At 61.9% G+C, this 41,165-nt stretch carries 40 protein-coding genes and 1 tRNA gene (1 of these 41 cut by a window edge); 21 read left to right on the forward strand and 20 right to left on the reverse strand.

The window, feature by feature from the left end:
- From ABDJ38_RS04490 to tgt, 8 genes are all read left to right on the forward strand, one after another.
- On the forward strand, window positions 1-34 hold the 3' end of the coding sequence (locus ABDJ38_RS04490; protein WP_346783857.1) for a polyprenyl synthetase family protein. Its footprint begins 872 nt before the window's first position; only the last 34 of its 906 coding nucleotides appear in the window; its start codon lies beyond the left edge, outside the window; the stop codon is at window positions 32-34.
- On the forward strand, window positions 31-546 hold the full coding sequence (gene coaD, locus ABDJ38_RS04495) for a pantetheine-phosphate adenylyltransferase (RefSeq protein ID WP_346783858.1): 516 nt from the start codon (window positions 31-33) through the stop codon (window positions 544-546). Before ABDJ38_RS04490 ends, coaD begins: the two co-directional genes overlap by 4 nt.
- A gap of 91 nt (window positions 547-637) precedes the next feature.
- The gene (locus ABDJ38_RS04500) at window positions 638-1,348 is read left to right on the forward strand and encodes a peptidylprolyl isomerase (protein WP_346783859.1); all 711 of its coding nucleotides are present in this window, start codon (window positions 638-640) and stop codon (window positions 1,346-1,348) included.
- Window positions 1,349-1,418: 70 nt separating this feature from the next.
- A complete protein-coding gene (queA, locus tag ABDJ38_RS04505) occupies window positions 1,419-2,477 on the forward strand; it encodes a tRNA preQ1(34) S-adenosylmethionine ribosyltransferase-isomerase QueA (protein ID WP_346783860.1) in 1,059 nt (352 codons plus the stop codon).
- A 58-nt stretch (window positions 2,478-2,535) separates the two neighbouring features.
- Window positions 2,536-3,486: an ABC transporter ATP-binding protein gene (locus ABDJ38_RS04510; RefSeq protein ID WP_346783861.1), complete on the forward strand. Its 951-nt coding sequence runs from the start codon at window positions 2,536-2,538 to the stop codon at window positions 3,484-3,486.
- Window positions 3,483-4,253, forward strand: a complete 771-nt coding sequence (locus ABDJ38_RS04515) for an ABC transporter permease (protein ID WP_346783862.1) — start codon at window positions 3,483-3,485, stop codon at window positions 4,251-4,253. Before ABDJ38_RS04510 ends, ABDJ38_RS04515 begins: the two co-directional genes overlap by 4 nt.
- 19 nt (window positions 4,254-4,272) lie before the next feature.
- Complete coding sequence (locus ABDJ38_RS04520; RefSeq protein WP_346783863.1) at window positions 4,273-5,226, forward strand: DUF481 domain-containing protein; 954 nt, start codon at window positions 4,273-4,275, stop codon at window positions 5,224-5,226.
- A 50-nt stretch (window positions 5,227-5,276) separates the two neighbouring features.
- Complete coding sequence (gene tgt / locus ABDJ38_RS04525; RefSeq protein ID WP_346783864.1) at window positions 5,277-6,407, forward strand: tRNA guanosine(34) transglycosylase Tgt; 1,131 nt, start codon at window positions 5,277-5,279, stop codon at window positions 6,405-6,407.
- Window positions 6,408-6,474: 67 nt separating this feature from the next.
- Here the strand turns inward: tgt and rpsD are convergent, their stop codons facing one another.
- The 5 genes from rpsD to rpiB all read right to left on the reverse strand — a co-directional run bounded on the left by rpsD (window position 6,475) and on the right by rpiB (window position 10,642).
- Window positions 6,475-7,089, reverse strand: coding sequence for a 30S ribosomal protein S4 (rpsD, locus tag ABDJ38_RS04530; protein ID WP_137679183.1), 615 nt, complete (start codon window positions 7,087-7,089; stop codon window positions 6,475-6,477).
- 161 nt (window positions 7,090-7,250) lie between these two features.
- Window positions 7,251-8,408: a TrmJ/YjtD family RNA methyltransferase gene (locus tag ABDJ38_RS04535; RefSeq protein ID WP_346783865.1), complete on the reverse strand. Its 1,158-nt coding sequence runs from the start codon at window positions 8,406-8,408 to the stop codon at window positions 7,251-7,253.
- The gene (nrdR, locus tag ABDJ38_RS04540; protein WP_346783866.1) at window positions 8,389-8,868 is read right to left on the reverse strand and encodes a transcriptional regulator NrdR; all 480 of its coding nucleotides are present in this window, start codon (window positions 8,866-8,868) and stop codon (window positions 8,389-8,391) included. The genes ABDJ38_RS04535 and nrdR overlap by 20 nt, the downstream gene beginning before the upstream one ends.
- Window positions 8,869-8,883: 15 nt before the next feature.
- A complete protein-coding gene (gene glyA / locus ABDJ38_RS04545; protein WP_346783867.1) occupies window positions 8,884-10,197 on the reverse strand; it encodes a serine hydroxymethyltransferase in 1,314 nt (437 codons plus the stop codon).
- 1 nt (window position 10,198) lies between these two features.
- Window positions 10,199-10,642, reverse strand: coding sequence for a ribose 5-phosphate isomerase B (gene rpiB, locus ABDJ38_RS04550; RefSeq protein WP_346783868.1), 444 nt, complete (start codon window positions 10,640-10,642; stop codon window positions 10,199-10,201).
- Window positions 10,643-10,784: 142 nt separating this feature from the next.
- On the opposite strand from rpiB, the gene ABDJ38_RS04555 reads away from it, so the two are divergent.
- Complete coding sequence (locus ABDJ38_RS04555; RefSeq protein WP_346783869.1) at window positions 10,785-11,192, forward strand: nuclear transport factor 2 family protein; 408 nt, start codon at window positions 10,785-10,787, stop codon at window positions 11,190-11,192.
- 159 nt (window positions 11,193-11,351) lie between these two features.
- The gene (locus ABDJ38_RS04560; RefSeq protein WP_346783870.1) at window positions 11,352-13,079 is read left to right on the forward strand and encodes a bifunctional diguanylate cyclase/phosphodiesterase; all 1,728 of its coding nucleotides are present in this window, start codon (window positions 11,352-11,354) and stop codon (window positions 13,077-13,079) included.
- A gap of 98 nt (window positions 13,080-13,177) precedes the next feature.
- On the opposite strand, the gene rpoD is transcribed toward ABDJ38_RS04560, so the two are convergent.
- Genes rpoD through ABDJ38_RS04575 form a run of 3 tightly spaced genes read right to left on the reverse strand, consistent with a single transcriptional unit; the run spans window position 13,178 to window position 17,614 of the window.
- Complete coding sequence (rpoD, locus tag ABDJ38_RS04565) at window positions 13,178-15,214, reverse strand: RNA polymerase sigma factor RpoD (RefSeq protein ID WP_346783871.1); 2,037 nt, start codon at window positions 15,212-15,214, stop codon at window positions 13,178-13,180.
- A 9-nt stretch (window positions 15,215-15,223) separates the two neighbouring features.
- Entirely contained in the window at window positions 15,224-17,122 is a 1,899-nt protein-coding gene (dnaG, locus tag ABDJ38_RS04570) for a DNA primase (protein WP_346783872.1), read from the reverse strand.
- Between the two features lie 39 nt (window positions 17,123-17,161).
- Window positions 17,162-17,614, reverse strand: a complete 453-nt coding sequence (locus ABDJ38_RS04575) for a GatB/YqeY domain-containing protein (protein WP_346783873.1) — start codon at window positions 17,612-17,614, stop codon at window positions 17,162-17,164.
- Between the two features lie 145 nt (window positions 17,615-17,759).
- On the opposite strand from ABDJ38_RS04575, the gene carA reads away from it, so the two are divergent.
- The 5 genes from carA to greA all read left to right on the forward strand — a co-directional run bounded on the left by carA (window position 17,760) and on the right by greA (window position 24,206).
- A complete protein-coding gene (carA, locus tag ABDJ38_RS04580) occupies window positions 17,760-18,938 on the forward strand; it encodes a glutamine-hydrolyzing carbamoyl-phosphate synthase small subunit (protein ID WP_346783874.1) in 1,179 nt (392 codons plus the stop codon).
- Window positions 18,935-19,684 (forward strand): hypothetical protein, encoded by a 750-nt coding sequence (locus ABDJ38_RS04585; protein ID WP_346783875.1) that lies wholly within the window; start codon window positions 18,935-18,937, stop codon window positions 19,682-19,684. The genes carA and ABDJ38_RS04585 overlap by 4 nt, the downstream gene beginning before the upstream one ends.
- A complete protein-coding gene (locus tag ABDJ38_RS04590; protein WP_346783876.1) occupies window positions 19,678-20,313 on the forward strand; it encodes a hypothetical protein in 636 nt (211 codons plus the stop codon). The genes ABDJ38_RS04585 and ABDJ38_RS04590 overlap by 7 nt, the downstream gene beginning before the upstream one ends.
- Complete coding sequence (carB, locus tag ABDJ38_RS04595; protein WP_346783877.1) at window positions 20,313-23,639, forward strand: carbamoyl-phosphate synthase large subunit; 3,327 nt, start codon at window positions 20,313-20,315, stop codon at window positions 23,637-23,639. Before ABDJ38_RS04590 ends, carB begins: the two co-directional genes overlap by 1 nt.
- A gap of 75 nt (window positions 23,640-23,714) precedes the next feature.
- A complete protein-coding gene (gene greA / locus ABDJ38_RS04600) occupies window positions 23,715-24,206 on the forward strand; it encodes a transcription elongation factor GreA (protein ID WP_346783878.1) in 492 nt (163 codons plus the stop codon).
- Between the two features lie 43 nt (window positions 24,207-24,249).
- On the opposite strand, the gene ABDJ38_RS04605 is transcribed toward greA, so the two are convergent.
- The 5 genes from ABDJ38_RS04605 to ABDJ38_RS04625 all read right to left on the reverse strand — a co-directional run bounded on the left by ABDJ38_RS04605 (window position 24,250) and on the right by ABDJ38_RS04625 (window position 26,394).
- Window positions 24,250-24,483, reverse strand: coding sequence for a DUF4170 domain-containing protein (locus ABDJ38_RS04605; RefSeq protein WP_346783879.1), 234 nt, complete (start codon window positions 24,481-24,483; stop codon window positions 24,250-24,252).
- A gap of 93 nt (window positions 24,484-24,576) precedes the next feature.
- Window positions 24,577-25,068, reverse strand: coding sequence for a hypothetical protein (locus ABDJ38_RS04610; RefSeq protein WP_346783880.1), 492 nt, complete (start codon window positions 25,066-25,068; stop codon window positions 24,577-24,579).
- Complete coding sequence (locus tag ABDJ38_RS04615) at window positions 25,065-25,439, reverse strand: hypothetical protein (RefSeq protein ID WP_346783881.1); 375 nt, start codon at window positions 25,437-25,439, stop codon at window positions 25,065-25,067. Before ABDJ38_RS04615 ends, ABDJ38_RS04610 begins: the two co-directional genes overlap by 4 nt.
- The gene (locus ABDJ38_RS04620; protein ID WP_346783882.1) at window positions 25,432-25,896 is read right to left on the reverse strand and encodes a phage holin family protein; all 465 of its coding nucleotides are present in this window, start codon (window positions 25,894-25,896) and stop codon (window positions 25,432-25,434) included. Before ABDJ38_RS04620 ends, ABDJ38_RS04615 begins: the two co-directional genes overlap by 8 nt.
- 3 nt (window positions 25,897-25,899) lie before the next feature.
- Window positions 25,900-26,394, reverse strand: coding sequence for a hypothetical protein (locus tag ABDJ38_RS04625; protein WP_346783883.1), 495 nt, complete (start codon window positions 26,392-26,394; stop codon window positions 25,900-25,902).
- Window positions 26,395-26,575: 181 nt separating this feature from the next.
- Between ABDJ38_RS04625 and eno the strand changes: the two genes are divergently transcribed.
- Together eno and ABDJ38_RS04635 are read left to right on the forward strand one after the other, a co-directional pair.
- Complete coding sequence (gene eno, locus ABDJ38_RS04630) at window positions 26,576-27,880, forward strand: phosphopyruvate hydratase (protein ID WP_346783884.1); 1,305 nt, start codon at window positions 26,576-26,578, stop codon at window positions 27,878-27,880.
- An 8-nt stretch (window positions 27,881-27,888) separates the two neighbouring features.
- Window positions 27,889-28,446, forward strand: coding sequence for an MOSC domain-containing protein (locus ABDJ38_RS04635; RefSeq protein WP_346783885.1), 558 nt, complete (start codon window positions 27,889-27,891; stop codon window positions 28,444-28,446).
- A gap of 21 nt (window positions 28,447-28,467) precedes the next feature.
- Here the strand turns inward: ABDJ38_RS04635 and ABDJ38_RS04640 are convergent, their stop codons facing one another.
- From ABDJ38_RS04640 to ABDJ38_RS04670, 7 genes are all read right to left on the reverse strand, one after another.
- Window positions 28,468-28,794, reverse strand: coding sequence for a hypothetical protein (locus ABDJ38_RS04640; protein WP_346783886.1), 327 nt, complete (start codon window positions 28,792-28,794; stop codon window positions 28,468-28,470).
- Between the two features lie 204 nt (window positions 28,795-28,998).
- Window positions 28,999-29,925, reverse strand: a complete 927-nt coding sequence (locus tag ABDJ38_RS04645) for an aldo/keto reductase (protein WP_346783887.1) — start codon at window positions 29,923-29,925, stop codon at window positions 28,999-29,001.
- On the reverse strand, window positions 29,922-30,341 hold the full coding sequence (gene ribH / locus ABDJ38_RS04650; RefSeq protein ID WP_346783888.1) for a 6,7-dimethyl-8-ribityllumazine synthase: 420 nt from the start codon (window positions 30,339-30,341) through the stop codon (window positions 29,922-29,924). Before ribH ends, ABDJ38_RS04645 begins: the two co-directional genes overlap by 4 nt.
- A gap of 2 nt (window positions 30,342-30,343) precedes the next feature.
- A complete protein-coding gene (gene ribB, locus ABDJ38_RS04655) occupies window positions 30,344-31,633 on the reverse strand; it encodes a 3,4-dihydroxy-2-butanone-4-phosphate synthase (RefSeq protein ID WP_346783889.1) in 1,290 nt (429 codons plus the stop codon).
- 82 nt (window positions 31,634-31,715) lie between these two features.
- Window positions 31,716-32,885, reverse strand: a complete 1,170-nt coding sequence (locus tag ABDJ38_RS04660; RefSeq protein WP_346783890.1) for an alpha-hydroxy acid oxidase — start codon at window positions 32,883-32,885, stop codon at window positions 31,716-31,718.
- Window positions 32,886-32,892: 7 nt separating this feature from the next.
- Window positions 32,893-33,621, reverse strand: coding sequence for an SDR family oxidoreductase (locus ABDJ38_RS04665; protein ID WP_346783891.1), 729 nt, complete (start codon window positions 33,619-33,621; stop codon window positions 32,893-32,895).
- A 92-nt stretch (window positions 33,622-33,713) separates the two neighbouring features.
- Window positions 33,714-33,802: transfer RNA gene (locus ABDJ38_RS04670), tRNA-Ser, on the reverse strand.
- An 890-nt stretch (window positions 33,803-34,692) separates the two neighbouring features.
- On the opposite strand from ABDJ38_RS04670, the gene ABDJ38_RS04675 reads away from it, so the two are divergent.
- The 4 genes from ABDJ38_RS04675 to ABDJ38_RS04690 form a co-directional block, all read left to right on the forward strand.
- Window positions 34,693-35,214 (forward strand): toxin-activating lysine-acyltransferase, encoded by a 522-nt coding sequence (locus ABDJ38_RS04675; RefSeq protein WP_346783892.1) that lies wholly within the window; start codon window positions 34,693-34,695, stop codon window positions 35,212-35,214.
- Window positions 35,211-35,594, forward strand: coding sequence for an SEL1-like repeat protein (locus tag ABDJ38_RS04680; RefSeq protein WP_346783893.1), 384 nt, complete (start codon window positions 35,211-35,213; stop codon window positions 35,592-35,594). The genes ABDJ38_RS04675 and ABDJ38_RS04680 overlap by 4 nt, the downstream gene beginning before the upstream one ends.
- A 74-nt stretch (window positions 35,595-35,668) precedes the next feature.
- The gene (locus ABDJ38_RS04685) at window positions 35,669-36,256 is read left to right on the forward strand and encodes a hypothetical protein (RefSeq protein ID WP_346783894.1); all 588 of its coding nucleotides are present in this window, start codon (window positions 35,669-35,671) and stop codon (window positions 36,254-36,256) included.
- 1 nt (window position 36,257) lies between these two features.
- A partial coding sequence (locus tag ABDJ38_RS04690; protein ID WP_346783895.1) for a calcium-binding protein occupies window positions 36,258-41,165 on the forward strand: 4,908 nt, incomplete at its 3' end.

The following is a 41,165-nucleotide window of genomic DNA, read 5'->3' on the forward strand; positions in this document are numbered from 1 at the left end:
GCTGGCCAGGTTCGTGGTGGAGCGCGACCAGTGAGCGACACTCGCATCGGCCTTTACCCCGGCACCTTCGACCCCGTCACGCTCGGCCATTCCGACATCATCCGGCGCGGCTCCAAGCTGGTCGACAAGCTGATTATCGGCGTCACCACCAATCCTTCGAAGAACCCCATGTTCACGCCCGAAGAGCGGATGGAAATGGTTGTCGCCGAAGTCGCGCGGCTGGGGCTGAATAACGTCGAGGTGGTCGGCTTCGACGCGCTGCTGATGAAGTTCGCCGAAGCGCAGGGCGCCAGCGTGATCGTGCGTGGCCTGCGCGCCGTGGCCGACTTCGAATACGAATACCAGATGGCGGGCATGAACCAGCAATTGAACGCCAGCATCGAGACGGTCTTCCTCATGGCCGACATTTCGTTGCAGCCGATCGCCTCCAAGCTGGTGAAGGAAATCGCGCTCTACGGCGGCGATATCGCACCTTTCGTCGCGCCGCATGTGCGTGAACTGGTCGCCGCACGGGTGGTCGAACTAGGCTTGCGCGGCGATCTTTGACCACAACCGCAGACGCAATGTTCATTGAACTGTCAGCGTGCTTTGACTAGGCCCGCCGCTCATCTGCCATGCGCATAACCGGACGAACTTCATGATCCGCACTTTGATTGGCGCCGCCATCGCCGCCACGCTCTCGCTTACTGCCGCACCCTCGCTGGCGCAGGACACCTCGCTGTCGCCCGCGCTGGAGACGACCGAGGCGGCGAATGCTCGGGCGGAGCAAATGCCGATCAAGGTCAACTTCGACCTGACCGAGGATCGCGACAATATCCTCCTGCTTGACCTTTCTACCGGTGAGCGGGTGGCGATCCGGCTAATGCCGCAATGGGCGCCGCACCATGTCGAGCGGATCAAGGAACTGACCCGCGCCGGCTTCTATGACGGGGTGATCTTTCACCGCGTGATCGATGGCTTCATGGCCCAGACGGGTGACCCGACCGGCACCGGCCGTGGCGGCTCGGAGCTGCCCGACCTCGAGGCTGAGTTCAACATGCTGCCCCACGTGCGCGGCACGGTATCGATGGCGCGTTCGGACTCGGAAGACAGCGCCAACAGCCAGTTCTTCATCGTGTTCTACCCGCGCTTTGCACTCGATCGGCGCTACACCAATTTTGGCCGGGTGATTTCGAACATGGCCGCTGCTGACGCCATTGCGCGGGGCGAACCGCCGAGCAACCCGACCCGCATCCTGCAGGCAAGCATCGCTTCGGATAACAAGCCGCAAGCCATGCCCACGCCCGCTGCCCCGGCGCAGCAGCAGGAAGTCACGCTCGACATGCTCAACAATTCGCAGAGCGAATGATCGAGCTTTGCTGAAGGGCGCGCGCCGTGCGCGTCCTTCGACAGGCTCAGGATGATCGGGGCCAACGTTCGTGAAAGTTGATCTGTTCGACTTCGACCTCCCGCCCGAGCGTATAGCGTTGCGGCCCGCGCGTCCGCGCGATGCGGCGCGGATGCTAGTGGTGAAGGAGGGCGAATCGCTTGCCGATGCGGGCGTGCGCGATCTCCCGAACCTGCTCGAGCCAGGCGACGTGCTGGTCTTCAACGATACCCGCGTGATTCCCGCCCAGCTCGAAGGCCGGCGCGGGGAGGCGCGGATCGGCGCGACACTTCACAAGCGGCTCGACCTCAGGCGCTGGCAGGCCTTCATCCGCAACGCCAAGCGGCTGCGCGAAGGCGATGTGATCGACTTCGGCGCGGAAGTTTCCGCCACCGCCGAGGCGCGCCATGCCGATGGTTCGTTCACGCTCGCCTTTGCGGGCGAAGATCCGGTGGAAGTGCTGCTCGAACGCGCGGGCACGATGCCGCTGCCGCCCTATATCGCGCAGAAACGCGGCACTGACGAGGCCGACCGGTCGGACTATCAGACGATGTTCGCGCGCGAGGATGGCGCGGTTGCCGCGCCGACGGCTTCGCTCCACTTTACCGACGACCTTGTCGCCGCCATCGACGCTGCCGGAATCGCGCGCGAGACGCTCACGCTGCACGTAGGGGCAGGGACCTTCCTGCCGGTGAAGGCCGAAGACACTGCCGATCACCAGATGCACTCTGAATGGGGCCGCGTCGATGCCGCCACCGCCGAGCGGCTCAACGCCGCGCGGGCCGCGGGTGGCAGGCTGATCGCGATCGGCACCACCAGCTTGCGCCTGCTCGAAAGCGCGGCGGGTGAGGATGGGCAAATCCGCGAATTCGCGGGCGACACCGACATCTTCATCACACCGGGCTACCGCTTTCGCGCGGTCGATGGGCTGATGACGAACTTCCACCTGCCCAAGTCCACGCTGTTCATGCTGGTGAGCGCACTGATGGGCCGCGAAGCGATGCAGGCGGCCTATGCCCATGCCATCGCCGCCGAATACCGCTTCTATTCCTATGGCGACTCCTCGCTGCTGCTTCCCGAGCGCAGCGCTGCCCCTGCGACACGCGAATAAAATACCACGCGATACAGAAAAGCTTGTAATACGTTTCGCAGGCTCCACATTGCCGCGCATGGGTGGACCAATTCTCGACATTCGCGGGCTCGAAAAGACCTACAAGGGCGGCACCAAGGCACTGGCCGGGGTCGATCTGACAATCAACAAGGGCGAGATCTTCGCGCTGCTCGGGCCGAACGGCGCGGGCAAGACCACGCTGATCGGCGCGGTCTGCGGGCTGGTGAATCCCACCGGCGGCTCGATCCACGCCTTCGGGCAAAACACCGCGAAAAGCTGGCGCGAGGCGCGCCGCAAGATCGGGCTGGTGCCGCAGGAACTCAGCTTCGACATGTTCGACAAGGTGATCCGGCAGGTCCGCTATTCGCGCGGCATGTTCGGTTGCCCGCCGGATGACGCGCGGATCGAGGAGGTGCTGCGCTCGCTCAGCCTGTGGGACAAACGCGATGCCGCCATCCGCGAGCTATCCGGTGGAATGAAGCGGCGCGTGATGATCGCCAAGGCGCTCGCCCACGATCCCGAACTGCTGTTCCTCGACGAGCCGACCGCCGGGGTCGATGTCGAGCTGCGCCGCGATATGTGGCGCCAGATCGATGCGCTGCGTACGGCGGGCGTCACCATCATTCTCACCACGCACTACATCGAAGAGGCCGAGGAAATGGCCGACCGGGTTGGCGTGATCAACAAGGGCCGCATCCTGCTGGTCGACGACAAGGATGCGATCATGGCCAAGCTCGGGCGTACCGAAGCGCACTTTATGCTGGCCGAGCCGCTGGCGCAAATCCCCGCCGACTTCGCGGACTATCCGATCACGCTGGAAGATGGCGGCACGCGCCTGATCTATCGCGGCGGCGACGGGACCGGCAAGGGCAAGCGCGAGGTGGCCGAGCTGGCGCAAAGGCTGCCCGGTTTCGGCGTCGGCTATATCGGGCTGGAAACGCGCGAGAGCACGCTGGAGGATATCTTCGTCGATCTTGTCGAACAAGGCGCGCAGGAGCAGGCGGCATGATGAACTGGCGCGGCGCCATCGCCATCCTCAAGAACGAGCTGGCACGCTTCTTCCGCACTGCCTTTGGCTCGATCCTGTCCCCGGTGCTGACAACTTCGCTCTATATCGTGGTGTTCGGCGCGGCCATTGGCGGTCAGATGGACCCGAGTCAGTTCGGCGGGGCGAGCTACGGCGCGTTCATCGTGCCGGGGCTCATCATGCTCACGCTGCTGTCGGAAAGCACCAGCAACGCGAGCTTCGGCATTTACATGCCCAAGTTCACCGGTGCGATCTACGAGCTGTTGTCCGCGCCCGTCGGTGTGGCCGAGACGATTTTCGGATTTGTTGGCGCAGCAGCGCTCAAGTCGCTGATCATCTCCGCAATCATCCTCATCACCGCGCGCATCTTCGTCGATTACGAGATCGCCCATCCACTGCTGGCGGTGGGCTATGTAGTGATGGTGGCCGCATCATTCGCGCTGTTCGGCTTCATCATCGGGCTGTGGGCCGACGGGTTCGAAAAGCTGCAGATCGTCCCGCTGCTCATCCTCATGCCGCTGACCTTCCTTGGCGGCACATTCTATTCGGTTCAGATGCTGGCCGAACCGTGGCGCACGGTCGCCCAGTTCAACCCGATCTTCTACCTCATCAACGGCCTGCGCTGGACCTTTACCGGCAGCGCCGACGTTCCGATCGGCGTGGCTTTCGGCTTCACGCTGGCGTTCCTCGTGCTGTGCGTGGCAGTCATCGCATGGATCTTCCGGACAGGCTGGCGCTTGCGCGAATGATTGGCTAGCTGTCGGCGGCATGACCTGCCTTCGCCTGATTGCACCCGCCTTCGCAATTGCCGCCACCGCCACCACCCCGGCCTTAGCTGAACTGCCCGATCCCGTCCGTGCGATGGTCGATGCGGCGATCGAAACCGGCGACCCTGACAAGGTTGCGACGGTGATCGAGATCGCCAGGTCCACCAACCCCGAATCTGCAGACGAGCTCGGCACGCTACAAGAGGCCTTCGAAGAGGATCGCGCCGAAGCCGAACGCATCGCAGCCGCCGAAGAGGAACGGCGTATTCGCGAAGCCGGGCTGCTGGCGAATTGGAGCGGGCAGGGCCAGATCGGCGCGTTCCAATCTTCCGGCAATACCGAGAGCATCGGCCTGACAGCAGCGCTGGCGCTTACCCGGACGGGGATCGACTGGACCCACAAGATGAAGCTGTCGGCCGACTATCAGCGCACCGATGGCGAAACCTCGCGCAAACAGTGGCTCGCCAGCTACGAACCGCGCTATCAACTTTCTGAGCGCGTTTTCACCTACGGTTTCGCCCAATTCGAGAGCAACCGGTTCCAGGGTTATACCGGGCGCTATGCCCTTTCGGGCGGATTGGGCTGGAAGCTCATCGAGCAAAGCGACATGAACCTCTCGATAAAGCTCGGCCCGGCCTATCGCCGCACCGAATTCGTCGACGGCACTACGGACAACAACCTTGCCGCCCTCTTCGGCCTCGATTTCGACTGGCAACTCGCCGACAATATCAAGCTGACCAACGACGCCAACGCCACTGCGGAGGGCGGAGGGCAAGCTTTGGTGTTCGTAGATTCGGACAATATCAGCCTTTCGGCGCTCACCGGCCTGGAGGCGAAGCTCAATTCGTCGCTGTCGACACGGCTGTCCTATTCGGTTGAGTACAACAGCGATCCGCCCGCAGGCTCGGTGAAGACCGATACGCTAGCCCGCTTTACGCTGGTCTATGGATTTTAGGGCGCAGGTTCGCACTTGCCTCACGCGGCTGCCAAGCTAACGAGCCGAGGATGACAGCACCGCGTTTCCAGTTTTCGATCCATGCCACCGATGGCAAAGCCCGCACCGGCAGCATCGCCATGCGACGCGGGGAAATCCGCACCCCCGCCTTCATGCCGGTGGGCACTGCCGCCACCGTGAAGGCCATGAAGCCCGACACGGTGCGCGCCATCGGTGCCGACATTATCCTCGGCAACACGTACCACCTCATGCTGCGCCCCGGCGCCGAGCGTGTCGCGCGGCTTGGCGGGCTGCATCGTTTCATGCGCTGGGACCGCCCGATCCTCACCGACAGTGGCGGCTATCAGGTGATGAGCCTCGCCTCGCTGCGCAAACTGACCGAGGAGGGCGTGACCTTCCAGAGCCACATCGACGGCTCACGCCACATGCTCAGCCCCGAGCGGAGCATGGAGATCCAGCGGCTGCTTGGCTCGGACATCGTGATGTGCTTCGACGAATGCCCGCGCGCCGACCGACCGCTGAAGGAGATCGAGGCCAGCATGGAGCTGTCGATGCGCTGGGCGAAGCGCAGCCGCGACGCTTTCGATGCTGGCGGCGACCATGCAGCGAACTCGGCACTGTTCGGCATTCAGCAGGGCGCGCTTGACGAGGGCCTGCGTGGCCGCTCGGCGGAGGCACTGCGGGAGATTGGCTTCGACGGCTATGCGATCGGCGGCTTGGCGGTGGGCGAGGGGCAAGAGGCCATGTTCGCCACGCTCGACTTTGCGCCCGGCCAGTTGCCCGAAGATGCGCCGCGCTACCTGATGGGCGTAGGCAAGCCCGACGATCTGGTCGGCGCGGTGGAGCGCGGTGTTGACATGTTCGACTGCGTACTGCCGACGCGCTCTGGCCGGAACGGGCAGGGCTTTACCTGGAACGGCCCGGTCAACCTGCGCAACGCCCGCCATGCCGAGGACACCGCACCGCTCGACGAGCGTTGTTCGTGCGACACCTGCGCCAACTACAGCCGCGCCTATCTGCACCACCTGCACAAGTCGGGCGAAATCCTCGGCGCGATGCTGCTGACCGAGCACAACCTCGCGTTCTACCAGCAACTAATGCAGGCCATGCGCGATGCGATTGCAGACGGGCGTTTTGCCGCCTTTGCCGCCGATTTCCGGCGCGACTATCAGAGGCAATAGGCCCGCAAACGAAAAGGGCGGCCCCGCAGGACCGCCCTTTTCTGTGTTCGGCTATGAGCCGCCAAACTTAGCGCGAGTAGAACTCGACGACCAGGTTCGGCTCCATCTGCACCGGGTAGGGCACTTCGTCCAGCGTGGGCACGCGGTTGAAGGTCACCTTGTCGGTGCCATCGGGAACGACATATTCGGGAATTTCACGCTCGGGCAGGCTCTGCGCTTCGATCACGAGCGCCATTTCCTTGGCCTTGTCGCCCAGCGAGATCACGTCGCCCACGTCGATGCGGCGGCTGGCGATGTTGCACTTCACGCCGTTGACCTTGATGTGGCCGTGCGAAACGATCTGGCGAGCGGCGAAGATCGTCGGCGCGAACTTGGCGCGGTAGACGATCATGTCGAGACGACGCTCGAGCAGGCCGATCAGGTTCTGGCTGGCGTCGCCCTTCATCGCGGCCGCTTGCTTGTAGGTGCTACGGAACTGCTTTTCCGTCACGTCGCCGTAGTAACCCTTGAGCTTCTGCTTGGCGCGCAGCTGCAGGCCATAGTCGCTCATCTTGCCCTTGCGGCGCTGGCCGTGCTGGCCCGGACCGTAGGAACGCTTGTTAACCGGCGAATTCGGACGGCCCCAGATGTTTTCGCCCATCCGGCGGTCGAGTTTGTGCTTGGCGCTGGTGCGCTTCGTCATCAGACGTATCCTTCAATTTGCTATCGCTGCCCCAGTGGCAGCGCTTCAACCCGGTATCGCACCGCCTGACCGAGTTGCCAGACGCGGCCGCCGCTTCACCGGGATGCGGAGCCAATCAATCGCGAAGGCGCGCAAATAGCTGCACGCCACCCAAAGTCAAGTTATTGATCGTCGTTGTCGCGGTGGCGCTCGCCCTCGGGGCGTTCGAGCGCGCTCAGCACACCGCGCAAAGTGCGCACTTCGAGGTGGTTCCAGCCCGGCCTTGTGAGCACACCGCGCAAGGTGCGGCGTGTGGCCTCGGCGCGGCTCTCAGGCCAGAAATAGCGGCGCGGTTCGAGCAGTTTTTCGAAGTGGCCGATCAAGCCTTCCAGCTCGTCCTGTGGAGCAGGGGGCAGCAATTCCTCCACGGTAGGCATGGCAAGGTGGGCATGCCTCGACAGCTCGTAGACCACCAGCATCACCGCCTGAGCAAGGTTCAGCGAGCCGAATTCTGGGTTGATCGGCGCGGTGATGATCGTGCGGGCCAGCGCCACGTCGCTGGTCTCCAGCCCCGAGGCTTCGCGCCCGAACAGCACCGCCGAGCGCCCCTCGGCGCGGACCATTTCCGCTGCCGCGCCCTCGGGCGTGACCACGGGCTTGGTCACCCCGCGTTTGCGCACCGTGGTGGCATAGACATGGGCGCAGTCGGCCACGGCCTCGGCGGTGGTCTCATAGACCTTGGCCTGTTCGAGAACGATGTCCGCGCCCGAAGCGGCGGGGCCTGCCGATGGGTTGGGCCAGCCATCACGCGGCGCGACAAGGCGCATCTCGGTGAGCCCGAAGTTGAGCATCGCGCGCGCCGCCTTGCCGATGTTCTCGCCCAGCTGCGGGCGGACGAGGACGATAACGGGTTGTTGCGGGGCGGTCCTTCGAGACGCCTCTGACTTCGTCTTCGGCTCCTCAGGACGAACGGAAGGGGGGACAGACCTCCGTTCGTCCTGAGGAGGGCTCGAAGCCGCAGGCTGAGCACCCGTCTCGAAGGACCTGCGTCGCCGTGCCAACCTCTCAATCGCCGCCCAATCCCCCCGGATCAGCGCTTCCTTCTTCGCTCGAGACCAGCCCTTAATCGTGCTTTCCGCCTCGAGCGCCTCTACGCGGGTCGGAAATTCCCCGCTCCACATCAGGTCGACCGGCCGCCGCTCGTGCGTATACCCGCCAAGTTCGCCCGATTGATGCTGCGCCAGCCTCAGCTCAAGATCGTCGGTGTGCCCGGCATAATAGCTGCCATCCGAGCAGCGCAGGATATAGGCCCAGAACACCTCAGGCTTTGCCCGCCACATCGCTGCTCGCGGCATCCTGCACGGTGCTCGCAAACTCCTCGAAGTCGCGCGCTTCGGAGAAATCGCGGTAGACGCTGGCGAAGCGGATGTAGGCAACCGTGTCGAGCTGCTTCAGCCCTTCCATCACCATTTCGCCGATACGCGATGAGGCGACTTCGCTTTCGCCCGCCGTCTCCACCTGCCGCTGAATGCCTGAGACGAGCTGTGCGATCCGTTCCGGCTCCACGCTGCGCTTGCGGCAGGCGAGGGTGACCGACTGCTCCAGCTTGGTGCGGTCGAACGGCTGGCGGCGATCACCGGACTTGACCACCGTTACCTCGCGCAGTTGCACGCGCTCGAAGGTTGTGAACCGCGCGCCGCAGCTTTCGCACTGGCGACGGCGACGGATCGCCGAGTTGTCCTCGGTCGGGCGCGAGTCCTTTACCTGGCTGTTGTCGTGGGCGCAGAACGGGCAGCGCATCGCTTTGCCGCCCGATTACCGGCCAGGGTAAACCGGGAAGGCCGCGCACATCTCGCTGACTTCGCGCTGTACACGCTCTTCGATCTGCGCATCGCCCTCCTCGCCGTTGCGGCTCATGCCGCCCACCACATCAGCGATCAAGGCGCCGATCTTGCGGAACTCGGCGGGGCCGAACCCGCGCGTGGTTCCCGCAGGCGCGCCGAGGCGCACGCCGCTGGTTACGAAGGGCGAACGGGTGTCGAACGGGATGCCGTTCTTGTTGCAGGTAAGGAACGCGCGATCGAGGCCCTTCTCTGCGGCTTTGCCGGTGACATCGGCAGAGGTGAGATCGACGAGCATCAGGTGGTTGTCGGTTCCGCCCGAAACCACGCGCAGGCCGTTTTCTTCAAGGCTGGCAGCCAGCGCCTTGGCGTTCTCGACCACGGCGGCGGCATAGGCCTTGAACTCGGGCCGCAGCGCCTCGCCGAAGGCCACGGCCTTGCCTGCGATCACATGCATCAGCGGGCCGCCCTGCATCCCAGGAAACACCGCCATGTTCAGCGGCTTCGACAGCTCTTCGTCGTTCCACAGAATGATGCCCGAACGCGGGCCGCGCATCGACTTGTGCGTGGTCGAGGTGACGATGTGAGCATGGGGGAACGGGTTGGGGTGCATCCCGCCTGCCACCAGCCCTGAGAAGTGGCTCATGTCGGCCAGCAAGTAGGCGCCAACCTCGTCCGCGATCTCGCGGAAGGCGGCGAAGTCCCACAGGCGTGGATAGGCGGTGCCGCCCGAGATGATCAGCTTGGGCTTGTGCTTGTGCGCCAGCTCGCGGACCTGCTCCATGTCGAGCCGCTCATCCTCGCGGCGCACGCCATAGGGCACGGCGTTGAACCACTTGCCGCTCATGTTGACCGGCGAGCCGTGGGTGAGGTGGCCGCCGCTGGCGAGGTCGAGGCCCATGAACGTGTCGCCCGGATTGAGCAGGGCGAGGAACACCGCCTGGTTCATCTGGCTGCCCGAGTTGGGCTGCACGTTGGCGAAGTTGCACCCGAACAGCTGCTTGGCACGCTCGATGGCGAGATTTTCCACCTCGTCGGCATATTCGCAGCCACCGTAATAGCGCTTGCCCGGATAGCCCTCGGCATACTTGTTGGTGAACACCGAGCCGGTCGCTTCAAGCACGGCGGGGCTGGCGATGTTCTCGCTCGCAATCAGTTCGATGCGGTCGCGCTGGCGGCCCAGCTCGCGGCGGATCGTGCCGAAAACTTCAGGGTCGGACTGTTCGAGGCTTTCGTTCCAGAAACGATCGAGGGCAGCGGACTGTGCAGGAGGGGCAATGGTGGACATATCAGGACTCTTGGGTCGGATTGGACAGTTTTTCGACGCGACCGGCATGGCGACCACCGCCAAATTCGGTTTCGAGGAAAGCGGTGACGCAGGCCTTGGCCATATCGATCCCGGTCAGACGTGCGCCGAGCGCGAGGCAGTTGGCATCGTTATGCTCTCGCGCGAGGGCGGCCGACAGCGGTTCGGAAACCAGCGCGCAGCGCAGCGCCGGATTGCGGTTGACCGCCATCGAGATGCCGATCCCGCTGCCGCACAGCGCAATGCCGCGTTCGGCCGTGCCATCGGCGACGACGCCCGCCAGCAGATACCCGAAATCGGGATAGTCGACCCGGTCGCCGCTATCGGGGCCGAGGTCGGCGACCTCGTGGCCTTCGTCGATCAACCAGTCGCGCAGGAGCGCCTTTAGCTCGAAAGCGGCGTGGTCGGATGCGATGGCAATGCGCATGGTGAACTCTTCCGGCGTTCTTCTCTGGATAAGGACTCGTGTGCGCGAGCCAATAGGAGCACTTCGCGCCAGTGACTACCGCAAATAGCCTTTTGTGCCCCATGGCTCATCTATATGCTGTGTTGCGAGAGGAGCCTGCCGCATGACCGAAGACGATTATCACCGCTATATCGAGGCCTTCAATGCGCAGGACTACGCGACGCTGGAGACCTTCTTCGCCGACGATTTCGTGCTCGAAAACGCAGGGTTTGCGGTGCGCGGCAAGGCCGCTTTCCGCGAATTCTATGCCTTCTTCCACGCATTCTGCCGCGAGGAGGTCGAGTTCAAGGAGTTCTTTCCGGGCACCAGCGGCTTTGTCGCCAATGTCGTCATCCACTTCACCGGTCTACAGGAACTGTCGCAGTCCCAGCTCGACGAGCGCGGCTATTCAGGCATGACCCCGATCTCGATCGGCATGACCGTGCCCGTCGAGTTCTATATCCATTACATTGTCGGCGCAGATGGGCTCATTCACCATATCAAAGGGGCGGTGTGGATCCCTGAAACCTGAGCCTAAGTAATAGCCGCAGTACGCAAACACCGTACATTTACCTATGTCACCTAGGATGCCCACATACTCATCGACTAGCGAGGATAGGGTCGCAGCGTGGCAACAGCACGAGCCGGGACGGTCTCCGCATCGCCCCCGACAACGGAACATTCTACGCGTGTGCAGCTGGCACTCGATAGCGTGGGAAGCATCGACTTCGCCTATCAGCCGATCGTGAGCACCAAGACGTTGGTCGTCCACGGCTTCGAGGCTCTTGCCCGCACCAAGGCAACGCCGTTCGGCTCGATCATCGACCTGCTCGAAGCGATGTCCGACACGAAGGATCTGCAACGCGCCGAGAGCGCGATCCTCGACAATGCGATTGCCAAGTTCGCCCGTTACGAGGCGGCCGCCTCCACACGGCTATTCTGCAACCTCGATAGCCGACTATACGAGGGCGAGTGCCTCTCGCCTGATCTGATGCGCGACCTCTTGCGTCCACGCAGCCTTCCGCCAGGTGCAATCTGCCTTGAGATTTCCGAGCGCTATCAGCTGCGCAACTGGACCAACCTGATCGACCTGTCCAAGCAGCTTTCCGCTTGCGGGATGCACACCGCGCTCGATGATTTCGGCACCGGCATGTCGGGCCTTCACCTGTTGCTGCGCGTCGAGCCGAACTATGTGAAGATCGACCAGAGCTTCATTTTCTCGATCGCCACCAACCAGCGCCAGCAGGCCGTGGTGTCGAAGCTTTGCGGGCTGGCCCATTCGCTCGGTTTCCAGACTGTGGCCGAGGGGGTCGAGTGCGAGGAAGATTTCCGCATGGTGCGCGACCTCGGCTGCGACTTTGCGCAAGGCTACCATATTGCCCGCCCGACCACCGAGCTGCGCAAGCTCACACAGAACTACACGCGCTGCGTGGCGCAGATAACGAACGGCCAGATGGATGAGGATGTCCGCCTGTTGCTAAACAAGGTGTCGCCGATGCTCACGACCGATTCGCTGGGCAAGCTGGAAGCCTTCTTCGACGACAATCCGGACCTTCCGCTCGCTCCCGCAGTCGACGAAGCGGGCATGCTGGTAGGGGTCGTTTACGAGGATGACTTTTTTTCCTACCGCAGCTCGGAATTCGGACGCGCACTGATGGCGAACAAGGCCTCCGCTCCGCGGATCGGGTCTTTCGTTCGCAATTGCCCCATTGCCAATGCCACCGGCTCGGTCGAGCAAATCCTCAACAGCTATGTCGACACCAATTCGGCGCGCGGCATCATGCTCGCCGACGAGGGGGCCTATGTCGGCTACCTTTCGAACCACGCGCTAATGCGGCTGGCGCTCGATCGCGCGGTGTCCATCGCGCGCGACGCCAATCCGCTCACGCAGTTGCCCGGCAATCGTGCTATCTCGCGCAAGCTGGCCGACGTAACCAAAACAGGCGCCGCGACCTCGATTGCCTATTTCGACTTCGACCATTTCAAGGCGTTCAACGATTGCTACGGCTTTACCATGGGCGACCGTGCGCTGATGATGTTCGCCGACCAAATCAAGGATCTCGCGCGCCGGACCGATATCTTCGCCGCACATATCGGCGGGGATGATTTCTTCCTTGCTGTGGAAGCGGAGCCCAAGGAAGCGCTGCAGATTATCGAAGATATCCGCGCAAAGTTCGGTTCCGATGCTTCGTCGCTGTACAGCCCGGAAGACCGAGAGCGCGGCGGCATCCTCGCGCTCGACCGCTATGGCAGCGAGCGTCTCTTTCCCATGCTCAGCGTTTCGGCTTCGGTGCTGCACATGCCGGCTGGCACCAACCCCTGCGCGACGTCGGATCTCGAAGAGCGGCTGAACTGCGGCAAGAAGCAGGCGAAACGCGCGCCCAATGGTATCGCTGTGGTGGCGCTGAGCTGCTGCTGAACGCGAGAAGGCGTTGGCCTTAGGCTACGGTCCGCGAGAGCGAGGGGTGAAGGCGGCCTCGCAGCACCAGACCCCCCGCTGAACCTGCCAATCCCCTGTTACTGGTCGAGGAACGAGCGCATCTTGCGGCTGCGGCTCGGGTGCTTCAGCTTGCGCAGCGCCTTTGCCTCGATCTGACGGATACGTTCGCGAGTCACCGAGAACTGCTGTCCGACCTCTTCCAGCGTATGATCGGTGTTCATGCCGATGCCGAAGCGCATGCGCAGCACGCGCTCTTCACGCGGGGTCAGGCTGGCGAGCACGCGGGTGACGGTTTCCTTCAGGTTCGCCTGAATGGCCGCGTCGACCGGAATGATCGCGTTCTTGTCCTCGATGAAATCGCCCAGGTGGCTGTCTTCCTCGTCGCCGATCGGCGTTTCGAGAGAGATCGGCTCCTTGGCGATCTTCATCACCTTGCGCACCTTTTCGAGCGGCATAGAGAGGCGCTCGGCCATTTCCTCCGGCGTCGGCTCGCGGCCCTGCTCGTGAAGGAACTGGCGGCTGGTGCGCACGAGCTTGTTGATCGTCTCGATCATGTGCACCGGGATGCGGATCGTGCGCGCCTGATCGGCAATTGAACGGGTGATCGCCTGCCTGATCCACCAGGTGGCATAGGTGGAGAACTTGTAGCCGCGGCGATACTCGAACTTGTCGACCGCCTTCATCAGGCCAATGTTGCCTTCCTGAATAAGATCAAGGAATTGCAGGCCACGATTGGTGTATTTCTTGGCGATGGAAATCACGAGGCGCAGGTTCGCCTCGACCATTTCCTTCTTCGCGATACGCGCCTCGCGCTCGCCCTTCTGCACCATGTTCACGATGCGGCGGAACTCGTTCAGGCTCATACCGGTGGCGCTGGCGATATCGGCGATCTCGACCCGGATACGCTCCACCGCGTCGGCTTCCTTCTCGGCAAAGGCGGCCCACTTCTTGTCCTTCTTGGAACGGTCCTTGAGCCAGGCGTCGTCCAGCTCGTTGCCGACATAGGCATTGAGGAAGTCGACACGCTTGACCTTGTGGCGCTCGGCCAGACGCAGCATCTGGCCGCCGAGCGCGGTCAGGCGGCGGTTGAAGGCATAGAGGTTGTCGACCAGGAATTCGATCTTGGTGGCGTGGAACTGCACCGATTCGACCTCGGCGGTAAGCTCCTCGCGCAGACTTTCGTACTTGGCTTCCTTGGCCTTCGGGAATTCGTCGCCGCGACCCAGCACATCGACCCGCTCGCCCTGGAGCTTTTCGAACTTCTTGAACAGATCTGTGATGCGGGCGAAGCGCTCGATGGCATCGGGCTTCAATGCCGCTTCCATCTGGGCGAGGGACATGGTGTTGTCCTCCTCGTCCTCTTCCTCGCGGCGGCGCGAGGAACCCTCTTCGCCGTCTTCACCCTCGGCGGTCTCTTCCTCGTCGTCCTCGTCGTCATCCTCGCGGATGGTCGGGCCGGCAGTCTCTTCCGAGATTTCGCCGTCGTCATCGTCTTCGGCGCCTTCGGCCATCTTGTCGACCGGCGGCTCCTTCGAGAGCATGGCGTCGAGATCGAGGATCTCGCGCAGCTGCATTTCCTCGTTGTTGAGCGCTTCGGACCAGGTGATGATCGCGTGGAAGGTGATCGGGCTTTCGCACAGGCCCATGATCATGGTGTCGCGCCCGGCCTCGATGCGCTTGGCAATGGCGATCTCGCCCTCGCGGCTGAGCAGTTCCACCGCGCCCATTTCGCGCAGGTACATGCGGACCGGGTCGTCGGTCCGTTCGCCGGCGCCGGTGGCGCGCTTCTTCTCGGGCACGTTCTGCTTGGCTTCGTCGCCATCGCTATCGCTATCGTCCGACCCGGTGGGCGCGATTTCCTCGACCTCGTTGCCGTCGTCGTCTTCCGCCTCTTCAGCGTTCTCGACGATCTGCACGCCCATCTCGGAGATGGCGGCCTGGATATCCTCGATCTGATCGGAAGACATCTCGCCTTGCGGGAGCGCCTCGTTCAGCTCGTCATAAGTGATGTAGCCCTTGCGCTTGGCTTTCGCGATCAGCTTCTTGACCGAGGCTTCGTTGAGGTCGATCAGCGGCGCGTCTTCACTGGCATTGCTCTTGGCGTCAGTGGCCATAATAGTGCTTTATTCCGTTTCGCTCGCGCCTTCCGATGGTTCGGCACCGTCAGGCGTTGGTGTTTCTACCGCGTAAGCTGCGGCCCGTTTTCTGGCCATCTGCCCGATACGCTCCTCAATTTCCAGCTTTCGTTTGCGGAGCAGCTGCTGCTCGGCAAACGCGCCTTCGGGATCGGCATCGAATCGGGCGGTGGCCGCCTTTATTGCAGCCTCAAGCGCTGGCCTTTCGACCAGCAGCGAAACCGCTTCGGCCAGGTCCTCGCGCACTTCGACCGGATCTGATCCTTCACCGAGGAAGGAGAAACGGGTGTTATCCGGTGGCGGCGGAACGCTGTCTGGATCGAATATGGGCAAATTCTCGCCCGCTTCAAGGCTTTCCGCACTATCGACCAGATGATCGACCAGCGGCGCGACTTGCGGCAAGGCGCTGGCCAGCTCGAACAGGCTGTCGGCATGGGGGGCGATCAGCTCCGGATGGCGCAGGAAACCGTGCAGCACCGCGCGGGTGAGAACATCGCGTGAGGCGCCCTCGGCAGCTTTGCGCAGATTGGTCGCATGTTGCGGGTCCATTCGCGCGGGAGCTGCGGGACGCTGGCCGGGCCGGCCTTGCCATGCCGTGCGATTGCCAGACCTTGCCTCGCGCGGCGGAAAGGCGAAGGCGCCATAACGGTCAAGCAGCTCGCGGCGATAGAGCGCGCGGATGTCGGTGTCCGCAATGCTATCGACATGCGCCAGCAGCCGCGCCTTCAGGCCCGCCTTGTCCTCGGGCGAGGCGAGGGGGGCGGCGGCGCTCTCGTGGCTCCAGATAAGGTCGATCATCGAACGCGGCGCTTCGAGCAGCTTGCCCATTGCCGCCTTGCCGCGCTGACGGATCAAGTCGTCGGGATCGAGCCCCTCGGGCAGGGTGACGATTTGCAGGGTATGCCCCGGGCGCAGCAGGGGCAGGGCACGCACCACCGCCTTCATCGCCGCGCGCTGGCCCGCCACGTCGCCATCGAAGCACAGCACCGGCTTTTCGCAGGCGCGCCACATCAGTTCGATCTGTTGCTCGGTAAGAGCGGTGCCCATCGGAGCGACCGCCTCGGCAAAACCTGCCGCTGCGAGCGCGATCACGTCCATATAGCCTTCGACCGCAATCAGCCGTCCGCTCTTGCGGGCGGCAGGGGCGGCGCGGTGGAGGTTGTAAAGCGTGCGGCTCTTGTCGAACAGCGGGGTGTCGGGGCTGTTGAGATACTTGGGCGCGCCCTCGCGCTTTTCGAGGATACGCCCGCCGAACGCGATCACTCGGCCGCGCGCATCCTGAATGGGAAGCATCAGCCGGTCGCGGAAGCGGTCGTATGGCTCCTTGTCGTCAACTGCGATGCGCAGGCCTGCCTCGATCAGCATCGGCTCTTCGAACTTGCCGAGCGCCTGCTTCAGCGCCTGCCGCTCGTCGGGCGCGTAGCCGAAACCGAACTCCTGACAGATGGCATCCGAAAACCCGCGTGAGGCAAGATAGTCGCGCGCCTTCGCGCCAGCGGGCTGGCGCAGGTTCGCCACCAGCCAATCCTGCGCGGCCTGCATCACATCGTGCAGCGAGGCGCGTTCCTCGGCGCGGCGTGCGGCGCGCGGATCGGGGGCGGGGACGTCCATGCCAGCGGCGGCGGCGAGCTCCTTCACCGCGTCCATGAATTCCAGCCCGTGCTGTTGCATCATCCAGTCGATGGCGCTGCCGTGGGCCTGGCAGCCGAAGCAGTGGTAGAACCCCTTGGCGTCGTTGACGTAGAAGCTGGGCGTCCTTTCGTTGTGGAACGGGCAGCAGGCCTTCCACTCGTTGCCCGCGCGCGTGAGCTTGGTGGTGCGCATGATCAGCGCGGACAGCGTGGTCCGCGTCTTGAGTTCATCCAGCCATTGCGGGGAAAGCGCCATAAGCTGCGCAGCCTACAGCGCCTTTCGATTCGCCGCCACTCAGCTGAGCGAAGCTTTCACCCAGCCACTCGCTTTGCCCATATCGAGCTGCGTACCGTGGCGCGCCTTCAGCTCGGCCATGACCTTGCCCATGTCCTTCATGCCCTCGGCGCTGATCTCGGCCTTGATCGATTCGATAGCGGCCATGGTTTCGGCCTCGCTCATCTGCTGGGGGAGGAATTCCTCGATCACTGCCAGCTCGGCCTGTTCCTGTTCGGCCAGCTCGGTGCGGCCGCCATCCTGATACATCTGGATCGATTCGCGGCGCTGCTTGGCCATCTTCTGAAGCACGTCGATCACCATCGCATCGTCGTCAGCCGGAGCCTCGGACGTGCGAAGTTCGATGTCGCGGTCCTTGATTTTGGCCGCAATCAGCCGCAGCGCGGCGGTCCGCTCCTTGTCTTTCGCCTTCATCGCGGCGACGGTTTCGGTCTTGATCGTATCCCTGAGCATGATGTCATTCCTGTGGACTGTTCGCGGCCTAGGTAGCGCTGCTGGCCGCAAATCCAAGTCTTGCGCTTGACGCGGGGCCACCTTGTCCCTAGCGGCTCAGGCTTAGCGACATCGCCGGTATCAACCTTTCTACGGGAGCCCATTCATGGCCTTTTCCGCCTCTTCGCCTGCGCCACACGGAGCCACGGGCGTCCTCGTTCTGGCGGATGGAACGATCATCTGGGGCAAGGGCTTCGGCGCCATCGGCGATGCGGTGGGCGAAGTCTGCTTCAACACCGCGATGACCGGCTATCAGGAGGTAATGACCGATCCCTCCTATGCGGCGCAGATCGTCACCTTCACTTTCCCCCATATCGGCAACGTCGGCACCAACGGCGAGGATATGGAAAGCGCCGTCGAAGGCGCGGTGGGCTGCGTGGTGCGCGAGGAAGTCACGTTGCAGAGCAACTTCCGCTCCGAGGTCGAGTTCGTCGAGTGGATGAAGGCCAAGGGCAAGATCGGCCTCTCGGGCGTCGACACCCGCGCGCTGACCCGCCGCATTCGCATGAGCGGCGCGCCCAACGCAGTGATCGCCCACTCGCCCGAGGGCAAGTTCGATCTCGATGCACTGCTGGGCAAGGCGCAGAGCTGGCCGGGGCTGGAGGGCATGGACCTCGCCATCGGCGTTTCGCGGCGCGATCAGGAAAGCTGGAACGGCTCCTACTGGCAGCTCGGCCATGGCTACGGTGAAGGCGAGGGCGATAGCCGCCCGCACGTGGTCGCCATCGACTATGGCGCGAAGGACAACATCTTCCGCAACCTCGTGCGCGCTGGCGCCAAGGTGACGGTGGTTCCGGCGCAGACCTCTTACGCCGATATAATGGCGCTGAAGCCTGCGGGCGTGTTCCTCTCCAACGGCCCCGGCGATCCGGCGGCGACGGGGGAATATGCGGTGCCCGTAATCAAGGCGCTGCTCGACGCGGACATGCCGCTGTTCGGGATCTGCCTCGGCCACCAGATGCTGGCCCTGGCGGCGGGCGCCAAAACGATGAAGATGCACCAGGGCCATCGCGGCGCGAACCATCCGGTTCAGCGCGTGGGCGAGGGCTGGGGCGAGACTTCGGGTCTGGTCGAGATCACCTCGATGAACCACGGCTTTGCGGTAGATGGCGATACTTTGCCTGAGGGCGTGGAGCAGACGCATGTGTCGCTGTTCGACGGTTCGAACTGCGGGATCGCGATTGCGGGTAAGAAAGCGTTCGGCGTGCAGTATCACCCCGAGGCCTCGCCGGGGCCGCAGGACTCGTTCTATCTCTTCGAGAAGTTCGTGGGGATGTTGGGGTGAGGTTTCAGTCAGTAAATTTTGCTGAGATCGCAAGTCAGGCGAGTGCCCACGCTGTACTTGCAACATTGGCAGTTACTGCATTGTCAACAATTACGAATATCTTTATTTTTAGCGAATGGGGCATTTCTTACGCATCCGTGGCAACTGCATCAGACGTACTTTCTGGCGGAATCCAAGCATTCGGTTTGATTGGCGTACCGTCACTAGCTGCCTTTTCTGCCGCTTTGCTCTGCGGAGCTCTAAAGCATAGCTTTAAATTTAGAAAAAAAATATTCAGGCAGCAAATAGCATTTAAACTTGCACATCTCTTAACTTTAATTGCGCTGCTTACGTTTTTTATTTTAGCAGGGCTGGAAAATATTGCCGGCATATCTACTGAATTGCATTTCAACGACATAAAATCTGTTGCATTGATATTTTATCCATTAGTTTTTCTTAATTTCTTTTTCTATTTAATGATTAAGAAAGATAGAAGAATTACGCTATTGGCAGAACTTTTTATAATAATTAGTATGGTGTATTTGGTAAGCATTCCAGCTGTCGCAAAAATGCAATTGGAAATCGTTGCAATTATGGAACCGTCTGGACGCTGCAGCGATATAGAGTATGTCGTGTGGGCTGGAAGTGACAATATTATTACCTCTTGCTCAAAGCCACCTTATGAAGATCATTTCGAGTACTTTATAGTTGAAAGGTCCGGCGTTGATCTTCGAGTTCTCCCTGGTGAAAGGGGGGGCTTATGGTGACAAAATTCAGGACTGTGTCTGGTGTTCTCTCGCTAGCATGTGGTGCGCTTGCCACCTCCGTTTCCGCCCAAGACATCGCTCCGCAGGCCATCACCCTGATCGAAGGCGTGCTCTTTACAGGCGAGGGCGGCGTGGAGCTGCTCTCCGCCGAAGATAGCAACAGGTCGGTCGTCAGGTTCTGGCGTCCGATCCAGTTCACCAAGAACGAGCAGGCCATCGGCGGGCGCATGGAGTGCCGCGCCGCTGCCGAGCGCGCGCCGATACGCGCCACCTGGGACGACCACGCCGCCATCTACGAGGCCGAAAACAAGCAGGGCTCTCTCGGAGATTTCACCGAGATCGACACCCGCTTCAACGGAGACGGCACCATCAGCCGTTTCGACGTGCTCGGCCGTCGCAGCGATCCGCTGCGCTATGAAGTGCGCAGTTATATAGCCGTGCGCACCGGGGCAGAGCTGGTGAATATTCGCGAAACCTGCCAGTTCCTTCGCGACGGACAGATCGCCCGCCAGAACTTCTTTCAATATGTGGATCACCACACCAGCTTCGTGCTCGCACTTGCGCCGCCCGCTGAGGCCGATCCCGCCGCCGCCCCTTCGCTAGACACCCTTACGGAAATCCCCTCCTGATGCCCAAACGTACTGACATCTCCTCGATCCTCGTCATCGGTGCCGGCCCGATCATCATCGGCCAGGCCTGCGAGTTCGACTACTCCGGCACCCAGGCCATCAAGGCGCTGAAGGAGGATGGCTACCGCGTCATCCTGGTCAACTCGAACCCGGCCACGATCATGACCGACCCGGACATGGCCGACGCCACCTATGTCGAGCCGATCACGCCCGAGATCGTCGCCAAGATCATCGCCAAGGAAAAGCCCGATGCGCTGCTACCCACCATGGGCGGCCAGACCGCGCTCAACTGCGCGCTGAAACTGGAAGAGATGGGCGTGTTGGCAGAGCACGGCGTGGAGATGATCGGTGCGCGGGCCGATGCCATCGACAAGGCCGAGAACCGCCAGCGTTTCCGCGAAGCGATGGACAAGATCGGCCTCGAAAGCGCCCGCTCGGGCACAGCGCATTCGCTCGAAGAAGCTTATGCCGTGCTCGAACGTACCGGCTTGCCCTCGATCATCCGCCCCAGCTTCACCATGGGCGGCACTGGCGGCGGCGTGGCTTACAACAAGGCCGAATTCGAGAAGATCGTGAAGTCCGGTCTCGATGCCAGCCCGACCACCGAAGTCCTCATCGAGGAATCGCTGCTCGGCTGGAAAGAATACGAGATGGAGGTGGTGCGCGACCGCAAGGATAACGCGATCATCATCTGCTCGATCGAGAACGTCGATCCGATGGGCGTCCACACCGGTGACTCCATCACCGTCGCTCCGGCGCTGACGCTGACCGACAAGGAATACCAGATCATGCGCAACGCCAGCATCGCGGTGCTGCGCGAGATCGGCGTGGAGACGGGCGGCTCGAACGTGCAGTTTGCCGTGAACCCCGACGATGGCCGCCTGATCGTGATCGAGATGAATCCGCGCGTGTCGCGCAGCTCGGCGCTGGCCTCGAAGGCGACCGGCTTCCCCATCGCCCGCGTCGCCGCCAAGCTGGCCGTGGGCTACACGCTCGACGAGATCACCAACGAGATCACCGGCGCGACGCCCGCCAGCTTCGAGCCGACTATCGACTATGTCGTGACCAAGATCCCGCGCTTCGCCTTCGAAAAGTTCAAGGGCGCAGAGCCGCTGCTGTCCACCGCGATGAAGTCGGTCGGCGAGGTGATGGCCATCGGGCGCAACATCAAGGAATCGCTGCAGAAGGCGCTGCGCGGGCTCGAGACCGGGCTCGACGGGTTCAACCGCGTGGTCGAGATCGAGGGCGCGAGCCGCGATGTCATCACCGCCGCGCTGAGCCGGGCCACGCCTGAGCGGCTGCTTTGTGTAGCGCAGGCGTTCCGGGAAGGTTTCACCGTGGAGGAGATCCACGCGATCACGCACTATGATCGCTGGTTCCTGCGCCACATCGAGGAAATCATCGCCACCGAGAAGGCCATCGCCACCGACGGCCTGCCGAACGATGCCGAGGGCCTGCGCGCGCTGAAGGCCATGGGCTTTTCGGACAAGCGGCTGGCCACGCTGGCGGTGCGCTCGGTCAATGTCGCGGGCGGTATGGCCGAGACGCAGGCCAAGCGCTCGGGCCTGCTGCACGACACGCTGCGCGCGATGGCCGGGGCCACCAGCGAGGACGAGGTGCGGGCTCTGCGCCACAAGCTCGGCGTGTTCCCCGTGTTCAAGCGCATCGACAGCTGCGCCGCCGAGTTCGAGGCGATCACGCCCTACATGTACTCCACCTACGAGGCCCCCAGCTTCGGCACGCCCGAGGACGAGGCCTTCCCCACCGACCGTGAGAAGGTGGTGATCCTGGGCGGCGGGCCGAACCGGATCGGGCAGGGCATCGAGTTCGACTATTGCTGCGTCCACGCCTGCTTCGCGCTGGGTGACGCGGGCTACGAGACGATCATGGTCAACTGCAACCCGGAAACCGTCTCGACCGACTACGACACCTCCGACCGGCTCTATTTCGAACCGCTCACCGCTGAGGACGTGCTCGAAATCCTGCGCGTGGAACAGACCAAGGGCACATTGAAGGGCGTGATCGTGCAGTTCGGCGGGCAGACCCCGCTCAAGCTCGCGGGCGCGCTGGAGAAGGCCGGCATCCCGATCCTCGGCACCACTCCCGATGCGATCGACCTTGCCGAAGACCGCGAACGTTTCGCCAAGCTGGTCGACAAGCTGAACCTGATGCAGCCCGACAACGGCATCGCCCACAGCGGCGAAGAGGCGCTCGCCGTGGCGCACCGCATTGGTTACCCGGTGCTGCTGCGCCCATCCTACGTGCTGGGTGGCAGGGCCATGGAAATCGTCGACTCTGACGAACAGCTCGAAAACTACATCGCCACCGCGGTACAGGTCTCGGGCGAAAGCCCGGTGCTGGTCGACCAGTATTTGCGCGATGCCATCGAATGCGATGTCGATGCCCTGTGCGACGGCGAGCAGGTCGTGATCGCAGGCGTGATGCAGCACATCGAAGAGGCGGGCGTCCACTCGGGCGACAGCGCCTGTTCGCTGCCTCCCTACAGCCTGCCGCAGGACATCATCGACGAGATGGAACGCCAGGCCGTGGCGCTGGCCAATGGCCTCGGCGTGCGCGGGCTGATGAACGTGCAGTTCGCGGTGAAAGACGGCGACGTTTACCTGATCGAGGTGAACCCGCGCGCAAGCCGTACCGTGCCCTTCGTCGCCAAGGCCACCGGCTCGCAGATCGCCAAGATCGCCGCGCGGGTAATGGCGGGCGAGAAGCTGGCCGACCTACCACCGATCAAGCGCGAGCTCGACTATGTCGCGGTGAAGGAGGCGGTGTTCCCCTTCGCCCGCTTCCCCGGCTCCGACCCGGTGCTGACCCCGGAAATGAAGTCTACCGGCGAGGTGATGGGGATCGACCGCGATTTCGTCACCGCCTTCACCAAGTCGCAGATCGCCGAAGGTTCGCGCCTGCCTGAAAGCGGCACGCTGTTCGTCTCGGTGAAGGATAGCGACAAGCCGCACATCCTGGGGCCGGTGAGGGCGCTGATCGAGGCGGGGTTCTCGGTGATCGCCACCAGCGGCACCCAGGCCTACCTTGCCGAGCAGGGCCTCAACGTCGAGCTGGTGAACAAGGTGGCGCAGGGCCGTCCGCATATCGTCGACAGGATCGTCGATGGTGAGGTGGCGCTGGTGTTCAACACCACCGAGGGCTGGCAGAGCCACAAGGACAGCCAGTCGATCCGTGCCTCGGCGCTTGAGATGAAGGTGCCTTATTACACCACAGCGGCCGCTTCGGCAGCGGCATCGCAAGCTATTGTCTCCGTAAAAGTCGCTGATCTTGAAGTGCGATCGTTGCAGGACTATTATAGCGCCTAGACAAATTAAGGCTTTCCCCAACAAGGCAGGTTCTCTGTTCCGTCATCCGGACGGAGGGAGCCGCTTTGACGGGCGATGGCGGACTGGACAGGGAATACGATGGAAAAGGTGCCGATGCTGGCGGAAGGCTACGAAAAGCTGACCGCCGATTTGAAGGCTTTGCGGCAGGAGCGTCCACGCATCGTCGATGCGATCGAGGAAGCCCGCGCCCACGGCGATCTTTCGGAGAATGCCGAATACCATGCCGCGAAAGAGCGGCAGGGCCAGGTCGAAGCACAGATTTCCGAGATCGAGGACAAGGTCAGCCGCGCGCAGATCATCGACCCGACCACTCTTTCGGGTGACCGGGTGGTGTTCGGCGCCACCGTCACCGTGCTCGACGAGGACGACAAGCCCTCGACCTACCAGATCGTTGGCATGGCCGAGAGCGATGCCAAGAAGGGCCGCATCTCTTATGAAAGCCCGCTGGCCCGGGCGCTCATCGGGAAGTCGCAGGGCGATGAGGTCGAAGTGACCGTGCCCTCGGGCGAAAAGTTCTACCTGATCGAGAAGATCGAATTCATCTGATGCAAAAAAGGCCCGGACGCTGATCCGGGCCTTTTCGTTTGGGTCATTCGCCGTCGAGCGAGGGTTCGAACAGCTTGTGCAGATGCACGATCACATATTTCATTTCCGCATCGTCGACCGTGCGCTGCGCCCAACCGCGCCAGGCTTCCTGCGCGCTGGAAAAGTCGGGAAAGAAGCCGACGACGTGGATGTCCTTCAGATCCTGGAACTCGACTGAGCGGGGATCTTTCACCCGGCCACCGATTACGAGATGCAGAAGTTGTTCGGACGAGGGCATGAAGCACAGCCTTTCTGATAGAGGAGAGGATTGCTCCCCGCTCTATCGTCTGGCTCGAATGGCGCAAGGTCGCAAATGGCTTCGCGCTGCTGCCTAGTGTTGCTTGAATGCCCGCATGATCGACTTGCCCACCTCGCGCCCGGCTATCCGTGCATCGTCACCGGCGTTGCCCGCGCGATACCTGGCCTCGCGACGCATCCGGCGGGCCGTATCGCCAGCACTGTCGCTCAAGTCGGCCAGCCTGCGCTTGCCTTCCTCAGTGGCGTGCTCGGCATTTTCACGCAGTTCGGAGAGGAACCCCATGGCCACCTCGCTGCCCATAGCGGCAAGCCCGGCTGCTTTCGCGCCCGTGCGGGCAGCGGCCTGACGCGGCGTCTTGAACAGACTCGCGATCAACACCCCGGCAACGACACCGCCAGCAACGGTGGCAACGGGATGCTCCTTGGCGAAGGCCGTGAACTTGTCTTTCGCCTCGCGGGCATTTGCCTTGGCGCTATCACCAAGTTTCTTGGCGCGGCGCGCAGCCTCGCTGTCCTGGGCCGCTTCGATCCGCTCTTTGAGAGCAGCGCGCTTGTCATCGCTCATGCTTGTGTCTCCGCTGGAAGTTCTTGTTCATTGAGCGAACGATCATCATCGCCCGCTTGTTCCATATTGTCTTCCCCGTCTTCCTCATCGGCGAGCATTTCGCGCACAATGGCGGCAAGCGGCTCGCGAAAGAGCCACAGGGCTATGGCGGCGAGGAGGGCGGCGACCACGGCTCCGACCTGAAAGCGATGCCCCGACACATAATCACGGGTATCGTCAGCAAGATCGCGGGCGCGCGAGGTCAGGTCAGGACCGGCGGGCGACTCTGGATCCATCTCACGTTTGAGGTGGGCGATGTCGGCGGTCACAAGGGCACGCGCAGCGTTGCGCAACATCCGGTCTTCACGCAGCTGCAGTTCCAAGTCAGGCATCGGCATCATCCCCTGGCGCGACATCCTCCTGCGCAAAGGCACTTTTGATCGAACCGATAGCGCCTTGTGCGCTGCGGATCGCGAGCCATGCCAACAGCAGAAGGGCTGCGACGACTATGGCGGTCGCGCCCCATGCCGTGACCAGCGGGATCAGTGCGATCAGCAGGCCGACGGTAAGGCCTATTGCGGCGAGCAGGACGAAAACAACCGCAACGATTCCCAGAGCAATCGCTGTGACGAGCCGATTGCCCGCCAGCCGCATGCGCGTTTTCTGGAATGCGATCTCGGCATCGAAATAGTTGAGCGCATCGCTGGCCAGCGCGGCGATATCCTCGGCGAGAATACGCACGAAAGGCTCGTCCGAACCGGAGTCCGGCGAGCCTTGCTGCGTACTTCCCGGCTGATCGTCAGGATCGGAGCCGAGCTCTGCCGATGGGTCAGGCGTACTGGTCGCCACGCGTCAGCGACGGAACAGACGCGAGACCAGGAAACCGGCGATGGCGGCAACGCCAACGGCGGTCGCCGGGCTCTTGCGGATCGCTTCGCGCGCATCCTCGCCCAGTTCCTCATAGCTTTTCTCGTTCAGCGTCTTGGCCGAATCCGTGAGATAACCTGAAGCGCGGCGCGCATAATCGCCATACTTCGCGCCGAATTTCTCGTCGATCATCGCCGCGTTCTCTTCCACCAGCTTCGACAGGCTGACCAGAGCGTCGCTAGCCTTGGCCTTGCCTTCAACTGCAAGATCACCTGCGCGTGCCATCGCATCGTCGGCCATATCGTGGCTTCGGGCGCTGGCCTCGCTCTTCAGCGCAGCAGCGCCAGCCTTCGCCTCGCCAATGGCGGCATTGAAGCGCGACTTCGCCTCTTCGGTGCCGGCGGTGGAAGTCGGCTCGGGCGCGGTGACGGCAGTGGCGGTGGCGGGCTTGGGAGCTTGGGTCTTCTGAGTAGGAGCCATATTATTCCCTTTCTTGCGAAGTGCCCCCGGATCGGCGATCCGGCGCACACGGTCTGTTCATCTGGGGTATTATGATAGTAACACACCCGGTTTCAAGACACCAACGCGTCTTGCTCTTGAATGTTCCGCCGCATAGGAGGCGCGCAACTGCCTCACACATAACACTTTGGAGCGCCCAGCAATGACTGCCATTATCGACATCCACGGCCGCGAAATTCTCGATAGCCGAGGCAACCCCACGGTCGAGGTCGATATCCTGCTTGAGGACGGCAGCTTCGGCCGCGCCGCAGTGCCTTCGGGCGCATCGACCGGCGCGCATGAGGCGGTGGAACTGCGCGATGGCGAGAAGGGTCGCTATCTCGGCAAAGGCGTGCTGAAAGCGGTCGAAGCGGTCAACACCGAGATCGCCGATGCGCTGCTCGGCCTTGACGCGGAAGACCAGCGCGACCTCGACTATGCCATGATCGAACTGGACGGCACCGCCAACAAGGCGCGCCTCGGTGCGAACGCCATCCTCGGCGTCAGCCTCGCTGCCGCCAAAGCCGCTGCCAACGCGCGCGGGCTGCCGCTCTATTCCTATGTCGGCGGCGTGTCGGCCCACGTGTTGCCGACCCCGATGATGAACATCGTCAACGGCGGTGAGCATGCCGACAACCCGATCGACGTGCAGGAATTCATGGTCATGCCCGTTGGCGCCGAAACGCTGGCCGAAGGCGTGCGCTGGGGCGCGGAGATCTTCCACACGCTGAAGAAGGGCCTGTCCGAGAAGGGGCTCTCGACCTCCGTCGGCGACGAGGGCGGCTTCGCACCGAACCTCGCTGGCACGCGCGATGCGCTCGATTTCATCATGGCCTCGATCGAGAAAGCCGGGTTCAAGCCGGGCGAAGACATCGTGCTGGCGCTCGACTGCGCCTCGACCGAGTTCTTCTCCGATGGCCGCTACGACCTTGCTGGCGAGCAGCTGTCGCTGAATTCGCAGGAAATGGCGGAGTACCTCGCCAAGCTTTGCGCCGACTATCCGATCAAGTCGATCGAAGACGGCATGGCCGAGGACGATTTCGAAGGCTGGAAGGCGCTCACCGACATGATCGGCGACAAGGTCCAGCTGGTGGGTGACGACCTCTTCGTGACCAACCCCAAGCGCCTGACCACGGGCATCGAGCAGGGTCTTGCCAATTCGATGCTGGTAAAAGTGAACCAGATCGGCTCGCTGACCGAAACGCTGGAAGCGGTCGAGATTGCGCACCGCGCAGGCTACACCAACGTGATGAGCCATCGCTCGGGCGAGACCGAGGACGCGACGATTGCCGACCTGGCGGTTGCCACCAACTGCGGTCAGATCAAGACCGGCTCGCTGGCCCGCTCGGATCGTCTCGCGAAGTACAACCAGCTGATCCGCATCGAGGAAGAGCTGGGCAGCGGCGCACGCTATGCGGGCAAGGGCTGCTTCGGGCGTCTGGGCTGCTTCGGGCGTCTGGGCGGCTGAGGCCCGGCATGGCCACGCACGGATTATCCGGTCGCGTGGCTGCCCTTGCGGCTAGCTCCGAGCACTGCTTTTCAAAGCAGACGAGAGCGACCATTGTCATCCGTGCCGGTCTCGGCGTCGAAGGGGACGCCCATTCCGGCACACGAGTGCAACACCTGTCCCGAATAAAGGCTGATCCCGCGAAGCCCAACTTGCGTCAGGTCCATCTGATCCATGCCGAACTTCTTAACGAGCTGAGCGAGGCAGGCTATTCGTTAAGGTCCGGAGATCTGGGAGAGAATATCCTCACAGAGGGCATTGATCTGTTGGAACTGCCCCGTGGAGCTCTTCTCCACATCGGTGATCAGGTAGAGTTAGAGGTTACTGGCCTGCGCAATCCTTGCGGCCAGATCGAGGCGTTTCAGTCCGGTCTGCTTTCGCAGTTGGTGATGAAGGCGTGCAACGGCAGGATCGTGCGCAAAGCAGGAATCATGACGGTGGCACGCGTGGGAGGCATCATTAATTGCGGTGACGCAATCTCGGTAGCCCTGCCCGAGGGGGAACATCAACCTCTCGAGGTGGTCTAATAACGGAAGATTGACCGTAGGCTAGTTTGCCGGACTTTCCTCTTCCATTTGTTCTTCGACCTCTTCCTCGATTTCCTTCTCCACCGGCTCCACCCGTTCCATCACTTCGCGGTTCTTGCGGCTGAGCAAATACTGCCATACGCCCCAGGCGTTGATGAGCAGAAGGATCGCATTCATCGCCACTATCGGGATCGCATCCGAGGTCAGACCGGAAACGATCCAGGTAATCGACACCGCGCAAAACAGGATGAAGCCATAACCGGTCGCGCGCCGCCCGATGTCGGCCGCGATCAGGCCCGCTGCCAGCATCGTGCCGATGGCGGCGATCCATTCAAGAGGTCCGTTCATGCAGGTCAGAGCGCTGAAGGGGCCGCTGTAGTTCCCGACAAGCCAAATTCCGACTCTCGTGAGGACGTGGAATCACATCGCGATGTGATGTTTGCAGGATTCGTTCTTATGAAAGCTGAGCGTGCTTGTGGGCAATCGGCCAGTGCCCGCAAGATTGCGCTATTGAACCAATTGTACCCGCGTTCTGGGTGCCACTAAACCGTCTCAGGCGGCGGCTGCGGTCAGCCTTGCAAGCTGGCTTTCGCTCAGCGTCAGGTTGACCGCCTCGAAGTGCAGATCAAGCTGCTCGGGCTTGCTCGCGCTGGCGATGGGCGCGGTAATGCCAGGCTGGGCGGCGAGCCAGGCCAGGGCCACGGCGCCAAGGCTGTCTCCAGTTTCGGCAGCCACCTCGTCGAGGACCGGGAGCACCTTCAGGCCCTTGTCGAAAAACCGCTCGATGCTCGATCCCCGGCTGTTGCGTTCGAGGTCTTCGCGTGTGCGATATTTCCCGGTGAGAAACCCGGCGGCGAGGCCGAACCATGGATAATGCGCAATGCCTGCCTCTTCGCAATAGGCCTGAAGCTCGTCATCGAACCCGTCGCGAACGACCAGGTTATACTCGTTCTGGAGCACGGTAAACCGCGCAAAACCGCCGCTTTCGGCAGCCTTGTTGAGCGAACGCAGGCGCCCGGCCGAGTAGTTCGATGCACCCAGCTCGCGCACCTTTCCCTCGGCCACCAGCGCGCCGAACCCTGCGGCAACCTCGGCCTGCGCGGTCTGCTCCTCGTCGCGGTGGGCGTAGTAGAGGTCGACATAGTCGGTCCCCAGACGGTCGAGGCTTTGCTCCAGTTCAGCGCGAACCTTGTCGGGATCGAGGTCGCCCGGTTCTCCGCCCATGCCGGTCTTGGTTGCGATGAGCATTTCCGAACGCACCCCGCGCGCGGCGAGCCATTTTCCGATAACCGCTTCGCTCTCGCCGCCGACATGGCCCGGCACCCAGACCGAGTACCCCTGCGCCGTGTCGATCATACGGCCTCCGGCTTCATAGAACCGGTCGAGCACGGCGAAACTGGCATCTTCGTCAGCGGTGAAGCCAAACACGTTGCCGCCGAGCACGATGGGCAGACCGCCGAAAGAAGGATGTTTGCTCACTGGAACTGCTCCTGTAATTCGAGCAGGCGCATGGCCGCCTGTGCCGCTTCGCCGCCCTTGTTCTTCTGGGCCGGATCGGCGCGCACCAGCGCCTGCTCCTCGTTCTCGACCGTGAGGATGCCGTTGCCGATGGCCACCGCGTCCATGGTCAGCGCCATGATCGCGCGCGCGCTTTCGCCCGCGACAATTTCGAAGTGATAGGTCTCGCCCCGGATTACCACGCCGATGGCAACGAAGCCATCATAGCGGCCACTCTCGGCAGCCAGAGCAATCGCTCCGGGCACTTCCAGCGCGCCCGGCACGGTGAGCACGTCCACATTGTGTCCGCCCTCTTCCAGAGCGGCGCGGGCTCCCGCGATCAGGAGGTCGTTCAGGTGGTCGTAGAAACGAGCCTCGACAATAAGGAAACGGGCCATGGTCATTCCTCTCCGCAGTCAATGGGGCGCTCGCCGACGATCGACAGGCCATAGCCATCGAGCCCAACCAGCGTATGCGATGTGTTGGTAAGAAGGATCATATCACGCACGCCCAGCTCGGTAAGGATCTGCGCGCCCACACCATAGTCGCGCTGCTCTTCCTCGGGTTCGGGCGGGCGAGCTTCAAGCGAACGGATCGCGCGCGAGACATAGTCAGCGGAGGGACGGTTGATCAGCACCACCACACCTGACCCTTCCTCGCCAATGGCGCGCATCGCCCCTTCGAGCAGACGGGAGCGTCCCGAGTCTCGCGCAAACACGTCATCGAATATCGAAAGCGCGTGCATCCGCACCAGGGTCGGCTTGGCGGGGTCGATGTGGCCTTTGACCAGCGCGAGCGTCTCGCTCTTGGTGGCCTTGTTCCATATGCTGAGCGCACGCCAGTCATCCCCCCAACGGCTCAGGAAGCGCGCCTCGCTCCGCTTAACGACGAGGTTGTCGTTCTGACGGCGGTAAGCGATCAGGTCGCGGATAGTGCCGATCTTGAGACCGTGCTTGCGGGCAAAGGCAAGCAACTGATCGAAGCGGGCCATCGTCCCGTCCTCGTTCATGATCTCGCAGATCACGCCACTGGGGTTCAATCCGGCAAGCCGCGAAATATCGACTGCCGCCTCGGTATGCCCGGCACGGATCAGCACCCCGCCTTCGCGCGCTACCAGCGGGAATACGTGGCCGGGGGTGACGATATCGTCCGGCCCCTTCGAGGCGTCGATAGCGACCGAAATGGTGCGCGCACGGTCGGCCGCGCTGATTCCCGTGGTGACGCCCTCGCGCGCTTCGATAGCGACGGTGAAGGCGGTCTCATGGCGGGTGCGGTTCTTGCGACTCATCAACTCAAGCCCGAGTGCCTCGACACGGGTCTTCGTCAACGCCAGGCAGATCAGCCCACGACCGTGCATGGCCATGAAATTGATAGCATTGGGCGTTGCCATCTGCGCGGGGATAACGAGGTCCCCTTCATTCTCACGGTCCTCATCGTCGACAAGGATGAACATCCGTCCGTTGCGCGCTTCCTCGATCAGTTCCTCGATGCCGACCAACACCGGGCTGTCATCGTTCTCAGCCAGAAAGCGGGCAAGCTTGCCAAGCGTTTCGGCAGTGGGGTTCCACCCTGGCTCGGTGCAATCACGCAGGGTATTGGCGTGAAGACCGGCAGCACGGGCGAGGCCGGCACGCGTCATCTTGCCTTCCCCGATGAGGGCCAGAACCTTGGCGAGAACTTGATCGGACATAGCGCTTTCTCGATATCACATCAAAATGTGACACCTCCTCTAGAGATCACATTAGATGTGATCAAGTATCGAAGTGAGCGGCCTAGGGAAGAAGATGCGCCGGCCCGAACACCGAGCGATCCAGATCGGCCACGCTGTTTGCGCCAAGATAGGCCATTGTCCGCCGCAGCTCCTGTGACAGCAAGGCGATCGCGCGCGCCACGCCGGCCTCGCCCCCAGCGGCAAGCCCATACAGCGTTGCGCGGCCGATCAATACGCCCTGCGCACCAAGCGCCAGAGCCTTGGCCACGTCGCTGCCCCGTCGGACCCCGCTATCGAACCATACTTCGAGCCTGTCGCCTGCAGCATCCAGGACCGCGGGCAGGGCATCAATGGCGGCGACAGAGTGGTCGAGCGCACGCCCGCCGTGATTGGAGACGATCACGCCATCCATCCCGCGATCAGCCGCCAGAAGCGCGTCTCCGGGATGCAAAATCCCTTTCAAGACCATCTTGCCGCGCCACATCGCGCGGAGCTCGGCAAGCCCGACCCAGTCGAGGTTGTCCTGCTTGAACTGTGCACCCGGCTTGCCGCCTTTGCTGATCGATTGCCGCAACTCCCGAGGCAGGTTCGCCTGTTGCGGGAATTTGCCCTCGCGTAGCAGATATTGACCGATCACCCCGCAAAGCCATCGCGGATGGGTCAGCACGTCAACCACGTTCTGTCGGTTGGGCTTGAAGGGAATGCCAAAGCCGTTGCGCATCAGGTATTCGCGGTTGGGCGGCACGGGCAGGTCGAGCGTGACGAAAAGTGTGTCGCACCCAGCGTCCTGCGCGCGGCGTACCACCTCGAACGACAGCTCGCGGTTTTCCCAGAGGTAAAGCTGGAACCAGACGCGCCCGGCTTCGGCAACGATCTGCTCCAGATCGAGTGTGCTGGCGCTCGAGATGGTGAACGGAATGTCCGCCGAGCGGGCAGCACGCGCCAGCGCGATATCACCGTTGTAGTGGATCATGCCGGAAGCACCGGTCGGGCCGATCGCGAAGGGCAGGGCACTGCGCTCTCCCAACAGCTTGGCCGAAAGGTCGATCCGCTCCACATTGCGCGCTACGCGCGGGACGAACGTCAGCGCATCGAGCGCGGAACGGTTGCGATCCATGCCGGTCTCGTCTTCCACGCCGCGTTCGAGATACTCCCAAACACCGCGCGGAAGGCGTGCCCTGGCCTTGTAGCTCAGATCGGCAATGTTCCAGCAGCCAAGACTAGCCGACATGCCAGTCTCAACCGCGACCAAGGAAGGGCAGCTTGTTCTGCACCATCAGCGCTTCGTAGAAATTGAGGTGATCGGGCAGGTCGCACATGTGGACGATGATCCCGGCGGCTTCCTCAGGTGTCGCAGCGAAGTCCTCGGGCAGCTTGACCGAGCCCGGCATGATCTCGGTGGCAACGATGCCGGGATGGAAGATCGACACGGCGATGTTGCTGTCACGCCCATCGACGGCAAGTGCATGGGTGAGCCCGGCGAGACCATACTTGCTGGCGGTGTAGGATGGGCATTCGGAACGCGGCACCTTGGCCGAGATCGAACCGACATTGACGATGCGGCCATGTCCGCCCTTGAGGAAGATCGGCCAGGCGTGCTTGGCACAAAGGAACGCGCTGGTCAGGTTGGTGTTGATGACCTGCGACCACTGCTCGAGACTGGTCTCATGCACGGGGGTATTCTCGGCAATGCCGGCGTTGTTGATGAGCACATCGACCGTACCGAACTTCGCCACGGCCTGCGCGAACAGGTTGCGGACGGCATCTTCGTCGGTGACATCGGTTGCTATGGCAAGGGCTTCGCCGCCCATCGCCTCGATCTTGGCCACCAGCCCTTCGAGCCGCTCGATCCGGCGCGCGGCAAGCACCACTTTGGCGCCGCGGTTCACGAACTCAATCGCGCAAGCTTCGCCAATACCAGAGCTCGCACCGGTAACGACCGCCACGCGGCCCGCAAGGATCGACATACCCCTCATTCTCCTATCCCAGTTTTGACCGCTCCTACAGAAGGGCGGAGGCAAACGGAACCGCCTAACTTCACGGCGTTTGGGAAAGGGGATGGTGGACGCACTAGGGCTCGAACCTAGGACCCGCTGATTAAGAGTCCAACGAAAATATTATAGATCAATCACTTGACTGCATTCGTTCTCATCGCTTCTTAACAAGAGTTCCCAGCAAATCCTATGCTTGCACAATTGGGCCACAACACAAAAGTGGTCACATGTTTTTGAGAATATTCGACAGAGCATGCCGCTGTTCAATGTCGGAAATGCCGGACAGTTCGGAAACTCTCCATTCAGGAGCTCAGATTGGCATAGCGGATGTTCCCGGCGGATAACTGGCGTGTTAGCTTCGCGCCCCGATCTTAGCCATTCGCGGCTTGCGATGCTGAAGGGACCGACAATTCGCTAGCCGTGAGGGCGGCAACAGCATTGTTCTGCCCCGTGCGCAGGCTGAGAACTTGTCTTGCCCCGCTGAACACGCCGTTGATCACGAGCATCGGGGCGCGCGCGATTTCAAGTTCCACCGGCTTCACGAGCCGCAGTCGCCGCGTTAGTCAGATCCGTACTCGCCATCGTGAAAGCACTTTTCTTGGCTGTCACCGCGTTCGTGGCGGTAGCCAAAAGATTTGATCCGCAATTGTCTGCATCCGCTGCGGAGCGGGTGCCGATTTTCTTTAAGCATGGAAAGCGCCGATATCTGGCCCTTTGCGCAGGATCAAACATCGAGATACGGCTACAGTGCTCGCGCTATTTCCAAATCATTTCTTGAAATACCCTCTTTTTAATGCATTCTTCGTGGCAAGCTTCCTGAGCTTAAAATAGAATCAAGATTAGAGTTGTGATTAGTGCCAAGGCGCACATCGGGGGATCCGATTTGATTATCGTTCGCACACCGACTGCTGCTCCCTTCTTGGCGACAATCGAACCGCGTCAGCGCCGTAAAACGGCACAAGCCATCCGATCGGCCGATCGGCAAAATGTGCCCCGAAGCCGTGGGGACGGCAAGATGGCCGTCGCATTTTTCGGAGGCGGGGCATGACCGCGGCTGGAACGACCAACTCCGCGTATACGGTTAGCCATGTCTTCGGCGAAATAGCATGGCTTCTCAGCCAGTCGGAGCAGCACCGCGATCTGCTGGTCAGCGATCTCGTGTCGCTGGTCATGCCGCCGATATTGAACCGGCAATTTCACATCTTTCGCAAGGGTGAGCGGCCAGTGGGTGCTGCTCTGTGGGCGCATCTGAGCGAAGAGGTGGAAGCCCGGCTCGAACGATCGCTGTCCGAGCCTAAGCTCGAACTGGCGGCCGACGACTGGAAATCGGGAGGCCGGCTGTGGCTGATCGCTCTGATCGCGCCGTTTACCGATCGGCAAAATCGCGAAGCGGAGCTCATGCTCGCGGACCTGATCGTCGGGCCTTTCACGGGCACGGCTTTCCGGATGATTCATCGTGATGCGGCCAGCGGAAAGCGGACCGCGCTCCATGTCGGGGAAGACGCCGGCGGGGAGATTATTCGTAAAGTCAAAGAGGGCGTCCAGCCCGGCGGGTCCGGGCAATGACGGCCCTGCTTGCCGCCCTGTTGGCGTTGCAGGCGCCGATCGCGGCCGGTGGGGCCGACGTGCTGGCCGCCTGGAGCGTGGAAACTCTTGCAGACACGGAAGCGGCAGCGAAGCGTGGCGACAAAATCGCCCAGTATGAGCTTGGCCGAAGGTACGAGGAGGGCGACGGCGTTGATCGCGACCTAGAGCGCGCGCTTCGCTGGTATACGCGCGCCGCAAAAAGTACGGCCTCCGAGACATCGGTATATTCCGGCCCGGTGGGGAGTGAGCGCCACGGCCGCGCCATCGGTATTCGCAATCCGAACTACCGCGTCGGGCTTCCGGCCGCTGCGTTTCGGGCAGACGCGGTCCGGCAAATGCTGAAAGACGAACACCGATGAAGACGCGATACGCGGTTACAAGGTCGGTCGCTCTTGCGAGCCTTCTCATCTTCGCACTAGAAGGATGTCACCCAATGCAGCCGGTGAAGCAGCGGGAATATTACACGTTTGTCGTCGGACCCCAGGCGAACTGGACGGACGGCGACGACCAGCGTTTTCAGGTGCGCATGCCAGCGAGTTACGTTGAACTGACTCCGGAGCAAATGCGCCAGGACAAGATCGAGGTGGGGCAGTTTACATTCGCTGTCCGATATCCTTCCGGCGAGCCCGTTCCTCACGACCAACTGGCCGGGAGAGACGTCGTGTTGCTTACGGTGTCATGGGACCCAGGTGGTGCAGTCGAACAGCGCATCGATGGGTCGTGGCAGAACTATTACTCTCGCTATAACGTCGCCGTAGAAGATGATTACAATATGCGTCAGTTCAAGGCGCCGGAAGTGTATGACGATTCCAGATTATTCGTCGACAAAGATCAGAAGACCATGATAGAGTGCAAGCATATCATGGGGAAAAAGCTTATGCCATGTCGACTTTTACACAATGATGGCGGCCATGTCACAATAGGTGCGAGCTTCAGCAGAGAATTATTGTCTGATTGGCATGATATAGTTGCACTTTCACGTGAATTAATCCAGGTCTCGGATTTGGAAATGGAGAACTGACATGGGTGGGCTGTCGGATTTTCAGGAACGGCTGCAAGATGCGGTCGAATCCGCGCGTATCAAGCTCGGCACAGAATTCACGTTAACGGCTGATCGTGCGGGCGCCTATCTCGAAGTCGCTCAAGTACTGCTGGACGAGGGGAAGGCTTGGGCTGGCGTAGACGATAATACGTCGAAGCGCTACATAGACGCGGCCCACATGCTTCAAGAGCAAGCGGAGATCACCACTTATTCAGGTCCAAATGGTACAGCCGCCATAGTTGGAAATCTGAATGCAAAACTCGCGAACGGGGAGCTTTACGGCGTTTCCCTGGATGTGTTCTCCTACAATATCGACAGTGCAATTATTGGGTTCCTTGAGAATGTTGCGAGAACTGGAGACGTAGATAGTATAAGTCAAAATAATATTTTGGCCGTCGACGGCTTGGTATGGGACACTTATGGCTTACTAGATTATTTCCCCGGAAACGCGATTAGATTTGATTATAATGCTTCTCTCGGTTCGAGTGTATGGGCTCTCGCCACTGAGGAGCAGAGGGCGCGATTATACGGTAGTGAGCAGAAATTGAGCTTGGAAGACAGCATCGCGATCGGCGCAGCGATTGGATCTGCACAGGCTTTCAGTATAGGAAAACTTCCGTCTTCCTTCGGCTTCGATGACCCGCAAGCTATAAGCAACTTGGCGCTTGGAGGGAGCATTGATGCGGTCGATTCAAATGGCGGTCACTGGAGGCTTATTAAAAGCACCGATAATGTAATTTCAATCATCAATAATGATTCAGAAAGTCCTGTATTCGGCCATACAGCGTATGTCGACAATCATATTGACTTAGCGGGTTTTTGGCAGAAGGTCGGCCTCGAGCTCGCTGCCAGTTTTTTTCCCGCCACGATATTTTCGAAATTCACCGATCCATTCATAGATCCGGCCACCGGAGAAGTGTCATATTTTCTTAGTCAAGAGGACATTGATGAAATAAAGAATTTTATGGGTGCCGATTACGGATTGCTAGGTGTGCGTCAAAGCTATGTCGGCGGCGGTGCGGTCTTATCCCTGCAGGACCTGCTCAATTCAACGCCGAATGCGGTTGGCGGGGGGCGGACAAATGGGCTGACCGTTCTTCCCGACCCTAATAATCCCGGTTCAAATATCATTGTCGTTACTGCTCCGAGTTATAACGGAGGTGGTACGAGGATTTCGACCATCGAGATCGGAGAGGATTCGAACGGGGAGCCGGTCGTCGGAAGGAACGTAAGCATCGAGCTGGCGTCTGATGGAACGATTCTTTCGGGCGAAGTGTCCGATGAAGAAGCGACCAGGATACTCAATCTCGCCCAAGCAGCGGAAATCCGTCAGCAACTGGAAGCCTACGCAAAGGCGGCCGCTGCCAACCAGCCGCCGAAGCTCCTTTACGACGATCTGGGGAACTTGATCGGACTCGACGATGGCGTGACCGGCGGCGGAGCGACCAGCGAGATTGCGCAGGCTTTCCTCACAGCGCGGATCGCGAGCGACGGAACGCTTATTCTGGCGGGCCACACGACCAAGCTCGTCGCGTTAGATCCACGGACGAAGATCGGACGTTATCAGATCAGCGCCGGCACGGATGCGTATGGGCGGGAAACCGTACAGGAATGGGATTTCAATCTCGCAAGCCAGGATGCCACCTATTCCGGCATCACGCGCACCACTGATGGCGCCGTCACGGTCACGCATGACGACAACGGCCCCACCACCATCCGCCTGATCGATTCGCCGATCAATATCGACTTCGTCGATGCGGCGGGCATCCTCGCGGGCACCTTCGGTCGCTACATCGCAGGCGACGACGTCATCACGCAAACGGTTACGTCTGCAGTACTTGCGACGATCGCCGACAATTTCGGCGACGTACTGAACACCCTGGCATTCGATGGCGGCACGGCCACGGCGGACAATCTCTCCCACGCATTCGACGGGATCGACCAGGAGCTTCTCGAGAACCTGAAATCAGCCGGGGTCGGAGCGGTGAGTTCCTACCTGACGGCGCAGCTAGTAGACGTTATCGGCATCGGCGGCCTGCCCGGGGATTTGCTGGCGACCGAGGCGGGGCAGGTGATCAACACCATCCTGTCCAACGGCGCGAGCGGCGACTACGTGTTCGAGGGCCTCAGCACCATGAGCCTGGCCAACGCGGCAGGCAGCTTCCTTGGCAACAAGCTTGCCGAAGAGATCGCCAGCTGGGACGAACTCGGTGAGCAGATCGGTGCGCAGATCGGCAGTGCCATCGGCGCGGCCATCGGATCCTCTGTGCCGATCATCGGCACGGCCATCGGCGCCTTCATCGGAGATCTGATCGGCGGGCTGATCGGGGGCCTGTTCACAGGCAAGCCCGAATCCGGCGCGATCCTGGGCTACGACGCCAACACCGGGCTCTTCACGGTCGACGATGTGTGGAAGAAGGACGGCGGAAAACGCGCCGTCGCACGGCAACTCGGAGATACCGCTTCGGCTACGCTCAACGGCATTATCGGTGCGGTCGGCGGGGAGTTGCTGAACGGCGCCGCAATCGAAGGCGGCTCCTACGGGATGAGGAGCAAATCGTATGTCTACTGGAAAGACGGTACGAGCAGCGACAACCGGCTCAAGTTCGAAGAAGCGCAGGATCTGCTCAATTACGGCGTGATGCGGGCGGCCGAGGAATTCCAGATCATCGGCGGCGATATTATCGCGAAGCGTGCATTCTATAACACGATGGCGTTGGGCGTCACGACCTCATCCAGTGTCGATGACGGCGATCCGAACGCCGGGGGTGTTCCGCAGGATACAGGGAATTTCACGCATGTCGATTACGGGCTCGACATGCTGCTCGGCAATCTGTCGCTGGCGGAGCGGCTGAATACCTATCTGCGCAATTCGGCCTCGATCAATGCGCTGATGGCCGCCGAACCGGATTCGGTGTTCAGCATCGAATGGCTGCTCACGTTCTCGCAAGCGATCGACCTGGGCCTTCTCAAACGCAACGCCCATGACTGGGACGGCGGGTTCTCGTATCTCCTCGACCAAGGCGGGATAGATGCCCGAGATGTGGGTTTCCAGTTCAACGCCCTGTCTCGCGAGGGCAATGGCGAACGGATCATGACGCTGGACGGCGCGGTGCTGGAAGACACCGTGGACAGCGGATCAAAGACGGTCATCCATGGCTCCGATTCCGACGATGTGCTCACCGCCACCTCCGGCGGGACGAGGAACGGCGTGGCGTCGGGCTCGCTCTACCACGTGGCCAATGTCATCCATGGCGGTGGCGGCAACGACGTCATTCGGGCGGGAGACACCGGCGACGACCTGTTCGGCGATGCGGGGAACGACATTCTGATCGGCGGTGCGCTGGACGACTGGCTGTTCGGCGGGGAAGGCGACGATGTGCTGGACGCGGGTGGGGGCAGCGGCAACGTCCTGTTCGGCGGCTCCGGAAGCGACCGTCTGTTGGGTGCCGACGGCGATTCGTCCGACCCGATGAACAGCGGATCGGACTGGCTCGAGGGCGCGTCGGGAGACGACATTTTGTCGAGCCTCGGCGGCGACGACTATCTCGAGGGCGGCCAGGGCGATGATCGCATCGACGGCGGGGAAGGCAACGACACGATCATCTTCCGAAAGGGCGATGGGCACGACTTGCTGAGCGATTCCGGCTCCTCGACGACCGAGCACGATGTTCTCGAATTCGGCGAGGAGATCGCGGCCAGCGATATCACGGTAGTGGCACATTCTGGCGGCGTCGATCTATCCCTGCTCGTGGGTGCCGTCTCGAGCGGCGATCGGATCGATCTGCGCGGCGCGGTCACGAACCTCGCCCAGGGCATCGAAGAGACCAGCTTTACCGGAGGCAGCTGGAGCAAGGCGGACATCACCAACCGCGCGGTACTGGCGAAGACCGCGGGAAGCGCCGTGACAGGAACCTCGGCGGACGAAACGCTGAGGGGCACGATCTATGACGACACGCTCAGCGGGGGCGGTGGGATCGACACGCTTTCCGGCGGTGACGGTTCCGACGAATATGTGTTCAACCTGGGCGACGGCGACGTCACCATCGAGGACATTGGCGCGGCCGTCGATGTCGACAGGGTCGTGTTCGGCGCAGGCATCGCACTTTCCGACCTCTCGATAAGCTACGACGCGGCCAGGCCGAACGACATAATCCTCACGATCGGTGCCGGCGGCGACACGCTGACGCTCAGGAACCAGGATCCGGGTGACGGCTCGCGGTCGATCGAAGAGCTGCGGTTCGCCGATGGAGCGAGCCTGACGCTGCGTGACCTTTACCGCATGGGCTCAGGTCGTGCATTCGAGGGCACGACCAGCGATGCGCCCCCCGGTTCGTGGAACAAGGACATTTCGGCAGGCAACAGCGCGGCGACCTTCTCCTACGCGCTTGGCGATGGCGCCGTGCGCCTGAGCGGATATGGAAGCGGAAACGACACGTTGCTTTTCGGCGTCGAGATCTCGCCGGGCGACGTGATCCTGACACGAAACCCCGGCGACACGCGCGATGTCGTGGTGCGGTTCGCGTCGGCCGGTGGCGTCGTGCTGATCAACGATCAGGATGCTAATAGTTTCGCCGGATTCGAGTCTTTCCAGTTCGCAGATGGGACGGTTTGGGACAGGGCCACCGTGACGCAAAAGCTAGCCTATCGGGCTGGAAGCGGAGCAGGGGACACCATCAATGATGGAGCCTCCTCGACCATGATTGATGCAGGGCTGGGCGATGACATCGTTGTCGCTGGTGGGGGGGCGGACACCCTGGCGGGGGGCTCCGGCAACGACCTCCTGATCGGGGGCGGTAACAACGATACCTACCTGTTCAATCTGGGGGACGGGCAGGACATTATTCAGGATGACAGTCATGGCTGGGGTGGCGGCTATGGCGGCACC

Source organism: Aurantiacibacter flavus (assembly GCF_039710615.1).
Lineage (GTDB): Bacteria > Pseudomonadota > Alphaproteobacteria > Sphingomonadales > Sphingomonadaceae > Alteraurantiacibacter > Alteraurantiacibacter flavus.

Bases quoted from the DNA above. Each gene is read 5' to 3' on its own strand.
- ABDJ38_RS04675 (WP_346783892.1), top strand. From the start codon at position 34,693: ATGACCGCGGCTGGAACGACCAACTCCGCGTATACGGTTAGCCATGTC.
- carB (WP_346783877.1), top strand. From the start codon at position 20,313: ATGCCCAAACGTACTGACATCTCCTCGATCCTCGTCATCGGTGCCGGC.
- rpsD (WP_137679183.1), bottom strand. From the start codon at position 7,089: ATGACGAAGCGCACCAGCGCCAAGCACAAACTCGACCGCCGGATGGGC.
- ABDJ38_RS04640 (WP_346783886.1), bottom strand. From the start codon at position 28,794: ATGAACGGACCTCTTGAATGGATCGCCGCCATCGGCACGATGCTGGCA.
- ABDJ38_RS04625 (WP_346783883.1), bottom strand. From the start codon at position 26,394: ATGGCTCCTACTCAGAAGACCCAAGCTCCCAAGCCCGCCACCGCCACT.
- ABDJ38_RS04665 (WP_346783891.1), bottom strand. From the start codon at position 33,621: ATGTCGATCCTTGCGGGCCGCGTGGCGGTCGTTACCGGTGCGAGCTCT.
- greA (WP_346783878.1), top strand. From the start codon at position 23,715: ATGGCGGACTGGACAGGGAATACGATGGAAAAGGTGCCGATGCTGGCG.
- rpiB (WP_346783868.1), bottom strand. From the start codon at position 10,642: ATGCGCATTGCCATCGCATCCGACCACGCCGCTTTCGAGCTAAAGGCG.
- ABDJ38_RS04515 (WP_346783862.1), top strand. From the start codon at position 3,483: ATGATGAACTGGCGCGGCGCCATCGCCATCCTCAAGAACGAGCTGGCA.
- nrdR (WP_346783866.1), bottom strand. From the start codon at position 8,868: ATGCGCTGCCCGTTCTGCGCCCACGACAACAGCCAGGTAAAGGACTCG.
- ribH (WP_346783888.1), bottom strand. From the start codon at position 30,341: ATGGCCCGTTTCCTTATTGTCGAGGCTCGTTTCTACGACCACCTGAAC.
- ABDJ38_RS04685 (WP_346783894.1), top strand. From the start codon at position 35,669: ATGCAGCCGGTGAAGCAGCGGGAATATTACACGTTTGTCGTCGGACCC.
- eno (WP_346783884.1), top strand. From the start codon at position 26,576: ATGACTGCCATTATCGACATCCACGGCCGCGAAATTCTCGATAGCCGA.
- ABDJ38_RS04510 (WP_346783861.1), top strand. From the start codon at position 2,536: ATGGGTGGACCAATTCTCGACATTCGCGGGCTCGAAAAGACCTACAAG.
- carA (WP_346783874.1), top strand. From the start codon at position 17,760: ATGGCCTTTTCCGCCTCTTCGCCTGCGCCACACGGAGCCACGGGCGTC.
- ABDJ38_RS04660 (WP_346783890.1), bottom strand. From the start codon at position 32,885: ATGTCGGCTAGTCTTGGCTGCTGGAACATTGCCGATCTGAGCTACAAG.
- tgt (WP_346783864.1), top strand. From the start codon at position 5,277: ATGACAGCACCGCGTTTCCAGTTTTCGATCCATGCCACCGATGGCAAA.
- ABDJ38_RS04610 (WP_346783880.1), bottom strand. From the start codon at position 25,068: ATGAGCGATGACAAGCGCGCTGCTCTCAAAGAGCGGATCGAAGCGGCC.
- ABDJ38_RS04500 (WP_346783859.1), top strand. From the start codon at position 638: ATGATCCGCACTTTGATTGGCGCCGCCATCGCCGCCACGCTCTCGCTT.
- ABDJ38_RS04605 (WP_346783879.1), bottom strand. From the start codon at position 24,483: ATGCCCTCGTCCGAACAACTTCTGCATCTCGTAATCGGTGGCCGGGTG.
- ABDJ38_RS04555 (WP_346783869.1), top strand. From the start codon at position 10,785: ATGACCGAAGACGATTATCACCGCTATATCGAGGCCTTCAATGCGCAG.
- ABDJ38_RS04615 (WP_346783881.1), bottom strand. From the start codon at position 25,439: ATGCCTGACTTGGAACTGCAGCTGCGTGAAGACCGGATGTTGCGCAAC.
- rpoD (WP_346783871.1), bottom strand. From the start codon at position 15,214: ATGGCCACTGACGCCAAGAGCAATGCCAGTGAAGACGCGCCGCTGATC.
- ABDJ38_RS04520 (WP_346783863.1), top strand. From the start codon at position 4,273: ATGACCTGCCTTCGCCTGATTGCACCCGCCTTCGCAATTGCCGCCACC.
- ABDJ38_RS04575 (WP_346783873.1), bottom strand. From the start codon at position 17,614: ATGCTCAGGGATACGATCAAGACCGAAACCGTCGCCGCGATGAAGGCG.
- dnaG (WP_346783872.1), bottom strand. From the start codon at position 17,122: ATGGCGCTTTCCCCGCAATGGCTGGATGAACTCAAGACGCGGACCACG.
- ABDJ38_RS04680 (WP_346783893.1), top strand. From the start codon at position 35,211: ATGACGGCCCTGCTTGCCGCCCTGTTGGCGTTGCAGGCGCCGATCGCG.
- ribB (WP_346783889.1), bottom strand. From the start codon at position 31,633: ATGTCCGATCAAGTTCTCGCCAAGGTTCTGGCCCTCATCGGGGAAGGC.
- ABDJ38_RS04635 (WP_346783885.1), top strand. From the start codon at position 27,889: ATGGCCACGCACGGATTATCCGGTCGCGTGGCTGCCCTTGCGGCTAGC.
- ABDJ38_RS04535 (WP_346783865.1), bottom strand. From the start codon at position 8,408: ATGTGGCGGGCAAAGCCTGAGGTGTTCTGGGCCTATATCCTGCGCTGC.
- glyA (WP_346783867.1), bottom strand. From the start codon at position 10,197: ATGTCCACCATTGCCCCTCCTGCACAGTCCGCTGCCCTCGATCGTTTC.
- ABDJ38_RS04590 (WP_346783876.1), top strand. From the start codon at position 19,678: ATGGTGACAAAATTCAGGACTGTGTCTGGTGTTCTCTCGCTAGCATGT.